The 55,408-nt window shown below is 69.4% G+C and carries 56 protein-coding genes (1 of these 56 only partly in view); 24 read left to right on the top strand and 32 right to left on the bottom strand.

Going from position 1 to position 55,408, the window contains the following annotated elements; translation table 11 throughout:
- Positions 1 to 12 precede the first annotated feature (12 nt).
- The 8 genes from GYM46_RS05810 (at position 13) to GYM46_RS05845 (ending at position 10,338) form a co-directional block, all read left to right on the top strand.
- Entirely contained in the window at positions 13 to 867 is an 855-nt protein-coding gene (locus tag GYM46_RS05810) for a GNAT family N-acetyltransferase (protein ID WP_008263770.1), read from the top strand.
- On the top strand, positions 864 to 1,322 hold the full coding sequence (gene tsaE / locus GYM46_RS05815) for a tRNA (adenosine(37)-N6)-threonylcarbamoyltransferase complex ATPase subunit type 1 TsaE (RefSeq protein WP_008258719.1): 459 nt from the start codon (positions 864 to 866) through the stop codon (positions 1,320 to 1,322). Before GYM46_RS05810 ends, tsaE begins: the two co-directional genes overlap by 4 nt.
- Positions 1,309 to 2,406: an N-acetylmuramate/N-acetylglucosamine kinase AmgK gene (gene amgK / locus GYM46_RS05820; protein ID WP_008262929.1), complete on the top strand. Its 1,098-nt coding sequence runs from the start codon at positions 1,309 to 1,311 to the stop codon at positions 2,404 to 2,406. Before tsaE ends, amgK begins: the two co-directional genes overlap by 14 nt.
- Positions 2,403 to 3,119 carry an N-acetylmuramate alpha-1-phosphate uridylyltransferase MurU gene (gene murU, locus GYM46_RS05825; protein WP_040349203.1) on the top strand — a complete coding sequence of 239 codons (717 nt, stop codon included), beginning with the start codon at positions 2,403 to 2,405 and terminating at the stop codon, positions 3,117 to 3,119. The genes amgK and murU overlap by 4 nt, the downstream gene beginning before the upstream one ends.
- Positions 3,116 to 6,211: a double-strand break repair protein AddB gene (gene addB / locus GYM46_RS05830; RefSeq protein ID WP_008262967.1), complete on the top strand. Its 3,096-nt coding sequence runs from the start codon at positions 3,116 to 3,118 to the stop codon at positions 6,209 to 6,211. Before murU ends, addB begins: the two co-directional genes overlap by 4 nt.
- Positions 6,208 to 9,627: a double-strand break repair helicase AddA gene (addA, locus tag GYM46_RS05835; protein WP_008264185.1), complete on the top strand. Its 3,420-nt coding sequence runs from the start codon at positions 6,208 to 6,210 to the stop codon at positions 9,625 to 9,627. Before addB ends, addA begins: the two co-directional genes overlap by 4 nt.
- 116 nt (positions 9,628 to 9,743) lie before the next feature.
- Complete coding sequence (gene trxA, locus GYM46_RS05840) at positions 9,744 to 10,079, top strand: thioredoxin (protein ID WP_008259544.1); 336 nt, start codon at positions 9,744 to 9,746, stop codon at positions 10,077 to 10,079.
- Between the two features lie 73 nt (positions 10,080 to 10,152).
- Positions 10,153 to 10,338 (top strand): hypothetical protein, encoded by a 186-nt coding sequence (locus GYM46_RS05845; protein WP_008258864.1) that lies wholly within the window; start codon positions 10,153 to 10,155, stop codon positions 10,336 to 10,338.
- A gap of 177 nt (positions 10,339 to 10,515) precedes the next feature.
- Here GYM46_RS05845 and GYM46_RS05850 read toward each other — a convergent pair whose 3' ends face one another.
- The 12 genes from GYM46_RS05850 to GYM46_RS05905 form a co-directional block, all read right to left on the bottom strand.
- Positions 10,516 to 11,802 (bottom strand): bifunctional folylpolyglutamate synthase/dihydrofolate synthase, encoded by a 1,287-nt coding sequence (locus GYM46_RS05850; RefSeq protein WP_008259066.1) that lies wholly within the window; start codon positions 11,800 to 11,802, stop codon positions 10,516 to 10,518.
- Positions 11,803 to 11,807: 5 nt separating this feature from the next.
- Positions 11,808 to 12,698 (bottom strand): acetyl-CoA carboxylase carboxyltransferase subunit beta, encoded by an 891-nt coding sequence (locus GYM46_RS05855; protein ID WP_008263130.1) that lies wholly within the window; start codon positions 12,696 to 12,698, stop codon positions 11,808 to 11,810.
- Positions 12,699 to 12,708: 10 nt separating this feature from the next.
- Entirely contained in the window at positions 12,709 to 13,551 is an 843-nt protein-coding gene (trpA, locus tag GYM46_RS05860) for a tryptophan synthase subunit alpha (protein ID WP_008264297.1), read from the bottom strand.
- A complete protein-coding gene (locus tag GYM46_RS05865) occupies positions 13,548 to 14,000 on the bottom strand; it encodes a hypothetical protein (protein ID WP_008262417.1) in 453 nt (150 codons plus the stop codon). The genes trpA and GYM46_RS05865 overlap by 4 nt, the downstream gene beginning before the upstream one ends.
- Positions 13,997 to 15,199 (bottom strand): tryptophan synthase subunit beta, encoded by a 1,203-nt coding sequence (gene trpB, locus GYM46_RS05870; RefSeq protein WP_164952734.1) that lies wholly within the window; start codon positions 15,197 to 15,199, stop codon positions 13,997 to 13,999. The genes GYM46_RS05865 and trpB overlap by 4 nt, the downstream gene beginning before the upstream one ends.
- Positions 15,200 to 15,276: 77 nt before the next feature.
- Positions 15,277 to 15,918, bottom strand: coding sequence for a phosphoribosylanthranilate isomerase (locus GYM46_RS05875; protein ID WP_008263802.1), 642 nt, complete (start codon positions 15,916 to 15,918; stop codon positions 15,277 to 15,279).
- Entirely contained in the window at positions 15,915 to 16,328 is a 414-nt protein-coding gene (locus GYM46_RS05880) for a type II toxin-antitoxin system VapC family toxin (protein ID WP_040349200.1), read from the bottom strand. The genes GYM46_RS05875 and GYM46_RS05880 overlap by 4 nt, the downstream gene beginning before the upstream one ends.
- Positions 16,325 to 16,588, bottom strand: coding sequence for a type II toxin-antitoxin system Phd/YefM family antitoxin (locus tag GYM46_RS05885; protein WP_050771588.1), 264 nt, complete (start codon positions 16,586 to 16,588; stop codon positions 16,325 to 16,327). The genes GYM46_RS05880 and GYM46_RS05885 overlap by 4 nt, the downstream gene beginning before the upstream one ends.
- A 27-nt stretch (positions 16,589 to 16,615) precedes the next feature.
- Positions 16,616 to 17,350, bottom strand: a complete 735-nt coding sequence (locus GYM46_RS05890) for a pseudouridine synthase (RefSeq protein WP_008259891.1) — start codon at positions 17,348 to 17,350, stop codon at positions 16,616 to 16,618.
- Positions 17,351 to 17,384: 34 nt separating this feature from the next.
- Positions 17,385 to 18,296 (bottom strand): class I SAM-dependent methyltransferase, encoded by a 912-nt coding sequence (locus GYM46_RS05895; protein ID WP_008259157.1) that lies wholly within the window; start codon positions 18,294 to 18,296, stop codon positions 17,385 to 17,387.
- Between the two features lie 47 nt (positions 18,297 to 18,343).
- Positions 18,344 to 19,144, bottom strand: a complete 801-nt coding sequence (locus GYM46_RS05900) for an undecaprenyl-diphosphate phosphatase (RefSeq protein WP_008263566.1) — start codon at positions 19,142 to 19,144, stop codon at positions 18,344 to 18,346.
- Between the two features lie 38 nt (positions 19,145 to 19,182).
- Positions 19,183 to 20,355, bottom strand: coding sequence for a citrate/2-methylcitrate synthase (locus GYM46_RS05905; RefSeq protein ID WP_040349889.1), 1,173 nt, complete (start codon positions 20,353 to 20,355; stop codon positions 19,183 to 19,185).
- Between the two features lie 155 nt (positions 20,356 to 20,510).
- On the opposite strand from GYM46_RS05905, the gene GYM46_RS05910 reads away from it, so the two are divergent.
- Together GYM46_RS05910 and fzlA are read left to right on the top strand one after the other, a co-directional pair.
- Complete coding sequence (locus GYM46_RS05910; RefSeq protein ID WP_008262757.1) at positions 20,511 to 21,536, top strand: cation diffusion facilitator family transporter; 1,026 nt, start codon at positions 20,511 to 20,513, stop codon at positions 21,534 to 21,536.
- 60 nt (positions 21,537 to 21,596) lie between these two features.
- A complete protein-coding gene (gene fzlA / locus GYM46_RS05915) occupies positions 21,597 to 22,283 on the top strand; it encodes an FtsZ-binding protein FzlA (RefSeq protein ID WP_008263197.1) in 687 nt (228 codons plus the stop codon).
- An 89-nt stretch (positions 22,284 to 22,372) separates the two neighbouring features.
- On the opposite strand, the gene GYM46_RS05920 is transcribed toward fzlA, so the two are convergent.
- Positions 22,373 to 22,708, bottom strand: coding sequence for a GIY-YIG nuclease family protein (locus tag GYM46_RS05920; protein ID WP_008260920.1), 336 nt, complete (start codon positions 22,706 to 22,708; stop codon positions 22,373 to 22,375).
- A gap of 58 nt (positions 22,709 to 22,766) precedes the next feature.
- On the opposite strand from GYM46_RS05920, the gene GYM46_RS05925 reads away from it, so the two are divergent.
- Both GYM46_RS05925 and queG read left to right on the top strand, forming a co-directional pair.
- A complete protein-coding gene (locus tag GYM46_RS05925) occupies positions 22,767 to 23,300 on the top strand; it encodes a DUF2239 family protein (protein WP_008260572.1) in 534 nt (177 codons plus the stop codon).
- Positions 23,301 to 23,356: 56 nt separating this feature from the next.
- Positions 23,357 to 24,472: a tRNA epoxyqueuosine(34) reductase QueG gene (gene queG, locus GYM46_RS05930; protein ID WP_008261519.1), complete on the top strand. Its 1,116-nt coding sequence runs from the start codon at positions 23,357 to 23,359 to the stop codon at positions 24,470 to 24,472.
- A 34-nt stretch (positions 24,473 to 24,506) separates the two neighbouring features.
- On the opposite strand, the gene GYM46_RS05935 is transcribed toward queG, so the two are convergent.
- On the bottom strand, positions 24,507 to 25,022 hold the full coding sequence (locus tag GYM46_RS05935; protein ID WP_008262311.1) for an FKBP-type peptidyl-prolyl cis-trans isomerase: 516 nt from the start codon (positions 25,020 to 25,022) through the stop codon (positions 24,507 to 24,509).
- Entirely contained in the window at positions 25,003 to 26,205 is a 1,203-nt protein-coding gene (locus tag GYM46_RS05940; RefSeq protein WP_008264208.1) for a threonine ammonia-lyase, read from the bottom strand. The genes GYM46_RS05935 and GYM46_RS05940 overlap by 20 nt, the downstream gene beginning before the upstream one ends.
- A 215-nt stretch (positions 26,206 to 26,420) precedes the next feature.
- On the opposite strand from GYM46_RS05940, the gene GYM46_RS05945 reads away from it, so the two are divergent.
- The 3 genes from GYM46_RS05945 (at position 26,421) to GYM46_RS05955 (ending at position 27,893) form a co-directional block, all read left to right on the top strand.
- Entirely contained in the window at positions 26,421 to 26,942 is a 522-nt protein-coding gene (locus GYM46_RS05945; RefSeq protein ID WP_008260054.1) for a hypothetical protein, read from the top strand.
- Positions 26,943 to 27,044: 102 nt separating this feature from the next.
- On the top strand, positions 27,045 to 27,569 hold the full coding sequence (locus GYM46_RS05950) for a BA14K family protein (protein WP_008263838.1): 525 nt from the start codon (positions 27,045 to 27,047) through the stop codon (positions 27,567 to 27,569).
- Positions 27,570 to 27,698: 129 nt separating this feature from the next.
- Complete coding sequence (locus GYM46_RS05955; RefSeq protein ID WP_164952623.1) at positions 27,699 to 27,893, top strand: hypothetical protein; 195 nt, start codon at positions 27,699 to 27,701, stop codon at positions 27,891 to 27,893.
- A 19-nt stretch (positions 27,894 to 27,912) separates the two neighbouring features.
- Here GYM46_RS05955 and GYM46_RS05960 read toward each other — a convergent pair whose 3' ends face one another.
- The 3 genes from GYM46_RS05960 to rplU form a co-directional block, all read right to left on the bottom strand.
- Positions 27,913 to 28,446 (bottom strand): GNAT family N-acetyltransferase, encoded by a 534-nt coding sequence (locus GYM46_RS05960; RefSeq protein ID WP_040349887.1) that lies wholly within the window; start codon positions 28,444 to 28,446, stop codon positions 27,913 to 27,915.
- 167 nt (positions 28,447 to 28,613) lie between these two features.
- Positions 28,614 to 28,901: a 50S ribosomal protein L27 gene (gene rpmA, locus GYM46_RS05965; RefSeq protein ID WP_035309791.1), complete on the bottom strand. Its 288-nt coding sequence runs from the start codon at positions 28,899 to 28,901 to the stop codon at positions 28,614 to 28,616.
- A 100-nt stretch (positions 28,902 to 29,001) separates the two neighbouring features.
- Complete coding sequence (gene rplU / locus GYM46_RS05970; RefSeq protein WP_008260603.1) at positions 29,002 to 29,556, bottom strand: 50S ribosomal protein L21; 555 nt, start codon at positions 29,554 to 29,556, stop codon at positions 29,002 to 29,004.
- Positions 29,557 to 29,765: 209 nt separating this feature from the next.
- Between rplU and GYM46_RS05975 the strand changes: the two genes are divergently transcribed.
- Complete coding sequence (locus tag GYM46_RS05975) at positions 29,766 to 31,100, top strand: SAM-dependent methyltransferase (RefSeq protein WP_008262494.1); 1,335 nt, start codon at positions 29,766 to 29,768, stop codon at positions 31,098 to 31,100.
- A 5-nt stretch (positions 31,101 to 31,105) separates the two neighbouring features.
- Here GYM46_RS05975 and GYM46_RS05980 read toward each other — a convergent pair whose 3' ends face one another.
- Together GYM46_RS05980 and GYM46_RS05985 are read right to left on the bottom strand one after the other, a co-directional pair.
- A complete protein-coding gene (locus tag GYM46_RS05980; protein ID WP_008263870.1) occupies positions 31,106 to 31,639 on the bottom strand; it encodes a phosphoribosyltransferase in 534 nt (177 codons plus the stop codon).
- Complete coding sequence (locus GYM46_RS05985) at positions 31,632 to 32,654, bottom strand: MJ0042-type zinc finger domain-containing protein (RefSeq protein ID WP_008260560.1); 1,023 nt, start codon at positions 32,652 to 32,654, stop codon at positions 31,632 to 31,634. The genes GYM46_RS05980 and GYM46_RS05985 overlap by 8 nt, the downstream gene beginning before the upstream one ends.
- A 72-nt stretch (positions 32,655 to 32,726) precedes the next feature.
- Between GYM46_RS05985 and GYM46_RS05990 the strand changes: the two genes are divergently transcribed.
- From GYM46_RS05990 to GYM46_RS06010, 5 genes are read left to right on the top strand one after another with little or no spacing between them, the layout of a single operon-like run.
- Positions 32,727 to 33,446 (top strand): cell division ATP-binding protein FtsE, encoded by a 720-nt coding sequence (locus GYM46_RS05990; protein WP_008259996.1) that lies wholly within the window; start codon positions 32,727 to 32,729, stop codon positions 33,444 to 33,446.
- Positions 33,443 to 34,339 (top strand): cell division protein FtsX, encoded by an 897-nt coding sequence (locus GYM46_RS05995; RefSeq protein WP_008258898.1) that lies wholly within the window; start codon positions 33,443 to 33,445, stop codon positions 34,337 to 34,339. The genes GYM46_RS05990 and GYM46_RS05995 overlap by 4 nt, the downstream gene beginning before the upstream one ends.
- A 2-nt stretch (positions 34,340 to 34,341) precedes the next feature.
- A complete protein-coding gene (locus GYM46_RS06000; protein ID WP_040349198.1) occupies positions 34,342 to 34,983 on the top strand; it encodes a YdcF family protein in 642 nt (213 codons plus the stop codon).
- Positions 34,984 to 35,715, top strand: a complete 732-nt coding sequence (locus GYM46_RS06005) for a lysophospholipid acyltransferase family protein (protein WP_008259407.1) — start codon at positions 34,984 to 34,986, stop codon at positions 35,713 to 35,715.
- 25 nt (positions 35,716 to 35,740) lie between these two features.
- On the top strand, positions 35,741 to 36,526 hold the full coding sequence (locus GYM46_RS06010) for a MipA/OmpV family protein (protein WP_008260156.1): 786 nt from the start codon (positions 35,741 to 35,743) through the stop codon (positions 36,524 to 36,526).
- A gap of 278 nt (positions 36,527 to 36,804) precedes the next feature.
- Here GYM46_RS06010 and hisC read toward each other — a convergent pair whose 3' ends face one another.
- From hisC to GYM46_RS06035, 5 genes are read right to left on the bottom strand one after another with little or no spacing between them, the layout of a single operon-like run.
- Complete coding sequence (gene hisC, locus GYM46_RS06015; protein WP_008260770.1) at positions 36,805 to 37,902, bottom strand: histidinol-phosphate transaminase; 1,098 nt, start codon at positions 37,900 to 37,902, stop codon at positions 36,805 to 36,807.
- 32 nt (positions 37,903 to 37,934) lie between these two features.
- Positions 37,935 to 38,621, bottom strand: coding sequence for a hypothetical protein (locus tag GYM46_RS06020; protein ID WP_008259757.1), 687 nt, complete (start codon positions 38,619 to 38,621; stop codon positions 37,935 to 37,937).
- Positions 38,621 to 39,673 carry a DUF2125 domain-containing protein gene (locus GYM46_RS06025; protein ID WP_008261642.1) on the bottom strand — a complete coding sequence of 351 codons (1,053 nt, stop codon included), beginning with the start codon at positions 39,671 to 39,673 and terminating at the stop codon, positions 38,621 to 38,623. Before GYM46_RS06025 ends, GYM46_RS06020 begins: the two co-directional genes overlap by 1 nt.
- A gap of 56 nt (positions 39,674 to 39,729) precedes the next feature.
- Positions 39,730 to 40,203, bottom strand: coding sequence for a Cys-tRNA(Pro) deacylase (ybaK, locus tag GYM46_RS06030; protein WP_008261801.1), 474 nt, complete (start codon positions 40,201 to 40,203; stop codon positions 39,730 to 39,732).
- Position 40,204: 1 nt separating this feature from the next.
- Positions 40,205 to 42,976 carry an ATP-dependent DNA helicase gene (locus tag GYM46_RS06035; protein WP_008259995.1) on the bottom strand — a complete coding sequence of 924 codons (2,772 nt, stop codon included), beginning with the start codon at positions 42,974 to 42,976 and terminating at the stop codon, positions 40,205 to 40,207.
- A gap of 328 nt (positions 42,977 to 43,304) precedes the next feature.
- Here GYM46_RS06035 and GYM46_RS06040 point away from each other — a divergent pair, with 328 nt between their 5' ends.
- The 3 genes from GYM46_RS06040 (at position 43,305) to GYM46_RS06050 (ending at position 48,457) form a co-directional block, all read left to right on the top strand.
- Positions 43,305 to 45,818, top strand: a complete 2,514-nt coding sequence (locus GYM46_RS06040) for a ligase-associated DNA damage response DEXH box helicase (RefSeq protein ID WP_050771587.1) — start codon at positions 43,305 to 43,307, stop codon at positions 45,816 to 45,818.
- Positions 45,815 to 46,567: a ligase-associated DNA damage response endonuclease PdeM gene (gene pdeM, locus GYM46_RS06045; protein WP_008264137.1), complete on the top strand. Its 753-nt coding sequence runs from the start codon at positions 45,815 to 45,817 to the stop codon at positions 46,565 to 46,567. Before GYM46_RS06040 ends, pdeM begins: the two co-directional genes overlap by 4 nt.
- A 96-nt stretch (positions 46,568 to 46,663) precedes the next feature.
- Positions 46,664 to 48,457: a hypothetical protein gene (locus GYM46_RS06050; protein ID WP_008259388.1), complete on the top strand. Its 1,794-nt coding sequence runs from the start codon at positions 46,664 to 46,666 to the stop codon at positions 48,455 to 48,457.
- Positions 48,458 to 48,534: 77 nt separating this feature from the next.
- Here GYM46_RS06050 and GYM46_RS06055 read toward each other — a convergent pair whose 3' ends face one another.
- The 7 genes in view from GYM46_RS06055 to GYM46_RS06085 are tightly spaced (at most 34 nt apart) and all read right to left on the bottom strand, a layout consistent with a single transcriptional unit that may run on beyond the window.
- The gene (locus tag GYM46_RS06055; protein WP_008262249.1) at positions 48,535 to 49,611 is read right to left on the bottom strand and encodes a protein-glutamate methylesterase/protein-glutamine glutaminase; all 1,077 of its coding nucleotides are present in this window, start codon (positions 49,609 to 49,611) and stop codon (positions 48,535 to 48,537) included.
- A 4-nt stretch (positions 49,612 to 49,615) separates the two neighbouring features.
- Entirely contained in the window at positions 49,616 to 50,470 is an 855-nt protein-coding gene (locus GYM46_RS06060; RefSeq protein ID WP_008261775.1) for a CheR family methyltransferase, read from the bottom strand.
- Positions 50,471 to 50,504: 34 nt separating this feature from the next.
- Positions 50,505 to 51,014 carry a chemotaxis protein CheW gene (locus tag GYM46_RS06065; RefSeq protein WP_008259193.1) on the bottom strand — a complete coding sequence of 170 codons (510 nt, stop codon included), beginning with the start codon at positions 51,012 to 51,014 and terminating at the stop codon, positions 50,505 to 50,507.
- Positions 51,014 to 52,837, bottom strand: coding sequence for a methyl-accepting chemotaxis protein (locus GYM46_RS06070; protein ID WP_008261353.1), 1,824 nt, complete (start codon positions 52,835 to 52,837; stop codon positions 51,014 to 51,016). Before GYM46_RS06070 ends, GYM46_RS06065 begins: the two co-directional genes overlap by 1 nt.
- Positions 52,838 to 52,859: 22 nt before the next feature.
- Positions 52,860 to 53,381: a chemotaxis protein CheW gene (locus GYM46_RS06075; RefSeq protein WP_008258745.1), complete on the bottom strand. Its 522-nt coding sequence runs from the start codon at positions 53,379 to 53,381 to the stop codon at positions 52,860 to 52,862.
- Positions 53,378 to 55,402 carry a chemotaxis protein CheA gene (locus tag GYM46_RS06080; protein WP_008264215.1) on the bottom strand — a complete coding sequence of 675 codons (2,025 nt, stop codon included), beginning with the start codon at positions 55,400 to 55,402 and terminating at the stop codon, positions 53,378 to 53,380. Before GYM46_RS06080 ends, GYM46_RS06075 begins: the two co-directional genes overlap by 4 nt.
- On the bottom strand, positions 55,399 to 55,408 hold the final stretch of the coding sequence (locus tag GYM46_RS06085) for a response regulator (protein WP_008263549.1). It continues 359 nt past the right edge of the window; 10 of the gene's 369 nt are visible here — the last part of the coding sequence; the start codon falls outside the window, past its right edge; the stop codon is at positions 55,399 to 55,401. Before GYM46_RS06085 ends, GYM46_RS06080 begins: the two co-directional genes overlap by 4 nt.

Below are 55,408 nucleotides of genomic sequence, written 5' to 3' on the forward strand. Positions count from 1 at the left end.
AAGCGGTCGTCCATGAATTCCGCCGCCCTTCCCGTCCGCCGCTCGCCCCATATCGTCGATGTCCTCATCGCCGAACGCGCCCCGCGTCTGACCGCCTCTCCCGTCTGGCCGGTCGTGCGGCCGGCCCTGTATTCCGTGCTGAACTACAGGGCGGCGGTGCGGATGGCCGACGCCATCCAGAACCTGTCAGGCGCCGAGACCCTGGACCATGTCTCGGACCTGCTGAGCCTGAAGGTGTCCACCGCCCATCTGGACCGTTTGCCCACGAGCGGCCGGTGCGTCGTCGTCGCCAATCATCCCACCGGCATCGCCGACGGAGTGGCGGTCTATGACGCCGTCCGACAGCGCCGCCCCGACGCCATCTTCTTCGCCAACGCCGACGCCCTGCGTGTCTCGCCGCGACTGGCCGAGACAGTGATTCCCGTCGAATGGGTTCACGACAAGCGCACCCGCGAAAAGACCCGCGCCACCCTGAACGCCGCCAAGGAGGCCTTCGAGGCCGAACGTTGCGTCGTCATGTTCCCCGCCGGCCGCCTGGCCCGCGAGAAAAACGGCGTCCTGACCGACCCCGAATGGGCGCCGACCGCCGCCTCCCTGGCGCGCAAATACGGCGCTCCGGTCATTCCCATGCACGTCACCGGCCCGTACAGCCGGCTGTTCCACCTGTTCGACAAGGTCTCGCAGGAACTGCGCGACGTGACCCTATTCCACGAACTGCTGAACAAGGCGGGCAAACCCTTCAGCGTCGTGGTCGGTCAGCCCATCCCGCCCGAACGGCTGGACGGGGACGCCGTCAAGGCCACTGTGGCCCTGAAACAGTTCACCGAACGCACCCTGGCCGCCGATCCTGACGCGGTGTTTCCATGAAGATCGACCTTCCCGACGCCGAGGCCACCACCCGTCTGGGCCATGCCATCGCGCCCCTGCTGGCGCCAGGCGACAGCCTGCTGCTGTACGGGCCGCTGGGCATGGGCAAGTCGACCCTGGCGCGCGGCCTGATCCGCGCCCTGACCACGCCGGACGAAGACGTGCCCAGCCCGACCTTCACCCTGGTTCAGTTCTATGAATCCGACCCGCCCGTCGCCCATTTCGACCTCTATCGCCTGACCCGACCGGAAGAGGCCTTCGAGATCGGCCTGGACGACGCCCTGGACGAGGGCTGCGCAATCATCGAATGGCCCGAGCGGCTGGGCGAGGAGCCGGGCCGGTTCCTGGGGCCCGACCGCCTGGTCATCGAAATTTCCGAACACGGCGACGGCCGTGTTGCGACCGTTTCCGGCGCAGGCCGGTGGGAAGACCTGATCGACCATGTCCGTTTCTGACCGCGAACAGCTTCGCCTCGACTTCCTGGCCTCCGCCGGCCTGGCCCAGGCCGCCCGCGCGCCCCTGCCCGGCGACGCCTCGACGCGGCGCTACGAGCGGCTGACCACGACTGACGGGGCGTCCCTGATGCTGATGGACCAGGCCCCCGCCGCCGAAAGCCCCCCCGCCGACCCGGCCTGGACGCCGCAGCAGCGTCAGGCCGCCGGCTGGAACGCCGTCGCCCGTCTGTCGGCCGGACGGATAGAGGCCTTCGCCGCCGTCGCCGCCTATCTGAAGGCGCTGGGCCTGTCCGCTCCCGAAATCCCGGCCCTCGACGCGCCCAATGGCCTGGCGGTGCTGGAGGATTTCGGCGACGCCCTGTTCGCCCGGGTGATCGAGGACGGCGCCGACGAGACGCCGCTGTATCTGACCGCCATCGAGGCCCTGGCCGCCCTGCACGAGGCCGGCGCCCCTCCCCAAACCCTGCACGGCCCCGGCGGCGACTGGCCGTTGCTGACCTATGACGAGACGGCGCTTCAGGGCGGGGCCGACCTGTTCGTCGAATGGCTGCCCCGTCTGGACGAGCGCGTCGCCTTCGACGCCGCCGCCGTGGCGGCGTGGCGAGAGGCCTGGGCGAAGATCGTCGCCTCGGGCGCGGACGGCGCCTCGGTCATGGCGCATCGCGACTATCACGCCGAGAACCTGATCTGGCTGCCTGAGCGCGAGGGCCCTGCCCGCGTCGGCATGATCGACTTCCAGGACGCGGTCCGCGCCCACCCCTCCTGGGACCTGCACTCCCTGCTTCAGGACGCCCGCCGCGACGTGTCGCCGGCGCTGGAAGCCGAGGCCCTGGACCGCTATTTCGCCCTGCGGCCCCAGGTGGACCGCGCCACCTTCATGGCCGACTACGCCGGACTGGCCGCCCTGAACGAGGCGCGGATCATCGGCATCTTCGCCCGGCTGATCGCCCGCGACGGCAAGCCTCGCTACCGTCAGTTCCTGCCGCGCATGTGGCGGCATCTGAACGCCAATCTGGAACAGCCGGCCCTGGCGCCCGTCGCCCGCTGGTTCGACCGCCACGTCCCGGCCGAGGTGCGAGCATGACCGCTCCCAAGACCGCAATGGTGCTGGCCGCCGGCCTGGGCACCCGGATGCGCCCGCTGACCGACGACCGGCCCAAGGCCCTGGTCGAGGTGGCCGGCCGCGCCCTGATCGACCATGTGCTGGACCGGCTGGCGGACGCGGGAGTCGAGACGGCGGTCGTCAATGTCCACTGGTTCGCCGACCGCCTGGAAGCCCATCTGGCCGCACGCGGACGCGGCCCACGGATCGTCATCTCCGACGAGCGAGCCGAACTGCTGGAGACCGGAGGCGGGCTGAAGAAGGCCCATCCCCTTCTGGGCGAGGATCCCATCTTCGTCGCCAATATCGACAGCGTCTGGATCGACAGAGGCGACGCCCTGACCGATCTGATCCGTCTGTGGAACCCGGAGACCATGGACGCCGCCCTGCTGCTGGCCCGCCGCGAGGGCTCCATCGGCTTCGAGGGCGACGGCGACTTCTTCCTGGCCGACGATGGGAGACTGACCTTCCGCGGCGACGCCCCGTCCGCCCCCTTCGCCTATATGGGCGTGCACATCACCCGCCCCGGCTATGCCGACCACGGCCCCGACGGCCCCTTCTCCCTCAGCCCCCTGTGGCGCAAGTCCGCCGCCGAGGGGCGCCTGTTCGGCTGCGTCCTGGACGGCGACTGGATGCACGTCGGCGATCCCCAGGCGCGGGATCAGGCCGAGGCGAAACTGGCGGGAGACGCGTGAGCGGCTTCGATCCCTTCACGGCGGCCAGCCCCCGCTGGTACGCCGTCCCCGCCTACCGGCCCTTCCTCGAAGACCTGGCCGCCGGCGTCCTGGCCTGGCTGGGCGATCTGCCGCCCGAGACCCTGTCCGACGCCACCATCCTGCTGCCCAACCGACGCGCCGCCCGCGCCTTCACCGGCGCCCTGTCGAAACTGTCCCAGGGTCGCCCCATCCTGCTGCCCCAGGTCCGGCCGCTGGGCGATCTGGAGGAGGACGAGCCGCCCTTCACCCCCGGCGCCCTCGGCCTCGACCTGCCGCCCGCCATCCCCGCCCTGACCCGCCGGTTCGAGATGGCGCGGATGATCGTCGAACAGTTCGACAACAGCCTGACGCCGATGCGCGCCCTGGATCTGGCGGATGCGCTCGGCGGCTTCCTCGATTCCTGCCAGCTGGAAGAGGTTCCGAACCCCGAACGGATCGCCACCCTGGTCGACGGCGAAATGGCCGAACACTGGGAACGGTCCGCCGAGTTCCTGGGCCTGGCGGTCGAGGCCTGGCCCAAACGCCTCGCCGAGCTGGGCCTGGTCGATCCGGCCTGGCGCCGCGCGACCCTGCTGCGCCGCCTCGCCGAACTGTGGGACCACACGCCTCCGACCCAGGCCGTCATCGCCGCCGGTTCGACCGGCACCGTCCCCGCCGCCGGCGACGTGCTGAAGGCCGTGGCTAGGGCGCCCCTGGGCTGCGTCGTCCTGCCCGGCCTCGATCTCGATCTGGACGCGGCGGTCTGGGACCGGCTGGACGAACAGCATCCGCAAAGCGCGATGAAACGACTGCTGGACCGGGTCGAGGTCGCCCGCGCCGATGTCCGCCCCTGGTTCGCCCCGTCCCAGCCCCCTGCCGCCCTCGCCCGTGGCCAGGCCCGCCAGCGCCTGGTCAACGAGGCCCTGCGCCCCGCCGAGGCCACCGACGACTGGCGCCGCGCCATCCGCGACCTTCGCTCGACCGCCGCCGCGCGCGGCGAGGCCCGCGACCCCATAGCCGAAGGCCTGCAAGGCCTGTCCCTGCTGACCGTCCGCGCCGAGGAAGAGGCCGCTGCCGCCATCGCCCTGATGATGCGCGAGACGCTGGAAACGCCCAATCCTGATGGAACGGGTCGCACCTGCGCGCTCGTCACGCCCGACCAGGCCCTGGGCCGCCGCGTCGCCGCCCGGCTGGAACGCTGGGGCGTCATCCCGGATTCGTCTGCCGGCGTCCCCCTGTCGCGTCTGCCCGCCGGCGCCCTGGTCGATCTGTGCGCCCGCTGGATCGCCGATCCGGTCCAGCCCCATCTGCTGCTGGCGATCGTCAAACATCCGTTGGTCCGGTTCGACCTGGGCGACGCCCCTCAAGCCGCCGCCGTCGCCGCGCTGGAGGAACACGCCCTGCGCGGTCCTCGCCCGCGCGACTTCGCCGCCATCCGCCGTCGCCTGCTCGAGGCGGTCGAACCCGACCGGCGCGGCAAGGCCCCGCCCGAGTGGAAACGGGAACGCCTGTCGGCCGCCACCCGCCTTGTCGAGCGTCTGCAAACCGCCATCGAGGCCGCGACCGCCGTCTTCTTGCCCCAGACCGAGCGAAATGGGGCCGACCTGAACGCCGCCGCCTCGGCCTTTACACGCCTTATCGAGACCCTGGCCGGCCAGGACGCCTGGGCCGGTCCCGACGGCGAGGCCGCCGCCGCCCTTCTGTCCGGCCTGATCGAGGGCGGGGCCTCGCTGGGCCGCATCGACCAGACCGACCTGGCCGAGCTGACCACGTCCCTGGTGCGCGAGACCGTCGTCCGCACCGGGGGCGCGACCCATCCGTCGCTGCGGATCCTCGGGGCCATCGAGGCGCGGCTGGTGCGCGCCGACCGGATGATCCTGGCCGGGCTGGAAGAAGGCGTCTGGCCCCAGGCCGCCCCGACCGACCCCTTCCTGTCGCGTCCGATGCGCAAGGCCCTGGGCCTGCCCCCGCCCGAACGCCGCCTGGGCCAGACGGCCCAGGACTTCGTCCAGGCCGCCTGCGCCGACGAGGTCATCCTGGTCCACAGCGAACGGCGCGGCGGCCAGCCGGCCGTGCGGTCCCGCTGGCTGTGGCGGCTGGAGATGCTGACCCGCGGCGCCCATTCCGCCGAGACGCCGATCGAACTGCCCCGCCCCCGCACCGTCCTGGACTGGACCCGCGCCCTGGACGCCCCTCCGCCCGGCCCGCCGCGCTTCGCCAAACGGCCCGAGCCGCGCCCGCCGGTGCATCGCCGCCCCCGCAGCCTCTATGTCACCCGCATCGAACGCTGGGTGCGCGATCCCTACGCCATCTACGCCCTGTGGGTGCTGGGGCTGGAGGCGATGGAGCGTCCCGGCGCTTCTGCCGAAGCGCTCGCCCGTGGCAACGCCGTCCACGCCGCCATCGAACGGTTGACCCTGGACTGGCCCGACGACCTGCCCGACGACTGCGAAGCCGTCCTGCACGACCATCTGCTGCGTGAACTGGGCGCACGGGGGTTCGAGGATGCGGCCATGGCGCGCGAGGCGCCGCTCGCCCGCAACTGCGCCCGCTGGCTGACCGATTTCGAGCGCCGCCGCCGCGCGCGGGGCATCGACATCCTGGTCGAGCAACAGGGGACCATGACCTTCGACGCCCCCGCCGGCCCCTTCACCGTCAAGGCCTTCGCCGACCGGATCGAGCTGGCCTCGGACGGAGCGGCGGTGATGGACTTCAAGACCGGCGCCGCTCCATCCGCCAAACAGGTCAAGTCCGGCTTCGCCCCGCAACTGACCCTGACCGCCGCCATCCTGGCCGACGGCGGGTTCGAACGCACCAATGGCCCGGTCACGCCCGACGAACTGACCTATGTCCGGGTGGTCGGGCGCAAGACGGCGGGCGAGGTCATCACCCGCGCCTCAGGCGCCGAGGCCGCCGACCTGGCCCAGGCGGCGCTGGACGGGCTGAAGCGCCGCGTCGCCCGCTTCGACGACGAGAACACGCCTTACGTCTCCTGGGCCGCCCCCCAGTTCATGGGCAACCAGGGCGGCAACTACGATCACCTGGCCCGCGTCTGGGAATGGTCGGTGATCGGCGACGGGGACGAAGAATGAGCGTGTCCCCCCAGATCGTCGCGGCCGACCCGCGCCTGACCGTCTTCGTCACCGCCAACGCCGGCTCGGGCAAGACCACCACCCTGGTCAACCGGGTGGCGCGGCTGCTGCTGGACCAGGTCGATCCCGGCGCCATCCTGTGCGTCACCTACACCAAGGCCGCCGCCGCCGAGATGCAGGCCCGGCTGTTCGACCAGTTGGGCGGCTGGGCCGTGCTGGACGACGCCGCCTTGTCGCGCGAACTGGCCCGGCTGGACGACGGCGACCCGCAGGCGATGGATCACGCGGCCCTGTCCCGCGCCCGCAAACTGTTCGCCCGCGCGCTGGAGACGCCGGGCGGGCTGAAGATCCAGACCATCCACGCCTTCTGCGAAAAACTGCTGCGTCGCTTCCCGCTCGAGGCCGGGGTCTCGCCCCGCTTCACCGTGCTGGAAGACCAGGCCGCCACCGCCCTCAGCCATTCCGCGCGCGAGGACCTGGCCCGCGCCGCCGTCGCCGCTCCCGACGGTCCCATCGGCCTGGCCTACAGCCATTTCGCCGTCGAACTGGACTGGCAGAGGTTCCAGGCCCTGCTGTCGATGATCGAGGCCAAGCGCGCCGACCTGCTGGACTATATCGACCGGGCTGAGGCCGGAACCGCGCCCGATCCCTACGCCCTGACCGGCGCCGAGCCCGACCGCGGCCCCGAAGAGCTGGAACAGGACTTCGTCGCCTGGATCGATCCCGCCGAATGGAACCGCATGGCCGAGGCCATGGAGACCGGTTCGACCAACGACCGCAAGATCGCCGACGCCATGAGCGTCGCCGCGCCCCCCTACGCCGGGTTCGCGGCCCTGGCGGGCGTCTTCTGCACCCAGGCGGGCGAGCCGCGAAAGAGCATGGGCACCAAGTCGGCGCCGCAAGGCGCGGTCGGCTGGCTGCTGGACCTCCAGACCAAATTCCTCGCCGCCCGCGAATCCCTGCGCAAGGCCCGGATCGCCGACGATACGATCAAGGTCCTGACCCTGGCCCGCGCCCACGCCGCCTTCTACGAGGCCGCAAAGGCCCAGCGCGGCGCCCTCGACTTCCCCGACCTGGTCGCCCGCGCCGCCGCCCTTCTGACCCGCAGCGGGGCCGCCGCCTGGGTGTTGTACAAGCTGGACGGCGGGGTCGATCACGTCCTGATCGACGAGGCCCAGGACACCGCCCCAGAACAATGGGCCATCGTCCGCGCCCTGACCGGGGAGTTCTATTCCGGCCAGACATCAGGCCGCACCGTCTTCGCCGTCGGCGACGAGAAACAGTCGATCTACTCCTTCCAGGGCGCCCGCCCAGAACGGCTGCGTCAGGAACGGGCCGACTTCCTGGCCCTGGCCGAGGGCGCCGGCGAACCCTTCGCCGGGCCGGAGCTGAACACCTCTTACCGCTCGACCGAAGAGGTTCTGGCCTTCGTCGACGCCGTCTTCGCCGACCCCGACCGCACCCGCGCCCTGACCGGCCCCCAGGGCGACATCGCCCGCCACATCCCGGCGCGGATCGGCCAGCACGGCGCCATCGACCTGTGGCCCCTGTTCCTCGACGAACCCGCGCCCGAGACCGAAGCCTGGGACGATCCGGTCGATCAGGAAAGCGTCGGCAGCGCCCGCAAGCGCCTGGCCCGCGACCTGGCCCGTGAAATCCGTCGCCAGGTCGAAAGCGGCCTGGCCGTCTTCGACAGCCGCACCCGCGAGCTCCGCCCCGCCGGATACGGCGACTATATCGTTCTGGTCCGCCGCCGCGACGCTACCTTCGAAGAGATCATCCGCGCCCTGAAGACCGAGGGCGTCCCCGTGGCCGGCGCCGACCGGCTGAAACTGTCCAGCCATATCGTCTTCGACGACCTGATCGCCCTGGCCCGATTTGCTCTCTTCCCCGACGACGACCTGTCCCTGGCCGAGGTGCTGCGCAGCCCCCTGTGCGACGTGGACGAGGACGGCCTCTACGCCCTGGCCGGCCGCGAGAACCGCAAGGCGGGCCAGCTCTGGCGCGACCTGCGCGACCGGGCGCACGAACGCCCCGAATGGACCCGCGCCCGCGACGCGCTCCAAGCCGCCATCGCCGCGCGCGGCGGCGACCCGTTCGCCTTCTTCTCTCAGGCCTTGAACCGGGTGGACGACACAGGCCGATCCGGCCGCGCCCGCATCCTGGCCCGGCTGGGCCGCGAGGCGGAAGAAGCCGTCGACGAAACCCTGAACCAGATCCTGGCGGCCGAGAACCGCGGCGCGATCGACCTGGAAACCTGCCTGGCCCAGCTTGAGGCCGCCGACGTCGAGGTGAAGCGCGAACTGGAGGGGGCGCGCGGCGAGGTCCGCGTCATGACCGTCCACGGCGCCAAGGGGCTGGAGGCGCCCATCGTCATCCTGCCCGACACCACCATGAAGGCGAAGGCCCAGGGTCCGTCCCTGATGCCCGCCGTGACGCTGGAAGGCGAAGGCGAGGCCTGGCTGATGGCGCCCGGATCGGCCAAGGACGACTGTCCCGCCTCGGCCGACGCCCGCGCGGCGCGCCAGGCCCGGACCGACGACGAAACCCTGCGCCTGCTCTATGTCGCCCTGACCCGCGCCCGCGACCGGGTCATCGTCATGGGCCGCGCCTCCAGCCGGGGCGCCGAGCCCGGCAGCTGGTGGTCGGTGATCGAAGAGACCTTCGACCGGCTCGGCGAACAGGTGCGCGAGGTCGAGAACGGCGTCCGCCGCTTCGGCGTCGATCCTGAACGCCGCCCTGTCACGACCGCCCCAGACCGCACGACCGCCGCCCTGCCCATCTGGGCGACCACCCCGCCGCCCGCCGACGCTGCCGCCCGTTTCGCCGCGCCGTCGCGGATGGAGGGCTCGATCCGCATCCCCGCCCCCTCGCCCCTGGCGCGCAGCGCGGCCGGCGGCGCATCGCTGGGCCGGTTCCGCCGCGGCGACCTGATCCACCGGCTGCTGGAACGCCTGCCCGAGATCGCCCCCGCCGACCGCCCCGACGCCGCCCGTCGCCTGCTGGCGCGCGAGACCGACCTCGACGACGCCCAGCGCGGCGAGATGATCGCCGCTGCCTTCTCGGTCCTGGACGACGCCCGCTTCGCTCCGGTCTTCGGCCCCGGCTCCCGCGCCGAAGTCGCCTTGACCGGCGCCCTGCCCGGCCCGTCGAGCGTGGCGATCAACGGCCGTATCGACCGGCTGGTGGTCACCCCCGACCGGGTCCTGGTCATCGACTACAAGACCAACCGCCCCGCCCCCGACGCCCTGGACCGGGTCGATCCCGCCTATGTCTTGCAGGCCGCCGTCTATGTCGCCGTCCTGAAACGCCTCTACCCCGACCGCCCGGTCGAGGCCGCCCTGGTCTGGACCGACGGCCCTAAACTGATGCCGATCCCGCAGGCCATGCTGGACGCGGCGTTGGCGAACAGTTGAATTGCCCGCGATTCGCTCCCACATCTGCCCCCGAACCCGGACGCTCCGGCCAACATCAACATGCGCTCAAGCAGCGAGGCCCGCGGGCCGAGCGATAGCGCCCCAAGGAGCCATTCATGGCGACTGTAAAAGTCACGGACGAAAGCTTCGACGCCGACGTTCTGAAATCTTCCACCCCCGTCCTGGTGGACTTCTGGGCCGAATGGTGCGGCCCCTGCAAACAGATCGGCCCGGCGCTGGAACAGATCGCCGACGAACTGGGCGGTCAGGTCACCGTGGCCAAGATCAATATCGACGACAGTCCCATGACCCCGTCCAAACTGGGCGTGAAGGGCATCCCAACCCTGATGCTGTTCAAGGACGGCCAGATGACCTCGATGAAGGTCGGCGCCATGCCCAAGGGCAAGATCGTCGAATGGCTGGCCGAGGCCGGCGTCAAGGCCGACGCCTGATCGTCTCGCTCCATTGAAGATCAAGCGCCCGCTGGTTCCGACCGGCGGGCGTTTTTCATGCTAGGAGGGTCTCATGAGCGACGAAGACACACCGATCCCGGCTGACGACATCCCCGGCGAAACCCCCGTCCAGCGCGCCCTGCGCCTGAAGAAGGCGGCGCTCGACGCCCGTCCCCAGGCCCCACGCGGCGGCCGGTTCCAGCGCGAACAGAACGCCCGGATCGCAGCGGGCAAGTCGCGGCCCTGGATGAGCAAGTAAGACAGCACACCAGACTCTCCCTCCCCCTACGGGGGAGGGGGGCGGAGGCGTAGCCGGAGCCGGGTGGGAACGGCAGGGCGACACATCACAAGTCAGATCAGTGCGCTTTTGCCTTGCCGCCCCCACCCCGTCGCTGCGCGACGCCCCTCCCCCGCAGGGGGAGGGAGAAGTCGGCGCTTACTCCGGCCAGGTCTCGCGGCTGGCCCCCAGCACCTCGCCGGCCAGATACAGCGACCCGCAGATCGCGACCCGCCCCGCGCCGAACCGCAGCGCCAGATCCACCGCCTCGCCGACCGATCCCGCCGGCGTCGCCGCCAGCCCGTGCCCGCGCGCCACGGCCGCCAGGGCCGCCGGCTCGGCCGCCGCCCCGTCGAAGCCGACGGTGAAGACCGTTGCGCCCGTGTCCTTCAAGGCGGCGAAGAAACCACCCGCGTCCTTGTTCGCCAGCATGCCGCAGATCAGGGCCAGCGGACGCGGCGCACGCGTCTGACGCTCGGCCAGAAACACCGCCAGCGCCCGCCCGGCGTGGGGATTATGCCCCCCGTCCAGCCACAGCTCCGCCTCCGCCGCCTTGGCCGCCTCGCCATACGGACCGGCCGAAATCCTCTGCAGCCGCGCGGGCCAGCGCACGGCCTTCAGCCCCTGCGCGATCGCCGCCTCGGGCAGGTCCAGCTCCAGGGCCGCCGCCACGGCCACGCCCGCATTGTCGATCTGGTGCGCGCCCGCCAGGCCCGGCGCCGGCAGGTCCAGGAACCGTTCCTGGTTCTGGAACACCATCCCGCCCCGCTCGGCCCAGGCGTCGAAATCCACGCCCATGACCGTCAGCGGCGCATGGACCGCCTGGGCGGCGCGTTCGATGGCGGCCATGGCCGCCTCCTGCTGGCGTGCGATCACGCCCGGCGCCCCCGCCTTCAGCACCCCGGCCTTCTCCGCCGCGATCCCGGCCAGGTCCGTGCCCAGGAACTCCGCATGGTCGTAGTCGACCGGGGCGATCACGCTCAGCAGCGGCCGTTCGATCACATTGGTGGCGTCCAGCACCCCGCCCAGCCCGACCTCGACGATGGCCAGGTCGGCCGGCGTCTCGGCCATGGCCAGGAAGGCGGCGGCTGTGGTGCTCTCGAACACCGTCGCCTCGATGCCCGTTTCGGCCATCGCGGCCTCGATCCGGTCCAGCACGGCGTTCAGCGCATCGTCCTCGATCAGCCGACCCGCCAGCCGGATTCGCTCGTTGAACCGCACCAGATGGGGCGAGGTGTAGGCGTGCACCCTCAGCCCCGCCGCTTCGGCGATGGCCCGGATCATGGCCACCGTGGACCCCTTGCCGTTCGTCCCCGCCACATGAACCACCGGCGGCAGTCTGTGCTGCGGATCGCCCAGCGCCGCACACAGGGCCTTCATCCGATCCAGCGACAGATCGATCCTCTGCGGATGTCGCGCGCGCAGCCGCTCGGAAATCGGGTCCAAGGCCGTCAGGCCGCCTGGCGGTTTCCGCCCATCAGCATGGACAGGATCTGGCCCAGGACGCGCGGCAGGTCGGCGCGCACGACCACCCGGTCAACCATGCCCTTTTCCTGCAGATATTCGGCGCGCTGGAAGCCCGGCGGCAGTTTCTCGCGGATGGTGGCCTCGATCACGCGCGGACCGGCGAAGCCGATCAGGGCGCCCGGTTCGGCCAGATGCACGTCGCCCAGCATGGCGTAGGAGGCGGTCACGCCGCCCGTCGTCGGATCGGTCAGGACCACGGCGTAAGGCAGGGTCGCGGCCTTCAGCTCCTGGATGGCCAGGGTGGTGCGCGCCATCTGCATCAGCGACAGGGCGCCTTCCTGCATCCGCGCTCCGCCAGCGGCGGTGAAACAGACCATCGGAACCTTGCGGGCCACGGCCTCGCGCGCCGCCTTGATGAAGGCCTCGCCCGCCGCCATGCCCAGCGACCCGCCCATGAAGGTGAAGTCCTGGACGATCACCACAGCTTCCTGGCCGCCGACGACGCCATAGCCGATGGCCATGGTGTCCTTGCGCCCCGCCGCCTTGCGCGCGGCGCTCAGCCGGTCCTTGTACGGCTTGCCGTCCGAGAATTTCAGCGGGTCTTCCGGCACGTCCGGCGTGTCGATGGACTCATACTGACCGCCGTCGAACGTAGCCTTCAGCCGCGTCGGCGCGTCGATCCGCATATGGCGGCCCGACGGCGTGACCCACAGCGAGGCCTCCAGATCCGAGCGATACAGCATCTCGCCGGTGTCGGGGTCCTTGACCCACAGATTGTCGGGGGTGTCGCGACGCGACACGATCTTGCGGACGCCGGGCGCGAAACGGCTCAGCCAGCCGCCGCGCTTTTCCTGAGGTTTGTTCTTGTCGACCATGGGCGGGCTCTTAGACGGTTTCCGCCAGGGATGCACCAGTCCGCACCGACCGAACCGCGTCGCCCAGCGCCTTGACCCGACCGAGCACGCGCGGCGCAACGGCTTCGCCGGCCTCCAACGCCGCCGCGACCTCGTCCACCAGGGCCGATCCCACCACGACGGCGTCGGCCACGCGGGCGATCTCGGCCGCCCGTTCCGGCGTCTTGACCCCAAACCCGACTGCGACCGGCAGACCCGAGGCCTTGCGCACCCGCTCCACCGCCGGGGCCACCACCTCGGCGTTCGCCTCCTTGACGCCCGTCACGCCCGCGACGGCGACATAATAGACAAAGCCCGACGTGCCCTGGACCACGATCTTCAGCCGTTCGTCGTCCGAGGTCGGCGTCGCCAGACGGATCAGCGAGATCGAGACCTTGTCCAGCGCTTCGATCAGCGGGCCGGCCTCTTCCGGCGGGCAGTCCACCACGATCAGCCCGTCGATGCCGCAGTCGGCCGCGTAGGCGGCGAAGGTGTCATAGCCCAGGCTCTCGATCGGGTTCAGATAGCCCATCAGGATGATGGGGGTCGCGTCGTCGCCCTTACGGAACTCCCGCGCCAGATCCATGGTCGAACGCAGGCCGAAACCCGCCTTCATCCCCCGGATCGCCGCCCGCTGGATCGGCGGCCCCTCGGCCATCGGATCGCTGAACGGAAAGCCCAGTTCGATGATGTCGGCCCCGGCGGCGGGCAGGCCGCGCAGGATCTCCAGCGCCTCGTCGCGCGACGGATCACCCCCCATCACATAGGGAATAAAGGCCGCACGGCCCTCGGCCTTCAGCGCAGCGAAACGGGCGTCGATACGGGCGGTGGTCATTGCGGCGTGGTTTCCGAAGCGGGCTTCTCGGCGGCGGGCTGGGCGCAGACGTCGCCGGGCACGACGGCGAAGCCCAGATAGGCGGGCAGCTCGGCGACGGCGGTCTTGGTGGTGTCGTAGAAGGCGACCATCTGCATGCCGTCGCAGCCGCCGGCCTCGCGGCGCTTGACGAAGACCACGCGGTTCTCGTCGCCGCCCGCCGCCAGCCAGCCCTTGGTCGCGAGATCGGCGATAAAGGCGTCGGCCAGGGCGCCGACCTGCCCCAGGGGCGCGGTGACGCACCAGGCCCGGCCGGTCAGGTTGTTCAGGCCGCCGCAATCCGGCGACAGTTGCGCGCCCGGAAGCAGGGCGACCTCGGCGGGCTGGACCTGTGCGGGCGCGGCCGTCTGGGCCTGAACGGCGGTCGAAAGGCTCAGCGCGGCGGTCGCCGCCAGAAAGCTGCGGATCACAGTTCCACTCCCAGATGTTTGGCGACCTGGAAGATGTCCTTGTCGCCCCGACCCGACATCAGCAGGACGACATCGCCGCCCTTGCCGACTTCGCGCGCCACTTCGCCCGTCCGCGCCAGGGCGTGGGCCGGTTCCAGCGCCGGAATAATGCCTTCCAGCTTCGAGCACAGCTGGAACGCCTCCAGCGCCTCATTGTCCGTCGCCGAGCGATACTCGGCCCGGCCGATGTCGTGCAGCCAGGCGTGTTCCGGCCCGATGCCCGGATAGTCCAGACCGGCCGAGATCGAGTGGCCCTCGACGATATTGCCGTCGTCGTCTTGCAGCAGATAGGTCCGGTTGCCGTGCAACACGCCCGACCGGCCGCCCTTCAGCGACGCCGCGTGATCCGGCGTATCCAGCCCATGCCCCGCCGCCTCGACCCCGATCAGCCGCACGGCCGCGTCGTCGATGAAGGGATGGAAGGCGCCGATGGCGTTCGACCCGCCGCCGATACAGGCCACGACGGCCTCCGGCAGCTTGCCCATCCGGGCCATCGACTGGGTCTTGATCTCCTTGCCGATCACCGATTGGAAATCGCGCACCATGGCCGGATAGGGGTGCGGACCCGCCGCCGTGCCGATGATGTAATAGGTGTCCGAGACATTGGTGACCCAGTCGCGCATCGCCTCGTTCATCGCGTCCTTCAGGGTCGCGGCGCCGGCCGTGACCGAGAAGACTTCCGAGCCGAGCAGGCGCATACGGAACACGTTCGGCTGCTGCCGCTCGACGTCCACCGCGCCCATATAGACGGTGCAGGGCAGGCCGAACCGCGCCGACACCGTCGCGCTGGCGACGCCGTGCTGACCGGCGCCCGTCTCGGCGATGATCCGGGTCTTGCCCATGCGACGGGCGAGCAGGATCTGGCCCATGCAATTATTTATCTTGTGCGCGCCCGTATGGTTCAGGTCCTCGCGCTTCAGCCAGATATTCGCCCCGCCGAAATGTTCGGTCAGGCGTTCGGCGAAATACAGCGGGCTCTCGCGCCCGACATAATGGGTCAGGAAACCGTCCAGCTCGGCCTGGAAACTGGGGTCCGCCTTGGCCGCCTTATAGGCCGCGTCCAGCTCGTGGATCAGCGGCATCAGGGTCTCGGCCACGAACTGCCCGCCATAAGGCCCAAACCGTCCCTGCGCGTCCGGCCAGGCGTAGGCGTTGGACAGCGACTGGGCGGGATCAGGGGTCTGGATGGGGGTTTGAGCGTTCACGAGTCCAACTTTCACGCAGGGAGGCGTCGTAATTACGTCCGGCGCGCGTTTTGGATGAAGGCCGCGATCCGGTCGGCGTCCTTAACACCCGGCGCGCTTTCGACGCCAGAGGACACATCCAGCATCGGCGCCCCGGTGATCCGCAGCGCCTCGGCCACATTGTCGGGATTCAGCCCGCCCGCCAGGAACCAGGGATGGCGAAACGCCCGGTCCGCCAACAGGGTCCAGTCGAAACTATGCCCGACCCCGCCCGGCAGAACCGAACCCTCCGGCGGCTTGGCGTCGAACATCAGGTGATCGGCGTGATAATCCCATTCGTCGGCGGCGAAGAAGTCGTCGCCATGCCGGATCGGCAGGGCCTTGATCACCCCCGCCCCGGTCAGAGCCCGAACAGTTTCCGCCCGCGCCGGGGTTTCCGCCCCGTGCAGCTGGATGAAATCCGGCCTCAGCGTCCGCGCGATCTCTTCCAGCAAGGCGTCGTCCGGATCGACCGTCACCGCCACGATCTTCGCCCGCCCCCGCGCCCGTTCGAACAGACGCGCCGCGGCTTCCGGCGCCAGATGGCGCGGGCTTTTGGGAAACACCACCGCCCCCACGAAATCCGCCCCGCCGTCCAGGGCTGCGTCCAGGGTGTCGGCGGTCGTCAGGCCGCAGATTTTGATAGCCGTCGTCATGGGATCACGACTTCTAGGCCGAGGTCGCAGGCCACTGCCGCCATATCCGCATCCAAGGTGGCGACGACGCAATCATTCCGCGCCGCGATCGCCAGATGCAAGGCGTCCGGCGCGCGCAGCCTTGCATCACTCCGAACCATCACACGCGCCTCCACGATGTCGCCGTCGATCACCGACAGAACTGTGCGCGTCTTCAACCACTGATCCAACTGCCGTTCCAAGGCGCGACGGTCCTTGTCGAGCAGATGTCGCATACGGCTCTTCACCGCGAGGGCTGAAGAAAACTCACTCAACGCCCAGCTGCTAAGCACGAAATCATCGACACCGGCGATCCAATCCAAAGCACGTGGCGTGTGCTTATCGGCGTGGAAAAGGGACACCAGGACGCTGGTGTCGAGATAGAGAGTCAAATCTCTTCATCCCGCATACGCCGGACCAGGGTGACGGAGTCCATGGGCGCTTCCGATTTGATGCGCACCTTTTCCAACCAGGCCATGTCGATGGGGCCGGATGTCGGGACGGCCGCCTTAGCAGGCTCAAGCCGCGCGACGGGGACGCCGCGCCGCGTGATGGTCACGGCCTCGCCCGCCAGCATGCGATCCAGCAGCTTGGGCAGGTTGTTCTTGGCTTCGGCGACGGAGTAGCTGGACATGGCCATCAAGATAGCCATCTGGCGTCAAAAGTCCACAATCTCGGCTCAGACGAAGATCGACGCGATCTCCTCCGGCGTCAGCAACCGCCACTGTCCGGGCGCCAGGTCAGCCGGCAGGACCAGCCCGCCCAGCCGTTCGCGATGCAGGGTCTCGACGTGGTTGCCGGCGGCGGCGAACATGCGTCGCACCTGGTGATAGCGGCCCTCCGTCACCGTCAGCAGGGCCTCGGTCGGGGACACGACCTCCAGCACGGCCGGCGCCAGCGGCTTGTCCTCGCCCTCCAGCACCAGTTCGCCCGAGGCGAACAAGTCGCCTTCCGTCCCCATCAACGGCCGCGCCAGCCCGGCGCGATACACCTTTGCCACATGGCGTTTGGGACTGATCACCCGGTGCAGCAGATCCCCGTCGTCGGTCAGCAGCAACAGGCCCGTGGTCTGCTTGTCCAGCCGCCCGATGGTCGAGATGGCCGGATCGCGCGACCGCCACCGCCCCGGCAGGATGTCATAGACCAGCGCCCCCTCTTCCTTGTGCGAACAGGTCATGCCCAGCGGCTTGTTCAGCAGGATCACCAGACCCTGCACCGGATCCAGCGGCTCGCCGTCGATCTCCATCCGCGTCGGCAGGTCGCGCGTCACCGGGATCCGCCTGGACACATCCGTCAGATCCGCCCCGTCCAGCACGATCCCTCCGGCCTTGGCCATCCGCGCCATCTCGGCCCGCGACCCATAGCCCATCGACCCCAGCAGACGGTCGACGCGAGAGGTGGGGACTTTTTTCATGCGCTATCGCCCTTCGGGCTGCTTGAGCGCGGGCTCACTTCACCGCCTCGAACAGCTTGTACCCGCCCGCATCCGCGACCAGCCGCACCCGGTTGAACGCCGTATTCAGCTCCGCCTCGTACGGCAGGTGCCGGTTCGCCACGATCCAGGCGACCCCGCCCTTCTTCAGCAATTCGGCCGCCTTCCTGATGAAGGCCTGGCCCAGCCGGCGATCCTCGGCCCCGCCGTCGTGGAAGGGCGGATTGCTGACGACGAAGTTCAGTTCGCCGTCCGCGGTCATCGTCCGCACATCGGCCCATTCGATGCTCACGCGCGGATCTTCGACATTCTTCCGCGCCGCCTCGACCGCCCGGCGATCCAGGTCGATCAGCCGCAGCGACGTCACCGCCGCCGACCGCAGGGCCACCGTCGCCAGCGCGCCATAGCCGCAGCCCAGATCGACGCCCGCCCCCTTCAGCGCCGGCATATGCTGGGCCAGCAGGGCCGAACCCGCGTCGATACGGTCCCAGGCGAAGACGCCCGGCTGGGACCAGGCCTCCAACCCCGGCACGATCCGCGGCGCGCCCTCGGCTATGGCTTCATCGATCCCGGTCAGGGTCTCGGGCTTGATCACAATACAGCGGCGGTGGTGCGCCTTGGCCGTCTCGCCCACCTCGACGCCGAAGCCAGTCAGCTCCTTCTTCAGCCGCGACCCGCCCTTGTCCTTGAGCGCCATCACATCCAGCCGCCCTCCGACCTTCAGCGCCCTCAGCGCCAGGGCCAGCGCATAGCGCCGCTCCAACACACCGGGCGGGGCGTAGATCATGACGTCATCGACCGAACCCTCGGGCACGGTCTCAAGCGCGGTGGAGCCGGGGATCAGGGGCGAGGTCTGGATCGCGCCGCCCGCTCCAGTGCCGGGAGGATCGAAGACGACCGGCGGTCGGCCGTAAAGAAGCGTGGTCATGCCCGCCCCTTAGAGGCAGACGCTGCAATTCGCCAGCGTCGCGGGACTCAGAACCCTGCCTGCAACAGCGCCAGCCCGACAACTCCAACCACGATCCGCCACCAGGCGAAGGGGCCGAACCCGTGTTTGGACACGAAGTCCAGCAGGAACCGCACCACCACCAGCGCCGTCAGGAAGGCGGTGACGAAGCCCACCACGATCAGGCCGACGTCGCTGAAATCCAGCGTCTTGTGGTTCTTCAGCAGGTCATAGGCCACCGCCGCCCCCATGGTGGGCAGGGCCAGAAAGAAGCTGAACTCCGCCGCCGACCGCTTGTCGGTCTTCAGCAGCAGGCCGCCGGCGATGGTGGCGCCGGATCGCGACACGCCGGGGATCATGGCCAGACACTGGAACAGGCCGATCAGGAAATAGATTCGCATCGGATACTGGTTGGCGTCCAGCCACTGGGGCCGCTTGTCCATCCGGTCCAGCAGCAGCAGGATCACCCCGCCGACGATCAGGGCGACGCAGATCACCTGCGGCGTCTCGAACAACACGTCCTTAATGAAGCCATAGGCCAGGAAGCCGATCACCACCGCCGGCGCGAACGCGACCAGCAGACCGATCAGGAACCGCCGCGCCTCGGGATCGAAGGGCCAGCGGGTCGCCAGCGCCCACAGTCGCCGGAAATAGACGCTGACGATGGCCAGCAGGGCGCCGAGCTGGATGACGATCTCGAACGTCTTGCCCGAACTCTGAAAGCCCATGAAATGGCCGAGCAGAAGCATGTGGCCGGTGGAGGACACCGGTATGAACTCGGTCAGTCCTTCGACCAGACCGAGAATGATCGCTGCAAGCCAGTCAGACATGATATCCCCGTGGGGCCGGCCCGCCTGACCGAAAAACGTCAGTGGGAGCCCGGCTCGGGCCCCACATAGCGCAATCTCGCCCGGATAGGCGAGCCGTCCGCCGCCTGATCCACAGCATGGGCCAGAAGGCCGATCAGACGCCCCAGCATCAACAGGTCCCCCGCCCCCGTCGGACCCAGGTCCAGTCGGCGCGCCGTCAGGGCCAGGGCCAGACCGAAGCCCGGCGGCAGTCCGCCCGCCGCCTCGCCCTCGGTCCAGACCGCCTTCAGGTCCGCCGTCAGGTCCGCAGCATCCAACAGGGCGGGGGCGCGCGGATCGACCCGGCCGAATTCCGTATCCGCCGCGAAGCCCGGCGCGCACCCCTTCAGCCCGATCCAGCGCCGCGCCGCGCCGGTCGGATCGCGCCGCGCCTCGCCGACATAGGCCACGACATCGTCGATTTCCGTCAGCGGCGTCCCCCCCAGGGTGGTCGCGCCCGCCAGAACGGCGCCGGCCAGGGGTGCGCCCCCGCCCGCCGCCGCCCGCGTCGCCAGGACCGCGTCGTCCAGGCCGGCGTCGGCGCCCAGCACCAGGGCGCGACGGATCAGATGACTGTCGCGTTCGGCCGCCTTGAAGCCGCGCGCCAGCCGCTGGTGAAGATAAAGGCGGGGTCCCGGCCCGGAGACGCTGTCCACCACCTCGCTCAGCAGAGAGGCGGCCTCGCGCTTGAGGCTGACGGGGTCATGGGTCCGAAGCGCGCGGTCCTCGATGGCGCGGCGGCCCAGCACGGCCAGGACCCGCCTCTGGGTGGATCCGCCGACGATGGGGTCGATGCGAGGCTTCAGATCGGCGAAGGGATTGGTCTCGCGGGCGTCCCACAGGGCGCGCGCCGCCGTCTCTATGGTCGCGGTCTCCGCCAGTTGCACCGCGTCCAGACCGCGATAGAACAGCCGACCGTCGGCGATCAGCGACACCGAGGACTGGATGTCCGCCTCGCCCCGCGCCGCCGCCCCCATGACCGGCGCCCGCACTTCGGGGCCGTCCGCCTCGGCGCCGCCCTCGCCGCACAGCCGCGCCACGTCGGAGACGGCGTACAGACTGCGTCGGGGATCGGTGGGATCGGGTCGGGCGGCGATCCGGCCGCGACTGACATAGGCGTACAGGGTCTGGGCCTTGACCCCAAGCCGGGTCAGGGCCTCGCTCCGCGCGATCCAGCGTTCGTCAGCGCTCATGTCGTCCCCACGACTGATGCCCATCAACTATGTACGGCGTTCGACATAGCGCCGTTGTGTGTCCTTAACGCTAACGCACGCCGCAATCCAAAGGAGGCGCTCGAATTAGGGCCTGCGGTTGGCATTCCGCCACGATTGCGCGACAAGAGGCGGGAATGACGTCGCCCGCTCCTCCTCCCGCACCCGCGCCCCTTGAAGACGCTCATCTGGCCACCCGCCGCATCACGCGACTGTCGGTCGGGGTCGCTCTGGTGCTGATCGTGCTGAAGGCCTTTGCGTTGGGCGCCTCCGGTTCGGTCTCCATCCTGGCGACGCTGACGGATTCGGTGCTGGATCTGGTCGCCTCGCTGGCGACCTTCTTCGCCGTGCGCTGGGCCGCCACACCGGCGGACGAAGATCATCGCTACGGCCACGGCAAGGGCGAGGCCCTGGCCGCCATGGTCCAGGCCGGTCTGGTCTTCGCCTCCGCCATCTTCATCGGGTGGGAGGGGATTCAGCGCATCTTCGATCCGCGTCCCGTCACCTCCGGCGGCTGGGCGACCGGGGTGGTGATCGTCTCCATCGCCATCACCGCCTGGCTGGTCTGGATGCAGACCCGGGCCCTTAAGAAGACCGGCTCCATGGCCGTCGCCGGTGATCGCGCCCACTACGCCGCCGACCTGGCCGCCAATCTGGTGGTGCTGATCGGGGTGATCTCGGGCGCCTTCCTGGGGGCGCCCGGCCTGGACGCCGCCGCCGGCCTGGTGGTCGCCGTCTGGCTGTTCTGGGGGGCGACCGGCATGCTGAAGGCCGCCGCCGACCATCTGCTGGACCGCGCCGTGCCCGAGACGGACCGCGCCGCCGTCATCCACGCCGTTCTCGCCGACCCGCGCATCTCAGGCGTCCACCAGTTGCGCACCCGCATGGCGGGCCAGGTGATGATGGTTCAGATGCACGTCGATCTGGACCCCGACCTGACGCTGGACGCCGCCCACGCCATCGTGGTGGAAGCCGAGACCCGGGTGCTCAGCCATTTTCCCGCCGCCGACATCCTGTTTCACGCCGATCCGCGCGGCCGGGTCTGCCCGCCCGCCGCCGACACGCCGCCGCATGCCGCTCCCGGCGCGTCGGTATCGACAGCTGCCGCCGAACCACGCACGGCCGCCCCCACGACCGCCCCGCCCAAAGGCCCCTGGTCCTGATCCTGTCCTGATCGCGATCCGGTAAATGGACATTAACGGGTGTCGGCGCATCAAACGGCGATGTCCGAGTCCACCGTCCTGTTCCATTTCGCCTTCCAGCCCGCCTCGCGCGCCGCGCGCCTGGCTCTGGGCGAGGCGCGTATCGAATGGACCGACACCCCGGTCCGACCGTGGGAGGACGACTGTCCGGTCAACGATTTCAACCCCTCGGGCCTGCCGCCTGTCGTCCAGACCACGGATCGCGGCCGCCCCCTGACCCTGTGCGAACTGCCCGCCGTCCTGGGCTGGATCGAGGATCAGCAGAAGGCCCCCCTGCTTCTGTCCGCCGACCCCGCCGAACGGGCCGAGGCGCGCCGCCTGACCGGCTGGTTCGAGCGCCGCTTCACCGATGAAGTCGACGCCGTCCTGCTGCATGAGCGGATGGAGAAACCCCTGCTCAAACTGGGCCCGCCCGAGGCCCGCGCCCTGCGCCACGGCCGCGACGCCCTGAAATCCCACCTCGCCATGCTGGAAGACCTGGTCGCCGCCCGCGACTGGCTGGCCGGCCGCCGCCTCAGCCAGGCCGACCTGATCGCCGCCGCACACCTGTCGGTGCTCGACTATTTCGGCGAGATTCAGTGGGCCAACTGGCCGTCGCTGAAGACCTGGTACTCCAAACTCAAATCCCGTCCCTGCTTCCGCCCCCTGCTGGCGGACAGGTTCGTCGGCGTGCCGCCCTCAGCCTGGTATGCGGACCTGGATTTCTGAAGCCTACCACCGCCTCTCCCTCCCCCACGGGGGAGGGCGGTCGCGCAGCGACCGGGTGGGGCCGGCAGAGCACAAGCGCACCGCCGCCCTTACAACGCCTCCGCACCCAACCGCGCGATCCACAGCTTCGCCCGGCTGACCAGTTCGTCCTTGCGACGAAGGTCCGAGATATCCTCCGGCAAGCGATCCAGCTGCTCGAAGCGGAAATCCTCGGGCGTGTGCGCCTTCCACGCCGCCTGAAGCGACCGGTACGGGCTGCCGCCGTGGCGCAGCGCGAACCACAGCCCGTTCTGTTCGGTGTCGATGTGGCGGCTCTTGCCGACCCAGACCTGGCCCGTCGCGCTGCAGATCACGGCATAGACCCCGGCGATGGTGGGCCGCTCCTTGTATGCGGCGATCAGGCTCTTGCGATTTGTCTGGGTCATGGCGCTCTCTTATTTATCCGGGTATAAACATGACAGCTAATTTTATCCGGGTAAATACATGAGCGACGAAGATCGCGATCTGGTGCTGTTCGACGGCCCCAACCGCATCGCCAGAGGCTCGGACGCCGCTGTCGTGGCCGCTTTCCGCAAGGCCCTGGCGGCCTCGCCTCAAGCCGCGCTGCGCGTGTTCGATCTGGCGACCGGCCGCCCGGTCGACCTGGACCTCCGCGAGGCAGAACCAGCTCCGGCTCCCAGGCGCGGCCGTCCGCGCCTGGGCGTCGCCGCACGCGAAGTCACGCTTCTACCTCGCCATTGGGACTGGCTGGCGGCCCAGCCCGGCGGCGCCTCGGCCGTCCTGCGTCGTCTGGTGGACCAGGCCCGCAAGACCGGCGCGGACGGCGACGCGCGACGTCGCCGCACCGAGGCCGCCTATGGGTTCATGGTCGAGATGGCCGGCGACGCCCCCGATTTCGAAGAGGCCAGCCGCGCCCTGTTCGCCGGCGACCGCGACCGGCTCGCCGCCCTGATCGCGCCGTGGCCCACGGACATCCAGGGCCAGATTCTGGAGTTGCTAGACGGCGAGGCCGCATAGACTCGACTCTCCCTCCCCCTGCGGGGGAGGGAGAAAACTATGCTATCCCCCGCCCCGTGTCCGATCGCCTGAAAACCTTCATCCGCCAGCGCGCGGCCGAGCTCGGCTTCGATGTCTGCCGCTTCGCCTCGGCGGCCGACGCCTGGCCGGCGGGCGAGCGGCTGCGTCATTTCGTGGACGAAGGCCGGCACGGCGACATGGAATGGATGGAAACGACGCTGGACCGCCGCCAGCACCCCACCGCCATGTGGGACGAGGCGAAAACCGCCATCGTCCTGGGCATGAACTACGGCCCCGACGACAATCCGCTGGACCAGTTGGCCGACCGTTCCGCCGCCTATATCTCGGTCTATGCGCGGGGCGACGACTATCACGAGGTTATCAAGGGTCGGCTGAAACAGCTGGCGGGCCAGATCGCGGCCCGCAACGGCGCCGACATCAAGGTCTTCGTCGACACCGCCCCCCTGATGGAAAAGCCCCTGGCCCAGCGCGCCGGACTGGGCTGGCAGGGCAAACACACCAATCTGCTCAGCCGCACCCACGGCAACTGGCTGTTCCTGGGCACGATCCTGACCGCCGCCGAGATCGAACCGGACGCGGCCGAGACCGAACACTGCGGCCGTTGCACCGCCTGTCTGGACGCCTGTCCGACCAAGGCCTTCCCCGCCCCGTTCCAGCTCGACGCCCGGCGCTGCCTGTCCTACCTGACCATCGAGTTCGCCGATCCCTGGCCGGTCGAGTTCCGCACCCTGACCGGCTCGCGCATCTATGGCTGCGACGACTGTCTGGCCGTCTGTCCGTGGAACAAGTTCGCCCAGGAAGCCCGCGAAATCCGGCTGGCGCCCCGCCCCGCCTTCAACAGCCCGCGCCTGGCCGACCTGCTGGCGCTGGACGACGCCGCCTTCCGCGCCCTGTTCACCAAGAGCCCGGTCAAGCGGATCGGCCGCGACCGATTCCTGAGGAACGTCCTCTATGCGGTCGGCAATTCCAACGACCCGACCCTGATCGCCCCGACGCAAGCCCTGCTCAGCGACCCCGCCCCCCTGGTGCGCGGCGCCGCCGTCTGGGCCCTGTCGCGTCTGATGGCCCCCGCCGACTTCGCCGTCCTGCGTCAGGCGACGAAAGAGACCGACCCCCAGGTTCTGCGCGAATGGCATGGCCTGAGCGCCTAATTCTGCGCAAGCGGCCTCGCGCAGAAGACGGGGATCACCCCATCGCCGTCCCTGCGCCGGATCCGCCGCCCGGAACCTTGGCCACGTCCAGCAGCTTCAGCCGGAAGATCAGCACCGAGTTCGCCGGGATCTTGGGGCTGCTCTGTTCGCCGTAGCCCAGCGCCGGCGGCACGAACAGGATCCACTCGTCGCCGACGTGCATCTTCTGCAGGGCCTCGGTCCAGCCGGGCACCACGGTCTCGGGCGTGAACACCGCCGGCGCCCCGCGCGCGAACGAGCTGTCGAACACGGTGTCGTCGACCCGCTTGCCCTCGTAATCGACCTTGACCAGGTCATTACGGTCCGGGCTGACGCCGCCCGCCGGACCCGCCTGGACCACCCGGTACTGCAGCCCGCTGGCCAGGGTCTGGACCCCTTCTTCCTTGGCGTTCTTCTCCATGAAAGCGGCGGCTTCCGCCTTGCCGGCGTTCGGATCGACCGGTTCCGACCGGCCACAGCCGACCAGCATCAGAACGGCGACGACGGCCGCCCTACCCCATCCGAAGTTCATAGCCGCGTTCCTTCAAGGCCTCGCCGATCTCGTCGGCGTGGGCGCTATCGCGCGTTTCGACCATGATGTCGAACTCCGCGCCCTTGGCCGGCACGTCCAGCGCCAGACGATTGTGGACCACGTCGATGATATTGCCGCCCAGGCCCCCGATCACCGCCGCCATGGCCGACAACATGCCCGGCCGGTCGTCGCCCAGGATGCGGTAGACCAGCAACCTCCGTTCACGGACCATCTCGCGATTCAGCACCACGGCCAGCATCCGCGCATCGATATTGCCGCCGCACAGCTCCAGCCCGACCTTCATCCCCTTGAACCGCTCGGGATAGGCCAGCAGGGCCGCCAGACCGCCGGCGCCTGCTCCCTCCGCCACCGTCTTCTCATAGGTGACGTAAGAGGCCACCGCCCGTTCGAAGTCCGCCTCCTCACAGACGAAGACCTCGTCCACCAAGGGGTTCGCCAGGGCGAAGGGGATGTCGCCCACCGCCTTGATGGCGATGCCCTCGGCGATGGTCTGGCCGGTGCAGACCGGGGGCTTGCCGGCTCGCCGGGCCGTGAAGGACGGATAGCGCGCCGCCTCGACCCCGAACACCTTAATGTCCGGCTTCATCGCCTTGGCCGCGATGGCGCAGCCGGCGATCAGCCCGCCCCCGCCGATGGGGATCAGCAGGGCCTCCAGATCCGGCGCGTCCTCCAGGAACTCGATGGCGCAGACCCCCTGGCCCGCCACGATCCCCTCGTCGTCGAAGGCCGAGACGAAGACATAGCCCTTCTCCGCCTCCAGCCGTTTGGCGGCCTCGGTCGAGCCGGTGAAGTCCAGGCCCTGGATCACCACCGTCGCCCCGTGGGACCGGGTGCCGTTGATCTTGGCGAAGGGGGTCCCCTCCGGCATCACGATGGTCACCGGCACTCCCAGCCGTCCGCCATGATAGGCTAGGGCCTGGGCGTGGTTCCCGGCGCTGGCCGCCACCACCCCGCGCTTGCGCTCTTCCGGCGTCAGCATCAGCAGCCGGTTCAACGCCCCGCGCTCCTTGAAGCTGCCAGTGAAGTGCAGATTGTCGAACTTCACCCAGACCTCGGCCCCGGTCAGCTGCGACAGCTTGCGGGAATGGCGGGTGGGGGTGCGGTCCACCTGACCGGCGATTCGGCCCTGAGCAGCCTGGATATCGGCGAAGGTGACGGTCATGATCGGATTCCACTCTGCCGCCGGGCGATCGCCCGACGAATTTTCTCTCGCCTCTTTCGCGCTTTGTCGGTTCCCGGTCCAGAGGGCGCAACCTTGACCGTGGCAGTCGCGTTGTCGCTCGTGCGATAGAGGATCGTCGCACCCCCGCGACCGGTCCACGATCATTTCCGGCCCCGCCTCCCCCCAGGGCGGTCCGGATTTCCGGAGGAAGCCCCATGTCGATCCGCCCCCTCGCCCCCGCCGCCCTGGTCCTGGGCCTCGCCGTCGGCGCCCTGTCGGCCTGCGCCCCCACCACCTTCCCGACCGGCGCCCCCGTCGGCGGCCCCGCCGCCTTCAACACCGCTGACTTCGCCTGGTCGGAACGTCCGGGCCAGGCCGCCATCGAGGGCCGCGTCACCTATACTCAGGACGGCAAGGCCTACGCCTGCGTCGCCTCGGCCGGCCTGACGCCCGACACCCCCTATACCCGCGCCCGCTTCCGCACCCTGTACGGCTCGACCGAGCGGGCCGCCGTGCCGGCCGCCGTGGTCCGCGCCCGCACCGTGCCGGACGCCAACGCCAACTACAGCGGCTTCGTCCGGGACACGCGCTGCGAAAACGGCCGTTTCCGGTTCAGCGGCCTGCCCGACGGCGGCTGGTTCCTGATCGTCCCGGTCCGGACAGGCGACGAAGCCCCCCTGGTGCTGATGCGCCGCGTTGACACCCGGGGCGGCCGCGTCGTCAATGTCGCCATGTAACATCGGTCTGTAGCACAGGCCTGTAAGTCGTCGTTCGATACAGTAGGCGTCATCCAAGCGTTCCCATCCGCCCGGCCCGGACGGCCGTACTGGGGATTGACCATGAAACTCGCTCTGATCGCCGCCGTCGCCGCGGCCCTGTCCACCGCCCCGGCTGTGGCTCAGACCTGGTACGACGCCCCGCCCCGCCATGAGCCCCCCCGGGACGGCGGGGCCTATCCGGGTCGGGACGCCTATCGGCCCTATGGACGCAACCAGACCTATGGTTCCGGAGCTCGATACGACTTCAACGGCCAGGCGGACCGGCCCGGCGACTATCGCTGCGACGCCTATTGGGACGCCGCCCGCACCGACTGCGGCGCCGCCTGGCGCGACCAGCGGCCGGCCCATACGCGGCGCTATCGCCCCGCCGGCTATGGCTACAGCTATTCCAGCGGCCCCGGCGTCTATCCCGGCGCCTATGGCCGGCCGGACCTGGTCTATCCCGGCGGGGGCTCAGCCTATGATCGCCCGGCCTATGGCCGTGACGCCCGCCGGGTGGATTGGTGCCGCAGCGTCTATCGCTCCTACGACCGGGCCAGCGGCTATTATCGCACCTATGACGGCCGGCTCGTCTTCTGCGGCTGACCGAGGTCGCGACGCCTCTAGAGCGTCCGCACCTCACGAAGATGCGACCCCGGTAACGCGGATCGCCATCTTCTGACCACTCCGACCCCGGACAGATCCCTGCTCAAGAGACAGTCGGGGAGCGCCTTCTTGTCCCAGCACAACATCATCGGGTCCGAGGCCTTTACCCGAGGCCCCATGATCCTGATCCGCAAATACCGCGCGGGCGGCGCACGGCGCCGTCGTGCGCGCACGGCCACGGCCTTCGTCGCCGGGGCCGTAGCCATGCTGGTCGCGGGCCTGGTCGGCGCCGCCGCCGTCTTCGGCCCCAGCATGGCCGGCTGACCGGACCAAGGCTGGCCGCTCAGGCCAGCCACACCATCATCCGCGTCTCGATCTCGGCGCGCCGCGCCCGGCTCCAGGCCCGGCGGGTCTCGCCCGTGTAGAGAAAGCCGGACTTCTCCAGCACCCGGCCCGAGGCGGGATTGTCGGCGAAATGCCCGGCCACCAGGGCGCGTCGCCGCCACTTGCGGCTGGCCCAGACCAGGGCGGCGTCCAGGGCCTCGGTGGCGAAGCCCCGCCCCCAGTAGTCGCGCCCAATCCAGTATCCCGCCTCCGGAACCCGATCCTCGCCCTCGAACAGGCCGATGACCCCGACCGGCCCGGCCGCCTCATGTTCAATGACGAAAGTGTTGGCCCGCGCAGGATCCTGCGACGCGACCTGAAGCACGAAGTCGTCGGCGTCCTCGACCCGGAACGGATGCGGCATCCGCTTGGTCATGCGCGCGATGTCCAGATCATTGGCCAGGGCGGCGATGCGCGGCGCGTCCTGGGGCGCGGGCGCGCGCAGCACCAGACGCCGCGTCTCGACGATGGGGGAGGTTTCGATGACGCACATGACAGTCGCCTCTTCGTAAGGACCGCCACCTTGGAGGGCTCGGGCGGGCTACGAGGCGGGGAAACGCAAACGGGGAGCCTGGTGATCCAGACTCCCCGCGGAATATCTTCCCTGGTCCGGACGGGCTGCTTTCAGGAGCAACGCGATCCGGAGTGTTCCAGACTGCGTTACTCGGCCGCCATAGCCTGGGCGGCGTCGTCATTGGCCGCGAGGACCGACACATAGCATCGGCCGCCGGCTTTCTTGGTGAATTTCACCGCGCCGTGGGTCAGGGCGAACAGGGTGTGGTCACGGCCCATGCCGATGTTCTCACCCGGGTGGAAGGTGGTGCCGCGTTGGCGCACGATGATGTTGCCGGCCAGCACGCGCTCGCCGCCGAACTTCTTCACGCCGAGGCGCTTCGACTCGGAGTCGCGACCGTTACGCGACGAACCACCGGATTTCTTGTGAGCCATCTTGCCGCTCCGTCTTTCCTGAGTGTCCTACCGGCCTTTCGGCCTACTTGAGGACGTCTCTCTTTAACTGGTCTGGCGCTGTGAGGCGCCGGTGAATGTCTTAGGCTTCGTCGCCGGCGGCTTCAGCCTTGGGCGCGGCCTTCTTCTTGGCCGGTGCCTTCTTGGCGGGAGCCGAGCTCTCGACCACGACGCCCTTGACCTCGGCGCCGTCCACGTCGGTCACGACCGTCTCGATCGAACCCAGCGCGGAGGTCGCGCCGCGGGTAGCCAGGTTGCGGGCCCGCAGGTTGATCTCGGCCTTGGTCGTCAGATCGACCTTGCCGTCCCACTTGGCGATCTCGCCGGCGCCTTCGATGCCGGTGATGCGCAGGACCGATTCCATCTGGCGGTGGCCGTTGGTGCGGCGATAGCCCTGACGACGGGTCTTCTTGAAGATCTTGATCTTCTCACCCTTGCGGGTTTCGACCAGGGTGGCGCCGACGAAGGCGCCGTCGATCAGGGGAGCGCCCAGGGTCACGCCCTTGTCGCCGCCCAGCATCAGGACGCTGTCGAACTTCAGCTCCGAGCCGGCGTCGCCATCGAGCTTTTCGACGACAATCGTATCGCCCGGTTGGACCCGGTACTGCTTGCCGCCGGTCTTGATCACCGCGTACATGTTGAAGCCTCAGCGCAAACGCAAAAATGAAGACGCCCTCCGGAGAGACCCCCGGGGGCGAAGAGCGGCGACATATACGGAAGGGCGTCTCGGAGTCAACGCTGCACACGGCGGAAATTCAAGCGGCGCAGCATTTCACCCCGTCATCTAGCGCCGTTCGATCAATTCGGTAAGGTCGCGGCCTGCATGAAATTCGGGGACAAGATCACATGACCACCGTCGCTACAGGCGGCCAGGATTCGCGCACGGCCGCCGCGCGTCGGATCGTTGCGCACATCGCGGGACATCTACAGGCCGATCTGTCGTTGCAGCTCTGGACGGGCGAGGTCCTTCCTCTGGGCCCTGGCGCCCGCGACGACATCCGCATCGTGCTGTCCGATCCCTCCGCCGTACGCCGGCTGGTGCTGAAGCCCGGCCTGATGACCCTGTTTGAGCTCTACGCCACGGGCGACGTGCGCATTGAGGGCGGATCGCCCCTGGAAGCCGCCGATCGCTGGGACCATGGCCGCGCCGTCCACCTGCCGCGCCGGGTCAACAAGGGGCTGATCGCGCGCGCGTTGATCCCCTTCCTGTTGGCGGGCCGCGCGCGCTCCGTTGGCGACGCCGCCTATGACCCCACCGGCGAGGCCGGCCAGCGTCAGGACAAGTCCGCCCGCACGGACAAGGACTTCATCGCCTTCCACTATGATGTCGGCAACGACTTCTACGGCCTCTTCCTGGACCCGGAGATGGTCTACTCCAGCGCCTGTTACGCCGACGCGGACCAGTCGCTGGAGGACGCTCAGACCCGCAAGCTGGACCTCATCTGCAGGAAGCTCCGTCTCAAGCCCGGCCAAACCCTGCTCGACATCGGCTGCGGCTGGGGCGGTCTGTCGTGCTGGGCGGCCCGGCACTATGGCGTCAAGGTCCACGGCGTGACCCTGTCCGAGGAACAGCTCGCCTTCGCCAACGCCAAGATCGCCCGCCTCGGCCTGCAGGACCGGATCACCCTGGAGCTCAAGGATTATCGCGACCTGGAGATGACCGGACGGTTCGACGCCATCAGCCAGGTGGAGATGTTCGAACACGTCGGCTTCGCCAACCACGACCGTCACTTCCTGGAGATGCATCGCCTGCTGAAGCCGGGAGGCCTGTATTTCCACCAGGCCTCCGTCCGCCGCGGCGGCCGCGATATCGGCAACATCACCCCCCAGACGACCGCAACGCGCACGATCGGCCGCTTCATCTTCCCGGGCGGAGAGCTGGACACCATCGGCATGACCGTAACCAACCTCGGCCGCATGGGTTTCGAGGTGCTGGACGTCGAGAACCTGCGCGAACATTTCCAGGCCACCACCGCCGAATGGTCCCGCCGCCTGATGGCCCGCCGGGACGAGGCCATAGCCATGGTTGGAGAGGAACGCACCCGCCTGTGGCTGATATTCTTCGCCATGTGCGCCAAGGGCTTCGAACGCGGCTCCATTCTCGTCTACCAGACCGTGGCCCAGAAGCGACGCGCCGGTAAGTCGGGCTTGCCGCTGGATCGCGCCTCTCTCTATCGCTGAGATCTCTAATCCAGCGCGCAGATGTCCGGAAGGCCACGCAATCCGCCGGCGTTGTCCAGTCCGTAGCCCACCAGGAAACGGTCCGGGGCCTCCCAGCCGACGAAGTCCGGCTCGGGGGCGCGCGGCGCGGGCCAGGGCTTGCGGGCGAAGACGCAGGTCAGGACCTCCGAGGCCCCGGCCTCGCGCGCGATCCGTCCCGCCTCGGCCAGGGACAGGCCGGTGTCGAACACATCGTCCAGGATCAGCACGCGCCGCCCGGCGATGGGCCGCTGGAACGGGGCGTAGACGTCGATCTTGCCCCGGCTGGTCTTGTCGTCGCCGTAGGAGGCCAGCCACAGGGCGTCGAACCGGACATTGCGCCCCAGTCGCGACAGGGCGCGGGTCAGGTCGGCGGCGAACCACAGACCGCCGGTCAGCAGGACGGCGGCGACCGTGTCGTCGTCGATAACCGGAGCGATGCGCGCGGCCAGATCCGCCACGACGCGGGCGATGTCGGCCTCGGCCAGCAGGACGGTCGGCTTGGGGGAGGGATCAGCCATGCGAGGCGGATACCGCCTCGCCGTGCCCGTTGTCCACCACGCGAATGGGTCGGGCCTCGATCGGCGCCTGGGCGTTGCGCGCGGCGACGCCCGGCGCGACCGCCGATCTCAGGCCGTTGGAGGCGGGCGCAAGCTCAGCATGAGCGTTCGCCGGCGCATGACCGCCGCCCGTTTCGGCGGGCGCGTGATCGGGCTCGTGAGCAGGGGCAGCATGAGGAGCCGCCTGAGGCGCAGCATGATCTTCGCCGTGATCCGCCGCCGGCGCCGCTTCGGCGGGCGCGGCGTGAGCAGCGGCCGGCTTGGCGTGAGGCGCGTCGGGCGTCACGAAATTGACCCCGATGTCGGCCGCATGACCGCCGGGATCGGGGATCAGGACGGCGAAGCCCTGGACCTTGCCGGGCAGGACGGGGGCGGCGTCGATGGCGACGATCCTGAACCCGACCTCTGCGCCATGCTCGTCCAGCAGCGCGACCCGGACGGGCGGGGCCACGATCTCGGCGTCGCGCACATTGCGCAGCGCACCGGACACCAGAACCATGCCGGGATGATTGGGAACCTCCTTGGCCGTCATCGCCTCGAAGTCCAGGCCGACCGGGTTCACCGGCGTCCCGACTGCGGCATAGGCGGCGGCGGCGCGCGGAAAGGCCTCGACCACCTCGATCCGGAACAGGAAGGCCGAGACGATCAGGCCGACAAAGGCGCTGGCCAGGCCCGCCCACACCACGCCGTGGGTGGCGGCGCGGCGCAGGCGGCGCTGCTGTTCGGCGCGGGCGCGAAAGGCCTTGGGCAGTTCCGGCGCCGGCGTCTCGGCCAGGCTGGCGGGCTCGGGCGCAGGTTCCGGCTCGGGCGTGGAGATGACGCGCGGTTCGGGCGCGACGCTCAGTTCCAGCGGTTCGTCGCTGGTCGCGCGCCAGACTTCGCCGCACGATTTGCAGCGCACCTTGCGCCCGTTCGCGCCCACGGCGTCGTCGGGAATGAAATAGCTGGTGGCGCAGGCGGGGCAGGTCAGTATCATGTGGCTGACTGCGAGGCTGTCGCCCCCTCCTGTAAGGCGCGATTTCGCGCCCTGTCCCTGAAACAAATCTCAATGCCGTCCTCGCCACCCAGCGCCGTCGATTCCGCCCCTGTGACCGAGACCGTCCGCCTGTCGGGCGTGGGTTTCGGCTATGCGGACGCGCCCGACGTGCTGCGAGACGTTAACCTCATTCTGACGCGAGGCTCTTTCCACTTCCTTACCGGACCGTCCGGCGCCGGAAAGTCTTCGCTTCTGCGGCTTCTGACCCTGGTGGATCGGCCGACCACGGGGACCATTCGCCTGTTCGGCGCCGATGTGTCCGACATCGACCGGCGCGACATCCCGGCCTTTCGCCGCCGCATGGGGGTGGTGTTCCAGGATTTCCGCCTGCTGGACCACCTGTCCGCCTTCGACAACGCCGCCCTGCCCCTGCGGCTGGCGGGCGGGCGAGAAGCCGACTACGCCGCCGATGTGGAGGAAATGCTGAAATGGGTCGGCCTGGGCCGCCGGATGGACGCCCGCCCCCCGGCCCTGTCCGGGGGCGAGAAACAGCGGCTGGCCATCGCCCGCGCCGTCATCACCCGCCCCGGCCTGATCGTCGCCGACGAACCGACCGGCAGCGTGGACGCCGTCATGGCCGAGAAACTGCTGCGCCTGTTCCAGTCGCTGAACCGGCTGGGCGCCACCGTCCTGATCGCCAGCCATGACCAGGCCCTGGCCGAGCGCTCGGGCGCCCAGGTCCTGCGGCTCGACCAGGGCCGGCTGACCGAAGCCGCCCGAGCCGCCGCATGATCCGCCTTTCCGACTTCCGGCTTTCACGGGGACGTCCCGGCCTGCTGCCCCCGGCGGCCGCCGGCGAGCCCTGGCTGATGACCGTCATCGCCGTCCTGTGCTTCCTGGCCTGTCTGGCCGCCGTCGCCGCCTCGGCCGCCGACCGCGCCGCCCACGGCTGGGCGCGTCAGCTCGGGTCCGAGGCGACGGTGCAGGTCCGCCCCCGCGTCGGCGAGACCGGCGACACCGCCGCCGCCCGCGCCGCCGAGACCCTGTCCGGCGTCGCCGGGGTCGAGGAGGCGGCGGCCCTGGACCGCAAGGCGGCCGAGGATCTGCTGCGGCCCTGGCTGGGCGACGCCGTCCTGCCCGACCTGCCCCTGCCCCATCTGGTCACGGTGCGGCTGAACCCGAACGCCCCCGCCAGCGCGGTCAGCCTCAGCCGCGCCCTGGCCGAGGCCGGGCTGGACGCCACGGTCGACGACCACAGCCTTTGGCGCGGCGAGGTCGAACGTTCGGCCGCCCTGATCACCGCCCTGGCCGGCGCCGCCTTCCTGGCCACGGCCTTCGCCGCCGCCGCCGCCATCGCCTACGCCACCCGCGCCGGCCTGGCCGCCGGGCGCGGGGTGATCGAGACCCTGAGCCTGAACGGCGCGACCGACGGCCGCATCGCCTGGCTGTTCCAGCGCCGCTTCGCCCTGATCGCAGCCGGGGCCGGGGCCATTGGGGCGGGGCTGGCGGGGCTGCTCCTGGCCTTCCTGCGGTTCCTGGGCGGATCGGACGGTCTGACCCAGGCCCTGCCCGTGACCTGGGGCGACCTGCTGCTGCTCTCGCCATGTCCGCTGCTGGCGGCTACGGTGGCGCTTGTCGCGGCCAGATTCGCCGCCATGCAGGTTCTGGGTTCAGGTCGGGGGTAGGGATGAGACTGCTCGTCGTCATCGGCATTGTCGCCCTGATCTGGCTGGTCGGCCTGTTCGCCTTCGCCCATCGGGTGCGCGAACTGACGCCCGCCGAAGATCCCGCCCCGGCCGACGCCATCGTGGCCTTGACCGGCCCCTCGGCCGAACGGGTCAACGCCGCCATCCGCCTGCTGGAGCAGGGCAAGGGCCAGCGCGTGCTGATCTCGGGCGTCAATCGCGAGGTCCGCCGTCGCGAGCTGCGTGAGCTGACGCCGGGCTCCAGCCGTCTGTTCAACTGCTGCGTCGATCTGGGCTTCGAGGCCGAGGACACCGTCGGCAACGCCCAGGAAATCGCGGCCTGGGCCCGGTCCAAGGGCTATGACGACCTGATCGTCGTCACCTCCGACTATCATATGCCGCGCTCGCTGGTGGAGATCCGGGGCCAGCTGCCGGGCGTGAAACTGACCCCCTACGCTGTCTCGACCCCGTCGCTGGACAATCGGCACTGGTGGCGCGCGACGGTGACGGCGCGGCGCATGACGCTGGAATATATGAAATATCTCGCCGCCCTGGGCCGCGAGGGGATTCGCCGCCTCAGCCGCGTCGCCCCCGCGTCCGACACCCCTGTCTCCGACCTTCCCGCCGAAAAGGCCCCTGCCTAAGTGAACACCCTGCGTTCCCTGCTCTTCACCGCCTGGCTCTATCTGTCGATGCCGATCGTCGCCATCGGCCTGTCGCCCATACTTCTGGCGCCGCACCGCTATGTGCAGGGGGTGTGCAAGCTGTGGGCGAAGATCGTGCTGTTCGGCCTGCGCTGGATCGCGGGGGTCAAGGTCGAGGTGCGGGGGCTGGAGCACGCCCCGTCGGGCGCCGCCCTGATCGCGTCGAAACACCAGGGGATGCTGGACATCGTCGCCCTGCTGGCCGTCCTGCCCGACGCCTGTTTCGTGATGAAGAAGGAGCTGATGCCCCTGCCCTTCTTCGGCTGGTTCGCCTGGAAGGCCAAGATGATCGCTGTGGACCGCGCCGGCCACGCCAAGGCGCTGAAGGACATGACCCGCCAGGCGCGCGAACGCCTGTCCGAAGGCCGCCAGATCGTCATCTTCCCCGAGGGCACGCGCAATGATCCCGGCGTGCCCGGCGACTACAAGCCCGGCGTCGCCGCCATCTACCGGGATCTGGAAGGCCCCTGCTGGCCGGTCGCCACCAACTCCGGCGTCCACTGGCCGGCCCATGGATTCCGCCGCTATCCCGGCAAGGTGGTGTTCGAATTCCTGGAGCCGATCCCCGCCGGCCTGAAGCGCGGGGCGATGATGGCGTTGCTGGAAAGTCGCATAGAGACGGCATCTGCGGCCCTGCTGGAGCCAAAGGCCCAGCTCGAACGTATGGACTGACCTATTCCGTACGAGAAAGCTCCAAATGTCCTTGCGCACCCTGGCCCTGACAGCCGCCGCCGCAACCGCCTTCGCCGGCTCAGCCCTTGCCCAGTCCCAGCCCTATGAGCAGATGCGCCCCGCGCCCGACGGCTGGACCGTCGATCTCGGCGTCGGCGCCCTCTACAGCAAGGACAGCGGCGGCGACACGGGCTCCGAGACCCGGGTCGTGCCCTGGGTGTCCGCCAATTACCGCGACGTCGTCTATCTGAGCGCCATCGACGGTCTGGGCTGGAACGCGATCAAGACCGACGATTTCCGCGCCGGCCTGCAACTGCGTCCGCGCTTCTCGCCCGAAGACATCGAGGGTCTGGACCTGGATCGTCCCGACTTCGGCGCCGACGTGGCCGCCTACGCCTTCAAACGCCTGCCCGGCAATATCGTAGTCGGCGGCCGGGTCAGCCGCGACGTGACGGACGTCAGCGAGGGCACGGAATACTACGCCTCGGTCGGCCACCAGCGCGTGACGCCGATCGGCCTGATGAATGTCTCGGTCTATGCGCGCGGCGGCGACGCCAAGCTGGCCGACGCCTATTATGGCGTCAGCACCGCCGAGGCCGCCCGCAACGGCATCGACGCCTATTCGCCGGACAGCGGCCTGCAAGGCGCCGGCGCCAGCCTGTTCCTGCTGGTCCCGATCAACGACAAATGGGCCGCCGGCGCCCTGGTCAACTATGAGCGCCGCCTGGGCGACGTGGCCGACAGCCCCCTGTCCCAGGAAGACGACACCATCCGCACGGGCGTCTTCTTCGCCCGCCGCTTCGGCGGCTGATCCGCGTCAGCCTCCCGAGTTGTGATGCTCTCGCCAAGCCCGCCGGGCTTGGCGTACATCCTTTTCGCTCGTGTGAGGGTCTAGGTTGCACCCAAGGAACTGACCGCGCTCCACCTTGCTGTCGGATGTCTGAATAGGCGGCCCCTCAAGCACGAGGCCGCCCAGGGCTTCGCATCGCTGAGCCGGGTCAGTGGGCAGCGGCGGCAAGGGCGTGGCGCAGGCGGACACGCTCAGCACGATCACTCCACCCAACACCCCGACCGACCGCAAGCCCATGCTTATTGCGCCGCAAACTCGCTCAGCGCATCGATCACGGCCCGGTTCTGGTCTTCCGTCCCGATGGTGATGCGCAAGGCCTGAGGCAGGCCGTAGCCGCCGACTGGCCGCACGATGATCCCTTTGCCGTTCAGATAATCATTGGCGGCGGCGGCCCGTTCGGCCCCGTCGAACACGACCAGCACGAAGTTTCCGGCGCTGGGCAGGACCTCAAGGCCAAACCCGCGCAGGGCCTGGGTCAGGCGCGGCTTCCAATTCGACACCAGCTCACGCGAGGCCGTCTGGTGCGCCTCGTCGAACAGAGCGGCGGTCGCCGCCTCAAGCCCCGGCACGGAGACGTTGAACGGAAGGCGGATGCGGTCGATGGCTTCGGCCACCTTCAGCGGCGCATAGCCGAAGCCGATGCGCAAACCGCCGAGGCCGTGGATCTTGGAGAAGGTGCGGGTCACGACGATGTTTTCCGCCGCCTTGGCCAGGGGGAAGGCGGTCTCCCAGTCGGCCTCGGTCACATATTCGGCATAGGCTTCATCGACCACCAGGATCACATGAGCCGGCAGGGCGGCGTGCAGGCGGCGGATCTCCTCGCCCGTGTTGTAGCTGCCGGTCGGGTTCGAAGGGTTGGAGACATAGACGATCTTGGTCCGGTCATCGACCTGGGCCAGCAGCGCGTCGATCTCGGCCTTGAAGTTCGGCTCGGGCGCCAGCTTGACCTGGGCCTCGCAGCCCAAGGCGCTGATCCGATAGGCCAGGAAGCCATACTGGCCGCAGACGATATTGTCGCCCGCCGTCAGATAGGTCTGGTTCAGCAGGGCGAAGACCTCGTCCGAGCCATTGCCGAAGATCAGCCGCTCGGGCTCCAGCCCATGCTTGTCCGCCACGGCGTCGCGCAGCTTGGTCGCCCGGCCGTCCGGATAGATGTGGATGTTCTTGATGGCGGCTTCATAGGCCGCGCGCGCCTTTTCCCCGGCCCCCAGCATGTTCTCGTTGGAAGACAGCTTCATCGGCTCGGCGACGCCGGCGATGGACGACTTGCCGCCGACATAGGGGGCGATGTCGAGGATGCCGGGCTTTGCCTGGGGTCCTTGGGGCGCGTCGATCATGGGAAGCCTTGAACTCGGAAGATGAGGGGAAGTCAGAAGACGGGCGCGGCGCCGATGACGCCGGTCAGGCGGCCGGGGGCCGCGCTCAGCCGTCCGTCCTCGGCCTGCACATAGCCTGCCAATAGGAACAGCTTCAAGCCGCCCGCCGCCGCCAGGGGTTCGGCGGCCAGTCCGGCCTCGCCCAGGGCCTCGACGATCCTGGCGTCGGACAAACCGCTGTCAGTGACCCAGAAGCTGCGGTCGTCGCCCGTCGGGCCCGAGACGGCCTTCGACACAAGGACCGCCTGGGGCCGGGCGCCACGGTCGTCCGGCAGGGCGGCGACGATCCTCAGGTCCGGCCGGGCCAGCAGGCGCCCCCACCAGGGCCGATCGGACGACAGGTCGATCAGGGCGCGCCCGCCGCCCTCGACCGCCTTCAGCGCCGCGTCGGCCGACAGGGGCCGGATGCCCAGGCCGTAGCGGTCAGCCGCCAGGATCTGGGCCATGCCGCCGCTCGCCGTCAGCGCCGGCCCGGCCGCCGCCTCGATCCGTCCCCAGACCGCCTTGAGCGCGGCGGCTTCGGCCGGACCGGCGTCCGCCAGCAGGCCGCGCAGGACGATGACCGAGGCGTCGAACCGGTCCGCCATCCCGGCGGCGACACGGGCGCGCACCGCCGCCGCCACCGCCTGGTCCAACCCCAGCAGGTCCTCGTCCGGCGAAGCCGCTTCCAGCAGCCCCATCAGAACAGCTTGGGCGCCGGGGCCAGGGGGAAGGGTCCCAGCCAGGTCCGACCGTCGCGGAACACCAGGGTCAGGGCCACATCCTCACGCCCCGCCGCATCCGCCGCCCCCGCAGCAGCGGCGGCTCCAGCCGCCCCGACCCGGTTCACCGCCCCCTGGCGCGACTCCAACAGGCCCGACAGGGCCGGCAAGGGCTTTTGCGATTGCAGGGCCACCTGGCCGACCAGGCGCCCGTCCGCATCGGCCCGCAGCACGTCGCTGCTCAGAGTGGCGCGACTGTCGCCGGCCTGCAGATCGCCGCGCAGATTGCGGAAGGTCCCGCCGCCCTGGGTCCATTGCGAAAACACCCCGGCCGCGTCCCCGACCTTCAGCAGGTCGGCCCGGCCGACGGTGGCCTCCAGCTGGGTGGTCAGTTGGCCGTCCTGGGCGAAGCCCTCGACCGGTCCGTCGCGGCGTCCCTGGCCGTCCACCAGCCGGAACATCACGTCGATGGCGTCGCTCGGGGCGGTCGAGCCTGCCAGATGGGGCCGCGAATAGAATTCGATCCGTGCGGCCCGGGCGATGGGGAAGGGCTCGCCGTCGGGATGGACGGTGAAGATCGGATTGACCAGTTCCAGCGCCAGATTGGGCCAGCGCTGGTCGATGCCGCTGGCGCTCATGCGGATGGCGTCGCCATTGATGGCGACCTTGCCCTTGCCGGCCCGGGTCAGGATCAGCCCCTCGGGCGCGACCACGACCCATTTGGTCGGCTGATAGGCGTTGGCCTCGGCGTTCAGCTCCGGCGCGGATATGGCGTGACCGGACGGGGCGGCGATCGTCACATGGGTCAGTTTCACATTGGCGCGGAAGGGCCAGCCGACGATCCGCTTGTCGGCGTAGCGCACGTCCCAGCCCTGTTGGCGCAGGGCGGCCGACTGGGCCTCAAGGCCGGCGTCGATCTGGCGCGTCAGATAGAACCACCAGCCGGTCCAGGCGGCCAGGGCGATCAGCACGATGATGAAGGGGGCGTAGAGGCCCGCACGGCTGGGTCGCTGGGTCGGTGCGTCGGTCATTCAAACTCCGGGGTCGAGACGGCTATAGCCCAAGGAAGGACGACCGCCCAAGGCGTTCAGGCCGTGATGTCGACCAGCCTGGCCCCCGCCGCCCGGGCCGCCGCTTCGGGCGCGACCCCCAGCAACAGCCCGCGCTGGCCGCCGTTGATCAGTATCTGATCAAACAGAACGGCCGTCTCGTCCATCACCGTCGGTACGGTCTTGCGCTGCCCAAAGGGACTGACGCCGCCGACCTTGTAGCCGGTCAACCGTTCCGCATCGGCGGGCTTCATCATCTGCGCCGACTTGCCGCCGATGGCCGCCGCCAGCTTCTTCATGCTGACCTCGCAGTCGGACGGCGCGATGACGCAGGCCGGCGCGCCGTCGACCAGGGTCATCAGGGTCTTGAACACCTGTTCCGGGGCTTTTCCCACAGCCTGGGCCGCCTGCAGCCCCACGCGCGGCGCCTCGGGATCATAGTCATAGGCGAACAGTTCGAAGGCGACCCCGGCCTTGGTCAGGGCGACGGTCGCGGGCGTGGTCTTCGACATTTCAGGTCATCTCGGGGTTCAGGAAACCGCGGGTCAGCGCCACGGCGTCGGCCAGGCCCATGCGCTGGACCTCCGTGCCCGGCGGCAGGCTGGCGAACAGGCGGGTGGGAGTGGCCGCGTCCAGCATCACGAAGACCCCCTTGTCGTCGCCGCGCCGGATCAACCGCCCGAAGGCCTGGGCGATCCTGGCGCGGGCCAGGGCGTCGTCATAGCCCCTCCCTTGCGAGAACTGGCCGCCCAGCCGTTCGCGCCGCGCCTTGTGCAGCAGATCCGGGCGGGGCCAGGGCACGCGGTCGAAGGCCAGAACCCGCAGCGACCGCCCCGGCACATCCACCCCGTCGCGCACGGCGTCCGTGCCCAGGAGGCACGAGTTCTCCTCGACCCGGAACATGTCGACCAGGGCCCCGACCTCCAGCGGATCGACGTGCTGGGCGTACAGGGGCGCGCCGGCCTTCGCCAGATCCGGGCCGAGCCGTTCATAGACCGCCTTCAACCGGCGGATGGCGGTGAACAGGCCCAACCCTCCGCCCCCGGCGGCCAGGAAAAGTTCGCGCATCGCCGCCGCCGTCTGGCGCGGATCGTCCTTGACCAGGTCGTTGACGACGATGACCCGGCTGTTGGACGCATAGTCGAAGGGGCTCTCGACCTTCAGGGTGCGCGGCGGCTCGATCAGCCGGGCCGAGCCGGTGCGCAGACGCGCGAGGTCGAACGGGTCTTCCTGCAAGGGGTCGGACAGGGTGGCCGAGGTCACCAGCACCCCGTGCGCCGGCACGATCACGGCGGCTTCCAGCGGCACGGTCGGGTCGATCCAGTGACGGCGCAGGGCCACGTCATGGATGCGGCCGAACGCCGTCTCGGCCGACAGCCAGTCGACGAAGTCCGGATCGGGCTGATCCCCGCCGTCCTCCAGCGCCGCCAGCATGGAGCGCCAGCCGGGCAGGGTCATGCGCGCGCGCCGGTCCAGGCCGCGCAACGCCCCTTCGATCCGCGACCGCTGCGACCCGTCCAGCTCGGCCGCCTCGTCGTCGAGGATGTCCTCCAGATGCCGCGACAGGGCCAGCAGGGGCGCCTCTATGGCCGCCAGAGCCTGAGCCGCCGCGCGGGCGGTCTCGGCCACGGGGTCGGTCACCGGCTTCAGCGCGCACTCCATGCCGAACTCCGGCCCGCCGTATGTGTTGGTCTCGGCCGTGCGCGCCCGCAGTTGATCCAAGGCGGCGGCCAGGAAGGCCTCGATGGGACCGATGGGGTTCACCTCACCTGAAGCGGGGGCGACGCGGCCGGACACGCCCTCGCCCGGCAGCGCGGCCGAAGCGCGGATGGCGTCCTGAAGGGCTTTCAACGCCGCCTCATTGTCCCCGACCATGTCGCCCAGCCGCTGCTCCAGCCCGCGCCCGCGCCGACCTCGCCCCTCAGGACCGCGTATCCAGCGGCGCAGCTCGGCCGCCTCCTGGCCCGACAGACAGGCGGAAAAGGCGCTGTCGGCGGCGTCGAACAGGTGGTGGCCCTCGTCGAAGACGATGCGTTTCAGGGCGGCCGTCTCGCCGTCCTGCTTCTGGCCCCGGGCCGAGCGCGCGCCGTCGAGAGCGGCCTGGGTCAGGACCAGGGCGTGGTTGGCGATGACCAGGTCCGCGCGTCGGCTGGCGCGGATGGTCTTCTCGACGAAACAGCTGCGATAGTGGGGACAGGCGGCGTGGACGCATTCGCCGCGCCGGTCCACCAGATTGGCCGCCCCCGCCGCATGGGCGGCGGGCATGGCGAACAGGCCCGGCAGCCAGCCGGGAAAGTCGCCGCCCGTCATGTCCCCGTCGCGCGTATGCACGGCCCAGCGTCCCGCCAGCGCCAGGCCGACCAGGTCGCCGTTCCCGAGCTGGGCCGCCTGGACCATGTCCTGCAGATTCAGGACGCACAGATAGTTCTCGCGCCCCTTGCGGATCACCGCCTTCTTCTTGCGCTCTTCCGGGTCGGGCCACAGGGCATGGCTCTCGCGGTCGATCTGGCGTTGCAGGGCGCGGGTGTAGGTCGAGATCCAAGCCGCTCCCTGGTTCCGTTCGGCCCACAGGGAGGCGGGCGCCAGATAGCCCAGGGTCTTGCCCGTGCCTGTGCCCGCCTCGGCCAGCAGCATGCGGGGGCGGCCCTCCTCGTTGCGCGGCGAAAAGGCGAAGGCGGCCTCGGCGGCGTAGTCCGACTGGGTCGGCCGCGTCTCGTCCAGACCCGAGGCCTGAAGCAGTTTCGCCAGCCGAATCCGCGCGCTCTCGCTATCGACCGGGGCCGACCCCGCCTCGCCACGCGCGGCCTCGTCCTCCCATTCCGTCAGCCGGCTCCAGACGTCGAGGCCCGAACCGCGATGCTGACGCGCGCGCACCCCGCCGTCCTTCAGCGCCTGCACCACCCGGTCGCCCCAGGCCCAGCCGGCGCGCTGCATCGTCAGAGCCAGCACATAGGCAGCCTCGCGCTCGGGATAGGCGGGCGCCGCCAGTTCGCCCAGCAGCAGACCCGCCGCCTCGCGCAGCGCGCCCGCCTGATCCTCGGCCGACCGAGGCTCGGCCAGGCCCAGCGACAGGGCCAGGCCCGTCGGCGACGGAGCGCAGAACCGCGCCGGCCGGACGAAGGCGTACAGCTCCAGCACATCCATCAGATCCGCCGACCGGGGCGGCGGCGTCAGGCCCAGCCGCCGCGCCGTCAAAGAGGCGTGGGCCACCATCACCGGTCCGTCGGTGAAGAAGCCCTCAGCCGCCCCCCGCCCGATCTTGCGCGCTCCCGCGTCGTCGCACACCGCGCCTGCGCCTGGCGGGGTCGCCAGCGCAGGCGGGAGAGGCTGCTGAGGCGCGAAGGCGCTCAGGCCGGTTTCAACAAGGACGGATTCGTCGGACACGCGCGATAGATAGCGGGCCTGAGATAGAAACGGAACGAGAACATCTAGCGATTGAGGCTCTTGCGCGCTAATTGTCGGCCATGGCCGCTAAGACAAAACTCCTGACCATTAACGGCCTGCTGGCTGTGACCCTGCTGGCGGCGATGGTCGTCGGCGTAGCTGGATTAGCCGCCTGGCCCAAGATCAGGGGATTTGTCGCCCAGGATTCTTGTCTTGATGCAGGCGGCGCATGGAACGGCCACGCCTGCGTAGGCGCTCGGCTGGGGTGACGTCCCTTCCCCCTCTCTTCGCCGACTGGTTCGCGGGGCGCGGCTGGTCGCCCCGGCGGCATCAGCTGGAGATGGTGGCGGCGGGCCAGGCGGGTCGTCACGCCCTGCTGGTGGCGCCGACCGGCGGGGGCAAGACCTTGGCCGGCTTCCTGCCCAGCCTGATCGACTTGGCCGAGCGGGGGCCCCGGCCGCAGCATGGGCCGGGCTCGGGCGTGCATACCCTGTATCTGTCGCCGCTGAAGGCCCTGACCACCGACGTCGAGCGCAATCTGATGACGCCGATCCGCGAGATCGGGCTGAACATCCACGTCGAGACGCGGACGGGCGACACCAAACAGTCCAAACGCCAGCGCCAGCGCGACTTCCCGCCCGACATCCTGCTGACCACGCCCGAACAACTGGCCCTGTTCTGCGCCTGGGAGGGGGCGCGGTCCTATTTCGCCGACCTGAAATGCGTCGTTCTGGACGAGGTCCACGCCATCTGGAGCGGCAAGCGCGGCGACCTGTTAGCCCTGGGCCTGGCGCGGCTGCAGCAGTTTTCGCCGGGGATGCGCCGGGTGGGGCTGAGCGCGACCATCGAAGACCCGGACCTGATCAGAGGCTGGCTGAGCCCCCCCCCAACGGTCGAGGACGTCGCCCTCGTCAAGGGCGACCCCGGCGCCCCAGCCGTGATCGACGTCCTGATCTCCGAGGGCAAGGTCCCCTGGGCGGGCCATACCGGCCGCCACGCCATCCCCGAAGTCTACGCCGCCATCCAGCGCGCGACCCTGGCCCTGATCTTCGTCAACACCCGCTGGCAGTCGGAGTTCGTTTTCCAGCAACTGTGGGCGATCAACGACGACAATCTGCCCATCGGCCTGCACCACGGCTCCCTGGCGGCCGAACAGAGGCGCAAGATCGAGGCGGCGATGGCGCGCGGCGACCTCAGGGCCGTGGTCTGCACCTCGACTCTCGACCTCGGCATCGACTGGGGCGACGTCGATCTGGTCATCCAGATGGCGGCGCCCAAGGGCTCCAGCCGTCTGGTCCAGCGGATCGGCCGCGCCAACCACCGGCTGGACGAGCCGTCGCGCGCCCTTCTGGTGCCCGCCAGCCGGTTCGAGATGCTGGAATGCCAGGCGGCGCGCGAGGCGGTGGCCGACAACGCCTTCGACTGGGAGCCGATCCATATCGGCACCCTGGATGCGCTGGCCCAGCACGTCATGGGCGTCGCCTGTTCCGAGGCCTTCGACATCCAGGCCCTGTATGACGAGATCACCGGCTGCGGCCCCTATCGCGACCTGGCGTGGGAGCAGTTCGAGGAGGTGGTCGATTTCGTCGCCACCGGCGGATACGCGCTGCGCACCTATGATCGGTTCGCCCGTATCGTCCGCACCCCCGACGGCCGCTGGAAGGCCCGCACCAAGGACATCGCCCAGCGCCACCGGATGAATGTCGGCGCCATCGTCTCGGCCGGAACCCTGAACGTGCGGGTGGCGGGCCGTCGCGGCGGGGCCTCGCGCCAGTTGGTCCCGGGCCGCAAGGTGGGCGAGGCCGAGGAATGGTATTTCGAACAGCTGACGCCCGGCGACACCTTCCTGTTCGCCGGCCAGGTCTGGGCGTTCCAGGGCATTGTCGGGACCGACGCCCTGGTCAGCCACGCCAATGACAAGGACCCGAAGATCCCGTCCTGGGGCGGGTCCAAATTCCCCCTGTCCACCTCCCTGGCCGACCGGGTGCGGACCATGGTCCAGGACCCTGACCACTGGCGCGTCCTGCCGCCCGACGTGCAGGAATGGCTTGAGCTTCAGGCCGAACGGTCCGCCATTCCCGACGCCGAATCCATGCTGGTCGAGACCTTTCCGCGCGGCAGTCGGCATTTCCTGGTCGCCTATCCGTTCGAGGGCAATCTGGCCCACACCACGCTTTGCATGCTGTTGACGCGACGGCTGGACCGGCTGGGCGTCGGCCCGCTGGGCTTCGTCGTCACCGACTATTCCCTGGCCATCTGGTCCATCAAGCCAATGGACCAGATCGACCTGGACGCCCTGTTCCAGTCCGACATGCTGGGCGACGACCTGGAGGCCTGGCTGGAGGAAAGCTTCATGATGAAGCGGTCCTTCCGCAATTGCGCCCTGATCTCGGGCCTGATCGAGCGCCGCCAGCCGGGCGCCGAGAAGACCGGGCGTCAGGTCACCTTCTCCACCGACCTGATCTACGACGTGCTGCGCCGCCACCAGCCCGACCATCTGCTGCTCAAGACCGCCCGCGCCGACGCCGCCTCCGGCCTGCTGGACGTGGCGCGCCTGGGCCAGATGCTGGCGCGGATCGAGGGCCGGATCCGGCATCAGGCCCTGACCCGTCCCTCGCCCTTCTGCGTGCCGGTTCTGGTCCAGATCGGGCGCGAGCGGGTGGGCGGCGACGCGGCCGAAATGATCCTGGATGAGAGCGCCGAACATCTGATCGCCGAAGTCATGGACGAGGACGCGCCATGAACGCCGCCCTGCGCCAGACCCTGTCCCCCGCGCGCAAGCCCTGCGGTTCGTTGCGCGTTCAGATCGCGGGCGAGACCTGCGTGCTGCGCTGTTCGGGCGCCCTGTGGCTCCCGGCCCATCGCGCCCTGATCGCCGCCGACCTGCACCTGGAGAAGGGTTCGGCCTTCGCCGCGCGCGGCCAGATGCTGCCGCCCTACGACAGCCGCGCCACCCTGGACCGGCTGGAGACCGAGATCGCCGACCTCGACCCCGGCCTTGTCGTGTTGTTGGGCGACAGCTTCCATGACGCCCGGGCCATCGGACGGATGGCGGATGAGGACCGGGCGCGGCTGGACCGGTTGGCGGGCGGCCGAAACTGGCTGTGGCTGGAAGGCAATCATGACCACAAGGCCCTGGCCGACGACGCCCGGACCGAGGCGTCCCTGCCCGGCCGGGTCGTGGGCGACATGGCCCTGGGCGCCCTGCGCCTGACCCACGAGCCGGAGCCCCGAACGCCGGCGGACGACCGCCAGGGCGAGGTCGCCGGCCACCTGCACCCCGCCGCCCGCGTCGTCGCCTACGGCCGCGGCGTGCGTCGTCCCTGTTTCGTCACCGACGGATCGCGCCTGATCCTGCCCGCTTTCGGCGCCTTCACTGGCGGGCTGGACGTGCGCGACCCCGTCATCGCCGGCCTGTTTGCCACAGAGCCCCTGACGGCCGTCCTGGGCCGCGACAAGGTTCACGCCATCGCCTGGGATCGCCTGCCCTGATCTCTTCCGCCCAGCGCAGAAATTCGAGTCGGCGTTTACGGTCGGTTTTCCTGTGCCGCGTAACCTGGGTTCATGACTCTCAGAATGAGACCCAGCATGCAGGCGCAAGCGCAGCATTTCGATCCCGCCGCGACCGCCGACGCCGTCGTCGATTCAGGCGTTGATTCCGCCCCCCCCTTCTTCGCGCCCGTCGTCGCTTCTGACGTCACGGATCAGCTCGAAGCGGCGCGCGCCCTGGTCGAGAGCCGTTTTTCCGATGCGGGCGAACGCCTGGCCGGATCACTCGAAATGGTCGGCCGGCTGATCGAGGCCCTCGACCGGCTGGGTCTGACGCTGAACGTCGAATCGGTCTCGCACACCAGCAACGAGTTGCTGTCGACGGCGGAAAGCCTGAACGCCCTGCCCCTTACGCAGAAACGGCGGGTGGCGGATCTGGATCAGTTGAAGACCGCCGGCGCCCTGCTGGAGGCCGATATAGACGTTATGCGCACCACGCTGCGCTATCTGCGCGCCTTCGCCCTGAACGTGAAGATCACGGCCGGCGCGACCATCCGGGCCGCAGACGAGTTCGCCGGTTTCGCCGAGCGGATGTGTGAACAGTTGGACTTCGGCGTGTCCCAACTGGACCAACTGGCCGAGGAGCTTACGCGGCTCGCACGCCAACTGGACGGCGCCCTGACCTTCGAAGAGGGGCTGGGCGGCAAGTACAAGGAGCTGATTCCGGCGGTGCCGGACAAGCTGGCGCTCGACGCCGAGACGCTCCGCGTGAACCACGCCCGCATCGCCGAGGTCGCCGCCTCGGTCGCCGCCATCGCGCGCGACATCCAGATGAAGGTCGGCAAGGCCCTGATGGCCCTGCAGATCGGGGACATCACCCGCCAGCGGATCGAACACGTCCAGCTGGGCATCCAGGTCGCGGCCCGCACGGTTCGCGAGGCGGACCTGTCGCCCGAGGCGCGCGACCGGGCCGAACGCCGCCTGCTGCACATGGTCGCCGACCAGATGGCGGACATCGCCACCGATTTCGAGGCCGAAGCGGCCAAGGTCGTCCACAGCCTGTCCGGCATGGCCCAGGACACCAAACAGATCATGGTCATTCACGGCCTGTCCGACGGCGGGGGCGACCTGCGCGACCTCGAGATCAGTCTGGGTCGGGCCGGTCTGTTGATCGATGACGTCACAGCGGCCATGACCAACGCCCAGCGCATCAGCGGCGAGACCGTCTCGGCGGTCGAGGCCCTGGCCCGACGGGTGGACGCCATCCAGAAGGTCAAACGCGACATCCAGCAGATGGCGATCAACAGCAGCCTGCGCTGCAATCGTCTGGGGGAAATCGGCAAGCCCCTGAGCGTCATCGCCATCGAGCTGAGCAGCCACGCCAGCCATCTGGAAGACGCCGCCGATCAGACCCTGGGTTCCCTGACCGCCCTGGCCGGCCTGGCCAACGGGATGGAGACCACCCAACCCGGCGACGCGCACGTGGACGCCGGACGCCTGAACGGGGTGCAGAGCCAGTTGCGCCGCGCCGCCGACGTGGTCGAGAACGATCTGGTCGGTCTGGGCGCCCATGGCGAGGCCACGGCCCGGTCGCTGGCCCTGGCCGCCGACCAGCTGGGCCTGAAGGAAGACCTGGGCGACGCCCTGCACACCGCCGCCATCGCCCTGGCCGAGGCCGCCGGACCAGTGGTCGAGGACCTGACCGATATCGCCGGAGTGGTGGACGCCGCCATGACCGAGATCGGGCGCTGCTACACCATGGCGCGCGAGCGGACGGTCCACGCGGCCCATGCGGTCTTTACCGAGACCGACAAGACCGACGAGGCGACGACGACGGAAACAGCCGGTGAAACGGCCGCCGCCGAGGACGAATTCGACGACCTTCTGTTCTGATCCGGGCGGCGGTCGGGCGCGATAGGCGCAGGCCTGGCCCCGTCCGCCTGCCTGTCTGTCTGTCCGCGGGGCCGCCGTCAGCGAGACCGATCGACGTTCATGATCTCGCGAGCGATATGCTCCAGCGCCGTGACCTTCTGGGCGGCGCCGCGCGCAATGGCTTCCTTGGGCATGCCGAAGACGATCGAGGTCGCCTCGTCCTGCGCCACGGTGACGGCCCCGGCCTCCTTGAGCTCCAGCAGGCCGCGTGCGCCGTCATCGCCCATGCCGGTCATGATCACGCCCATGGCGTTGCGTCCGGCCGCCCGAGCGGCGGAGCGGAACAGGACGTCGACGGAGGGGCGGTGGCGCGACACGGGCGGCCCGTCCTTGATCGCCACCTGATAGCGGGCGCCGTGGCGTTCAAGCAGCATGTGCTTGTCGCCCGGTGCGATCAGGACGTGGCCGCGCAGGACCGGATCGCCGTTCTGGGCCTCCTTGACCTCGACCTCGCACAGGCTGTTGAGCCGTTTGGCGAAGGCGGCGGTGAAGCCCGCCGGCATGTGCTGGACGATGACGATGCCGGGCGCATTGGCCGGCAGCGCCTGCAACACCTCGCGCAGCGCCTCGGTCCCGCCTGTCGAGGCGCCCAGACAGGCCACCATCTCCGTCGTGCGCGCCATGGCGGCCCCGGTCGGGGGCGGCAGCATGGCGTCAGCCGTCAGCTTGGTTCCGGGATCCAGCGTTCGCGTCGTCGTTCGCCTTGCGCCCAGCCGGGCGCGCGCCGCAGCCTTGACCACATCGCGGATGCGATCCGCGCTCTCGGCCAGATGGTCCGCCGCCCCGATGCGCGGCTTCAGTATGATGTCGACCGCGCCGGCCTCCAGCGCCTGCATCAGAGTCTCGGATCCGGCCTCGGTCAGGGACGAGCACATGACCACCGGGATCGGCCGCTGGGCCATCAGCTTGCGCAGGAAGGTGATGCCGTCCATGCGCGGCATCTCGACGTCCAGGGTGATGACGTCGGGCACGTCCTCGGCGATGCGACGCGCGGCGACGAAGGGGTCGGAGGCCACGCCCATGACCTCGATGCCGGGGTCGGCGGACAGGACGTCGACCAGAGTCTGGCGCACACTGGCCGAGTCGTCGATGACCAGAACGCGGACCTTGGGCATGGGATCAGGTCTTTCGGAAAATGGTGTTGGCGACAGTCACCAGAGGCAGTTCGATGCCGGTGATGCTCTCGGAATGGCCGATAAACAGATAGCCGCCGCGCTTCAGCCGGTCGCACAGCCGTTTCAGAACCTTGGCCTGGGTCTGTTTATCGAAATAGATCATAACGTTACGACACATGATCATATCGAACGGATCGCCGACCGAATAGGTCTCATCCATCAGATTGACCCGCGCCAACGACAGTTTCGCCCGCAGCGACGGATGGATGCGGCCCTCGCGCCGTCCGCTGTCGCGTGCGGTCATGACCCAGCGCCGCATTTCGGCGGGGACCGGGGTCAGCATCTCGTTCGGATAAACGCCGCGCAGCGCGGTTTCCAGCACATCGGTGGACAGGTCCGTGCCCAGGATCTGATAGTCGGGGCCGCCCTGTTCATCGGCGAATTTCTGCATGACCATGGCCATGGTGTAGGGCTCGGCGCCCATCGAGCAGGCGGCGCTCCAGGCCCGGATCCGCCGCATCCCGGCCGCCTTGAACTCGGGCAGCACGTGGGACGTCATATAGTCGAAATGGCGGGGTTCGCGGAAGAAGTCGGTCTTGTTGGTCGTCACCGCGTCGATCAGGAAGACGGACTCGGCCTCGAGCCCGTCCTCCTTGAACAGATAGTCGCAATAGTCGTCGAAGGTCGCATAGCCCGTGCTGCGCAGACGGCGGCGCAGCCGCCCCTCCAGCATGGTCCGCTTGGACGACGGCATCTTGATGCCGCTGTAGTCGTAGATATAGGCCGCCATCCGCTCGAAATTGCGGGCGCTGATCTGATCGACGGGAGGCGAGGACTGTTCCAGCGCGGCGTGGGACAAGGCGATACTCTTTCTGAGAAACCGGCGGCGACCGTCAGGCCGCGCGATCGACGTCGGGGACGGACGCCAGAGAGACGGTGTCGGTGCTGGACAGCAGTCGGGGCAGGTCGATCAGGACGACGAAGCCGTCCTCGCGCCGCACCACGCCCGAGATATAGTCCGAGCGCCACTTCACCCCGATGTCGGGCGACGGCTCGATCTGTTCGGCGGTGAAGACCGCCACCTCGAACACCCGGTCCGCCACCAGGCCCAGGCTGAGCACCCGGTCCTCCAGCGGAATATCCAGCACCAGGATGCGGGTGTTCAGCGTCGGCTCGGTCGGCGTCATGCCCAGGCGGATCCGAAGATCCGCCGTGGGAACCCCCTGCCCCCGCACGTCCGTCAGGCCCAGAAGATAGTCCGGACTGTTGGGAATGCGCGAGGGCGCCTGATAGGTCAGGATCTCCCGCACCAGGCCGACCGGGGCGGCGAAGAGTTCGTCGCCCAGGCCGAAGGTCACATATTGCCCCTCAGAGGCGCCTTGCCCCTTGGCGGTTTCGGACATCAGGCGCTCTCCCGGAAGTCCATGTCCTCGTCGTCCGCGCCGCCGGTCGCCAGGTCCAGGGCGAAGCCCTTGGCGCGGGCCTGCTGGGCGTGGACGGCGGGCTTGGACGGCGCAGCCTTGGGCGTCGGGCGGGCCGCCGGCTTGGCCGGGGCCTTGAAGCTCGAGACGCGGGCCGGAGCCCGGGCCGGAGCGCGGCCGCCGCTGCGGCCGCCGGTCGTGTCGGTGCGGAAGAAGGCGATCGAGGTCTGCAGTTCCTCGGCCTGGGCCGCCAGCTCCTCGGAGGTGGCCGACATCTGCTCGGACGCGCCGGCGTTCTGCTGGGTCACCTTGTCCAGCTGCTGGATGGCCTCGTTGATCTGGCTGGCGCCGACGTCCTGCTCGCGGCAGGCGGCGCTGATCTCGGACACCAGTTCGGCGGTCTTGCGGATATCCGGCACCAGGCGTTGCAGCATTTCGCCGGCTTCCTGGGCCGCCTTGACGGTGTCGCCCGACACGGCGCCGATTTCGGCGGCGGCCGTCTGGCTGCGTTCGGCCAGTTTGCGCACTTCCGAGGCGACGACGGCGAAGCCCTTGCCGTGTTCCCCGGCGCGGGCGGCCTCGACCGCCGCGTTCAGGGCCAGCAGATCGGTCTGACGCGCGATCTCCTGCACGATGCCGATCTTGTCGGCGATGGTGCGCATGGCGTCCACCGCCCGATTGACCGCCTCGCCGCTGGCCTCGGCGTCCTTGGACGACTGACGCGAGATCTTCTCGGTCTGGGCCGCGTTGTCGGCGTTCTGCTTGATGTTGGCGGCCATCTCTTCCATCGAGGCCGAGGCCTGTTCGGCGGCGGCCGCCTGTTCGGTCGCACCCTGGCTCATCTGTTCCGACGTGGCAGACAGCTCCTGGCTGCCCGACGAGACGTTGTCGGCGGCCGACAGGGCGTCGCCGACCACGCCGCGCAGGCGTTCCACCATGGACTGCAGCGAAAGACCCAGCGTGTCCTTGTCCGACAGCGGCTTGGGCTGGACCGTCAGGTCGCCGTTGGCGATCTCATCCGCCATGGTGGCGGTGGTCTTCAGATTGTCCGTCAGTCTGTTGAAGGCGTTGACCAGGTCCTTGATCTCGTCGTTCGACTTGATCTCGACCCGCTCGTCCAGGTCGCCGATGGCGACGGCGTCGGCCACGGTCATCAGGCGGTTCAGGCCGGCGCTGATGCCCAGGGCGATCCACAGGGCGGCTGAAACGGCCAAGGCGATCGCCAAGATTGACAGGGTGATCAGAAGGGTGCGGGTGTTCTGATAGTCCTTGTCCGCATCCGCCTGGGCCGCATCAGCGCGATCGCGGTTGAGTTGGACGCCCTCATACAGCTTCTCGGTCAGCGCCACCGCAGCCTCGCGGCCTTCGCCACCCGAATAGGCGGCCGCAGCAGCGGTGTCACCCGCAGCGGCGAGGGCGCGAACCTTGTCGTCAGTCCGATCGAACGCCTCTGTCTTGGCCTTTATGTCCGCCCACAGGGCCCGTGTCGCCTCAGAGGCCGACCCGTGCATATCGTCGAAAATCTCCTGATATTTCGCGCGCGCCTCATCGCCAGCTTCGATCTGACGCTGCATTTCTTCGGGTGTCCGCGCCAGAACCACATTCTTCTGCGCGCGCACGACCATCAAGGCGTAGCTGTTGAGCTGGTGCATCTTGTCGAGGCGGACGACAGCCCCTTCAACCACCTCATCCATGGCGTCCTTGGCGACGCCCAGGCTGAAGATGCCGTATCCGGCGACTCCCGCCAAAGCGAGAATGAGAAAGCCGAAGGCTACGGCTAGTTTGGCCTTGATGGTGAAACGCATGGCTGATCTCCCCGATAGCCGGTCAATGACGGGTGGCGGACGCGACCGGCTGGCGGGCGTCCTGCTGTTGATTGAAGATGGCCTGGAGGTCGGGAACGACGATGAACTCGCCGCCGCGCTTGACCAGGCATTGGATGAACTCGGGCCGCCAGCGCATGCCGACGCTGGGCGGCGCCTCCGAGTCGGCGCGGGCCAGGGTGGTGACTTCGTGGACCTTGTCGGTGCGAAGGCCGACCAGGGTCGGTTCGCCGGCCAGTTCGATCTCGATGACCACGATCCGGCTGTCGATGGTGGCGGCCCCCCGCTCCAGCCCGAAGGCCACGCGCAGGTCGGACAAGGGAATGACCTTGCCGCGGAAGTTGATGACCGCCCCGGCGAAGGCGCCGGCGCCGGGCACCACGGTCTCGGGCGCCAGGTCCATGATTTCCTGCACGCCGACGGCGTGAAGGGCGAACAGCTCGCCATTCAGTTCGAAGGTCAGGACCTCGACCTGTTCGGCGCCGGTCCAACCGGGCGCGGTGGTGATTTCGGCCTGGGTGCTCATATGGCTTCGCGCATCTGCGCCTCCTGCTGCTGGCCCTTGGCGACCAGGTGGCCGACGTCCAGGATCAGGGCCACGCCGCCGTCGCCCAGGATTGTGGCGCCCGAGAAGGTCGGCAGGCCGGAATGGAGTTTGGACATCGACTTGATCACCGTCTGGTGGTCGCCGATGATCTGATCGACCACCAGGCCGATCCGCTCGGTCCCGGTCGAAACGACCACGACCTTCTGGTGCAGTTCGGGCGGGGTGCCGGTCTCGAACATCTCGCGCAGGCGCAGATAGGGCACCAGGCTGTTGCGCAGCGAGATGAAGCTGCGGCCGCGCGAGCGCAGATCCTCGTCCAGCGACAGTTCCAGGCATTCCTCGACGGCGCCCAGCGGGATCACGTAGCGGCCCTGACCGACGCGGACCAGCAGGCCGTCGATGATGGCCAGGGTCAGCGGGATCCGCAGCGAAACCTCCGAGCCCTCGCCAGGCCGGCTGGCGATGTCGATGGAGCCGCGCAGCGCCTCGATGGTGCGTTTGACCACGTCCATGCCGACGCCGCGGCCGGACAGATTGGTCACCGCCGCCGCCGTCGAGAAGCCGGGATGGAAGATCATCTGCAGCAGGTCGTGGTCGCTGAGTGCGGCGCCGGGCTCGATCAGGCCCTGCGCCTCCGCCTTGGCGCGGACGCGGTCGCGGTCGATGCCTCGACCGTCGTCGCGGATGGTGATGACCACCTCGCCGCCCGACTGATGGGCCGACAGGCGGATGCGGCCGGTGGCCGGCTTGCCGGCGGCCGCGCGATCCTCGGCGGTCTCCAGTCCGTGGTCGGCGGCGTTGCGGATCAGGTGGACCAGCGGGTCGGCCAGACGTTCGATGACCGTCTTGTCGATCTCGGTCGTTTCGCCGTCGGTCGATAGTTCGATGACCTTGCCGGTCTCGCGGGCCAGGTCATGGACCAGGCGGCGGAAGCGGCCGAACAGGGTCGCCACCGGCACCATGCGCAGCACCATCATGGTGTCGCGCAGCTCGCCCGACAGGCGTTCGATCTCTTCCGAGACGGCGCGCAGGGCTGTGTCGACGCCGGAATTGGCGATCTGGCTCAGGCGGGACTGGGCGATGACCAGTTCCCCCACGCGGTCCATCAGTTCGTCCAGGCGATCGGCCGGCACCCGCACGCTCTCGCTCGGCTTGGCCGTCTTGGCGACGCCGGCCTCGGCGGCGTCCGGAGCGGTGGGGGCGGAAGACTGGACCGGTGCGGCGACCTGAGCCGGTGCGGCGGTCTGGGGCAGGATCGAAGGACCCTCGGCGACGACCTCAGCCGGACCGGTCTGGTCCGCAACGACCGCGTCCGCATTGGACGCGTCCAGGGGCTCGATCGACAGGTTCATCTCGTCCATCACGAAGATGAAGACATCCTCGATCGCCCCCCGGCCCTGATCGGTGGTCAAGGTCACGTCCCAGGCCAGATAGTGGTCGGTCGGCTCGATCTGGCTCAGCGGCGGCACGCGCGAGGCGTCCGCCACGACGCGCGCCTCGCCCAGATCGCGAAGCTCGGCCAGCAGGGCCAGTGGATTGGTGCCGTTCTTGAAGGCGTGGGACGGCAGGTCGAACCGGATGCGCCAGGCCGTCTGGACGGGGGCGCCGGCGACGGGCGCCATACCGTCCGCTTCACGCACGGCCCGTTCCAGGTCTACCAACAGGACATCGCCCGCCGCGCCGTGATCGCCCGACGGATCCTCCATCAGGCGACGCATATGGTCCCGCGCCGCCAGAACGGCCGACACCAGGTCGGTCGTGGCCGCGACCTCGCCCTTTCGGACGCGGTCGAAAGCGGTCTCGCAGTGGTGGGTGAAACCGGCCAGGGCGTCGAAGCCGAACATGGACCCGGACCCCTTCAGGGTGTGCAGCCCCCGGAAAACGGCGTCGACCAGGTCGCGGTCCTCGGGTCGCTCCAGCAGATCGAGCAAGCCCTGCTCAATCAACTCCAGATTTTCTCTCGCCTCCACTTGGAAGACGGCGATGGCTTCGTCGCTCATCGTCCC

This window comes from Brevundimonas mediterranea (assembly GCF_011064825.1).
Classification (GTDB): Bacteria; Pseudomonadota; Alphaproteobacteria; order Caulobacterales; family Caulobacteraceae; genus Brevundimonas; species Brevundimonas mediterranea_A.

Excerpts from the sequence above, each read along its gene's own strand:
- GYM46_RS05810 (WP_008263770.1), top strand. The coding sequence starts at position 13 with ATGAATTCCGCCGCCCTTCCCGTCCGCCGCTCGCCCCATATCGTCGAT.
- tsaE (WP_008258719.1), top strand. The coding sequence starts at position 864 with ATGAAGATCGACCTTCCCGACGCCGAGGCCACCACCCGTCTGGGCCAT.
- amgK (WP_008262929.1), top strand. The coding sequence starts at position 1,309 with ATGTCCGTTTCTGACCGCGAACAGCTTCGCCTCGACTTCCTGGCCTCC.
- murU (WP_040349203.1), top strand. The coding sequence starts at position 2,403 with ATGACCGCTCCCAAGACCGCAATGGTGCTGGCCGCCGGCCTGGGCACC.
- addA (WP_008264185.1), top strand. The coding sequence starts at position 6,208 with ATGAGCGTGTCCCCCCAGATCGTCGCGGCCGACCCGCGCCTGACCGTC.
- trxA (WP_008259544.1), top strand. The coding sequence starts at position 9,744 with ATGGCGACTGTAAAAGTCACGGACGAAAGCTTCGACGCCGACGTTCTG.
- GYM46_RS05845 (WP_008258864.1), top strand. The coding sequence starts at position 10,153 with ATGAGCGACGAAGACACACCGATCCCGGCTGACGACATCCCCGGCGAA.
- GYM46_RS05855 (WP_008263130.1), bottom strand. The coding sequence starts at position 12,698 with ATGGTCGACAAGAACAAACCTCAGGAAAAGCGCGGCGGCTGGCTGAGC.
- trpA (WP_008264297.1), bottom strand. The coding sequence starts at position 13,551 with ATGACCACCGCCCGTATCGACGCCCGTTTCGCTGCGCTGAAGGCCGAG.
- GYM46_RS05875 (WP_008263802.1), bottom strand. The coding sequence starts at position 15,918 with ATGACGACGGCTATCAAAATCTGCGGCCTGACGACCGCCGACACCCTG.
- GYM46_RS05885 (WP_050771588.1), bottom strand. The coding sequence starts at position 16,588 with ATGGCTATCTTGATGGCCATGTCCAGCTACTCCGTCGCCGAAGCCAAG.
- GYM46_RS05890 (WP_008259891.1), bottom strand. The coding sequence starts at position 17,350 with ATGAAAAAAGTCCCCACCTCTCGCGTCGACCGTCTGCTGGGGTCGATG.
- GYM46_RS05895 (WP_008259157.1), bottom strand. The coding sequence starts at position 18,296 with ATGACCACGCTTCTTTACGGCCGACCGCCGGTCGTCTTCGATCCTCCC.
- GYM46_RS05900 (WP_008263566.1), bottom strand. The coding sequence starts at position 19,144 with ATGTCTGACTGGCTTGCAGCGATCATTCTCGGTCTGGTCGAAGGACTG.
- GYM46_RS05905 (WP_040349889.1), bottom strand. The coding sequence starts at position 20,355 with ATGAGCGCTGACGAACGCTGGATCGCGCGGAGCGAGGCCCTGACCCGG.
- GYM46_RS05910 (WP_008262757.1), top strand. The coding sequence starts at position 20,511 with ATGACGTCGCCCGCTCCTCCTCCCGCACCCGCGCCCCTTGAAGACGCT.
- fzlA (WP_008263197.1), top strand. The coding sequence starts at position 21,597 with ATGTCCGAGTCCACCGTCCTGTTCCATTTCGCCTTCCAGCCCGCCTCG.
- GYM46_RS05920 (WP_008260920.1), bottom strand. The coding sequence starts at position 22,708 with ATGACCCAGACAAATCGCAAGAGCCTGATCGCCGCATACAAGGAGCGG.
- GYM46_RS05925 (WP_008260572.1), top strand. The coding sequence starts at position 22,767 with ATGAGCGACGAAGATCGCGATCTGGTGCTGTTCGACGGCCCCAACCGC.
- GYM46_RS05935 (WP_008262311.1), bottom strand. The coding sequence starts at position 25,022 with ATGAACTTCGGATGGGGTAGGGCGGCCGTCGTCGCCGTTCTGATGCTG.
- GYM46_RS05940 (WP_008264208.1), bottom strand. The coding sequence starts at position 26,205 with ATGACCGTCACCTTCGCCGATATCCAGGCTGCTCAGGGCCGAATCGCC.
- GYM46_RS05945 (WP_008260054.1), top strand. The coding sequence starts at position 26,421 with ATGTCGATCCGCCCCCTCGCCCCCGCCGCCCTGGTCCTGGGCCTCGCC.
- GYM46_RS05950 (WP_008263838.1), top strand. The coding sequence starts at position 27,045 with ATGAAACTCGCTCTGATCGCCGCCGTCGCCGCGGCCCTGTCCACCGCC.
- GYM46_RS05960 (WP_040349887.1), bottom strand. The coding sequence starts at position 28,446 with ATGTGCGTCATCGAAACCTCCCCCATCGTCGAGACGCGGCGTCTGGTG.
- rpmA (WP_035309791.1), bottom strand. The coding sequence starts at position 28,901 with ATGGCTCACAAGAAATCCGGTGGTTCGTCGCGTAACGGTCGCGACTCC.
- rplU (WP_008260603.1), bottom strand. The coding sequence starts at position 29,556 with ATGTACGCGGTGATCAAGACCGGCGGCAAGCAGTACCGGGTCCAACCG.
- GYM46_RS05975 (WP_008262494.1), top strand. The coding sequence starts at position 29,766 with ATGACCACCGTCGCTACAGGCGGCCAGGATTCGCGCACGGCCGCCGCG.
- GYM46_RS05980 (WP_008263870.1), bottom strand. The coding sequence starts at position 31,639 with ATGGCTGATCCCTCCCCCAAGCCGACCGTCCTGCTGGCCGAGGCCGAC.
- GYM46_RS05985 (WP_008260560.1), bottom strand. The coding sequence starts at position 32,654 with ATGATACTGACCTGCCCCGCCTGCGCCACCAGCTATTTCATTCCCGAC.
- GYM46_RS05990 (WP_008259996.1), top strand. The coding sequence starts at position 32,727 with ATGCCGTCCTCGCCACCCAGCGCCGTCGATTCCGCCCCTGTGACCGAG.
- GYM46_RS05995 (WP_008258898.1), top strand. The coding sequence starts at position 33,443 with ATGATCCGCCTTTCCGACTTCCGGCTTTCACGGGGACGTCCCGGCCTG.
- GYM46_RS06000 (WP_040349198.1), top strand. The coding sequence starts at position 34,342 with ATGAGACTGCTCGTCGTCATCGGCATTGTCGCCCTGATCTGGCTGGTC.
- GYM46_RS06010 (WP_008260156.1), top strand. The coding sequence starts at position 35,741 with ATGTCCTTGCGCACCCTGGCCCTGACAGCCGCCGCCGCAACCGCCTTC.
- hisC (WP_008260770.1), bottom strand. The coding sequence starts at position 37,902 with ATGATCGACGCGCCCCAAGGACCCCAGGCAAAGCCCGGCATCCTCGAC.
- GYM46_RS06020 (WP_008259757.1), bottom strand. The coding sequence starts at position 38,621 with ATGGGGCTGCTGGAAGCGGCTTCGCCGGACGAGGACCTGCTGGGGTTG.
- GYM46_RS06025 (WP_008261642.1), bottom strand. The coding sequence starts at position 39,673 with ATGACCGACGCACCGACCCAGCGACCCAGCCGTGCGGGCCTCTACGCC.
- ybaK (WP_008261801.1), bottom strand. The coding sequence starts at position 40,203 with ATGTCGAAGACCACGCCCGCGACCGTCGCCCTGACCAAGGCCGGGGTC.
- GYM46_RS06040 (WP_050771587.1), top strand. The coding sequence starts at position 43,305 with ATGGAACGGCCACGCCTGCGTAGGCGCTCGGCTGGGGTGACGTCCCTT.
- pdeM (WP_008264137.1), top strand. The coding sequence starts at position 45,815 with ATGAACGCCGCCCTGCGCCAGACCCTGTCCCCCGCGCGCAAGCCCTGC.
- GYM46_RS06050 (WP_008259388.1), top strand. The coding sequence starts at position 46,664 with ATGCAGGCGCAAGCGCAGCATTTCGATCCCGCCGCGACCGCCGACGCC.
- GYM46_RS06055 (WP_008262249.1), bottom strand. The coding sequence starts at position 49,611 with ATGCCCAAGGTCCGCGTTCTGGTCATCGACGACTCGGCCAGTGTGCGC.
- GYM46_RS06065 (WP_008259193.1), bottom strand. The coding sequence starts at position 51,014 with ATGTCCGAAACCGCCAAGGGGCAAGGCGCCTCTGAGGGGCAATATGTG.
- GYM46_RS06070 (WP_008261353.1), bottom strand. The coding sequence starts at position 52,837 with ATGCGTTTCACCATCAAGGCCAAACTAGCCGTAGCCTTCGGCTTTCTC.
- GYM46_RS06075 (WP_008258745.1), bottom strand. The coding sequence starts at position 53,381 with ATGAGCACCCAGGCCGAAATCACCACCGCGCCCGGTTGGACCGGCGCC.
- GYM46_RS06080 (WP_008264215.1), bottom strand. The coding sequence starts at position 55,402 with ATGAGCGACGAAGCCATCGCCGTCTTCCAAGTGGAGGCGAGAGAAAAT.